The sequence below is a fragment of the Ruegeria sp. CRTD044 genome (genome assembly GCF_059613485.1).
The window spans coordinates 56,259-113,929 of record NZ_JBXWSP010000007.1; the positions used below are offsets into that span (position 1 = coordinate 56,259).

Sequence of the window (57,671 nt, forward strand, 5' to 3'; positions counted from 1 at the left end):
GCTGTATGGGAACTGGATCAACGAAATCTACCAGACCACTCCTTTCGACATGACGAAAATTGGTCATTAAGTCGTTGATATACCTAGGCCTGTTTGCGGCCCTTTTTGCGGCTTTGACGGCTTGGCTTGCCGCACGCCATGAGGCCCGGGCCGAGGCCGCGTTTCCGCCAGAGGGTCAGATATTGGATGTCGACGGCGTTGCTGTACATGCCGTCGTCATTGGCGAAGGCCCGGATGTCGTCCTGATCCACGGGTCCAGCGGCAATACCCGGGACATGACGTTTGCTCTGGCGCCGTTGCTGGCAAAATCCTTTCGGGTCATTGTATTTGACCGACCGGGGCTGGGCTATTCTCAGAGCTTCTCGGCGGAGGGCGAAACCATCGTTGAGCAGGCAGAAATCCTGCAGAAAGCTGCCGCGATGCTGGGGGCCGACAAACCCATCGTAGCCGGTCAAAGCTATGGCGGGTCGGTATCGCTGGCCTGGGCTGTGACGCGACCTGACAACATCTCGGCTCTGGTCCTGATCGCCCCGGCCGCGGTGCCATGGGAAACTCCGCTCGATTCCTTCAACCGGATTACCTCGACCGCCTGGGGAAATGCTCTCGTCCTGCCGTTGATCACCGCCTACGTTCCGGACTGGTACGTCAACAAGGCCCTGGATACGGTCTTTGCCCCCCAAACGGCACCCGAAGGCTATGCCGAGCACTTTGGCCCGCCCCTGACGCTCCGCCGGTCGTCGATGCATGCCAACGCAAAACAACGGGCCAACCTCCTGAACGAAGTTGCCGAGCTGCAACCGCGCTACCCCGAGATTTCGGTGCCCACCGAAATTGTGCATGGTACGGCAGACACCACAGTTGGGCTGGGCTGGCATTCCGAGCGGTTAATCGAACAAATCCCCGGCGCTGAGCTGATCGAACTTGAAGGTATGGGTCACATGCCTCAAGTGGTGGCCGCTCCAGAAGTTGCTGCTGCGATCGAACGTGTCGCCGAACGAGCGGATTTGCGTTAACCCCGCCCGTAATCCATAGTAGAAACTGGATTTTATGGCGAGGCAACTCATGACCCGTGCAGCGGACCGAGCAATCAACAGCTACTTTCGGAACGACGCTCCCGAGAGCGTGCGAAAGGCCATCGAAGACGCTGAAAAAGGCGACATCCTCAACCCCAGCTACCCATATCAGGAAAGGATGAAGCGCAAGGACTATGACAATCAGATGGAGGCCCTGCAGATCGAACTGGTCAAGATGCAGGCATGGGTCAAGGAAACCGGACAACGCATCGCGATCGTGTTCGAGGGCCGGGATGCAGCAGGCAAAGGCGGTACGATCAAGCGATTCCGGGAAAACGTGAACCCGCGTGGCGCCCGCAATGTCGCCCTCAGCAAACCCTCCGACGCCGAGCGCAGCCAATGGTATTTCCAGCGGTACATCCAGCACCTGCCATCAGCCGGCGAGATCGTTTTCTTCGATCGCAGCTGGTACAACCGGGGGGTCGTCGAAAACGTGTTTGGATTCTGTACCGCAGACCAGCGGGAACGCTTCTTCAGGCAAGTCATGCCGCTGGAGATCGGGCTTGTGCATGACGGCATTCACCTTTTCAAGTTCTGGCTCAACGTCGGACGCGCAGAACAGCTCAATCGGTTTCTCGCGCGCGAGAATGACCCGCTGAAACAATGGAAACTGAGCCCTATCGACATCGCCGGTCTGGGCAAATGGGATGAATACACGCAGTCAATTTCCGAAACTCTGACACGCTCCCACTCCGATCTGTGCCCTTGGACGATCATCCGTTCAGACGACAAGAAGCGCGCGCGGCTTGCGGCAATCCGGGCGGTATTGTCGAACGTGGACTATGACGAAAAGGACGTCGAAGCCGTTGGCGAGCCCGACCCGATGATTTGTGGCGGACCGGAAATCTGGGATGCGTAGTCTAGGGCGTCTTTGGTCAAGCATTGGTCCCTTTGATCATGTCTCAAGGATTGGACCTGCTGCCCCGCGTGCATTATGTCTGGTTGGTAAAAGAGCACGCAAACACAGGCAGGTGCCGTCGGAATGACCAAACGCGGCTATCACCATGGGAATCTTAAACAGGCGCTGATCGACGCCGCCCTCTCGCTGATCGAGGAAAAAGGTCCGACCGGCTTTACCCTGTCTGAAGCCGCAAAACGGGCCGGTGTCACCCCAGCCGCGGTTTACCGACACTATCAGGGTCGCGAGGATCTGATCGCCGAGGCGGCCCGTCAGGGGTTCGAGATGTTCGCGGACCTCATGCAGTATGCCTATGACAAGGGGCAGCCCTCGGCGCTGGCCGCTTTCGAAGCGACCGGGCGTGCATATCTGGCGTTTGCGCGCAAGCATCCCGGCCATTACATCTCGATGTTCGAAAGCGGAATCTCGGTCAACCGGACGCCCGAGCTGGCGTTGGCCGCCAACCGGGCAAAAGAGGTTCTGGAAATGGCTGCGGCCGATCTTTCAGAACACATCCCGCCGGAAAAGCGCCCACCGGCGTCTATGTTCAGCGCGCATATCTGGGCGATGAGCCATGGTGTCGTAGAGCTTTATGCCCGCAATGCGGGGGCCAGTTCGCCCTTCCCGCCCGAAGACCTGCTGGAATCCGGGATCGGCATTTACCTCAGAGGGTTGGGGCTGGTGCCGCCCGACGAATGATCGTCAAAACATTCGGCTGGCATGCGGTGCGTTCAGCCGTGAGGTGACATTGATCAGATCCATCATGCCCATCCCCTTGATGTCGACCGGACCCAGGTCCGAGACCTGGAATTCATCGATCAGCGCATATTTCATCTCTTCGGGGGCAACGATGTTCATGGGGTTCGCAAAGACCTGCAACCGCGATGCGATGTTCACGGCCGGTCCAAAAACGTCATAGACGTATTTCTGGATCCCTACCACGGACCCAACGGCCGGCCCCATGCCAAGCCCGATCCGGGCCTGCCATTTGTGCGGATGACTTTCGTTGCGCCGTTCCAGATACCGCAGAAATCGGACCGCACAATGCGCAACCGCCGTGGCATGGTCGGGCGTCGCGTCCGGCATGCCTGACACCGCAAGATAAGCGTCTCCGATCGTCTTGATCCGTTCACAGCCGAACTGTTCGACGATCCGGTCGAAGGCGGTGAAGATGTCATTCAACTCACTGAGGGTGACCGTAGGGTCGGTTTTTGCCGCAAAATCCGTAAAGCCGACGAAATCCAGCATGACCACGGAAACCTGATCATACAGCTGAGGCGTCACTACGCCGAAGGTTTTGAACTCTTCATAGACCGCACGCGGCATCAGGTTCAGCAAAAGCCGTTCGACCCTTTCCTTTTCTCTTTCCAACTCGCGAGTATTGCGCTCGACCATTGTCGAATAGCTGTCGATCATGCTTTCCAGCTCACGAATTTTCGTGATGTTCTGACATTCGACAACCAGAACCTGCTCATCCATCCCATTGGCCAAGGAAATCGTCACCGCGAAGATCAGCGTGCGGCGTTTCGGCTTCATCTGCAGCTCTGCCGAATACCGCAGGCCCGATTGCTTAACGTCATCCAGCTCGCGCTGGTCCAGATCCGGCAAAATATCCAAAAGTGTCTGACCGGGCTCGGGTTTGCCGAACCATTCGGCGAATGGGCCATTGTGGAACACGAAGGTCAGGTCCGAGGCCCGCAACACCGCAACACCGACCCCGATGGCACGTAGCAGATGCTCGTTGATGGCCAGAATGCTCATGCCGCATCCCGGGCAACGATGATCGCCCTCTTGCCTTCGATCGCAGCCAGCGCGACTTGCACGTCATCTTCGGTCATTCCATGAATTGAAAGGGCTTCACCGAACAGCGTAGCCATCTCGTCGAAATCACCATGGCTGATGTTGAGGTGCCGATGCACGGCCTCGATACGATCATCACTGAAAGACGCTGGACCACCCACCAGAGACGAAACGAACTTGGTTTGGTGATCGATCAACCGAGGCATGTCGATGTCTTCGAAGTAGCCTCCGATCTCATCCGATTCCAATGCCATTTCGTAAAATGTCATCACGATCCGGCTGATGGTTTTGAACCCGCCGTATTTCTCGTAAATCGTTTGACCCACACCAAAACCCCAAAAAATCGCGCAATAACACTGTGAGGTTATATCAAATCGAGAGTTTTGTTAACGTTTATGCGCTTTGCGACCGGCGCGGATGGTTGGAACCGCTCGGTTTTTCACCATCGGCTCAAAGACTTCAGGACCAAGGGCGCACGATCAGATCGTCGGCACAGGGAATGAAGTCCACCAAGCCACCGCGCTGGACAAGCCGCGCCTGACCGCCCAGCTTCCATTTCAGTTTGCGGCCGGCCGACTGAAGCTCGCGCCGCAGCCGAAACCATGTGGGGCCCTTGTCCAATCCGCTGTTCGTGGCGGCGTTTTGGGTTCGCTCACTGCTTTTGATCGGCTCGTCGATCTGCTCCTGCCGTCCCGACCAGATCATCTGAACACCAACGGCCGGAAAGCACTGAAACATGTTCCAATCCCTGCGCGGCAACGACAGAAAGTCATCGAGATGGTCAGAATATCTCTGCGACCAGGCCAACAGTTTGCGGCAGCCTGCCTGTGACAGAACATAGGCCGCCGCACTTGGCGCCATTTCCAACATTGGGCGCACGCGGGCATTTCCGATCCCGGTCTCCGGCCCAAAGCGCAGTGACCGGGGCGAGTAATCCAATTTGACGCAATCATAGGCTTCCGGGTGGTTCAGCACTTCGGTGATCACCCGGCCAGCGTCAGAGGACATTTCCACATCATCCTCAAAGACGACAGCGGCTGGAAGGTTCCGATCGACGATCCGCTGCCAAACCGATCTATGGCTTTCGAAACAGGCGATTTCGCTGGTCGTCAGACCCCAGCGCGTTCCCGTTCCCGCAACATATCCGTTTTGCTCCAACGCACCCGGCTGACTGGCATCCGTCGCACTGATCCTATGTGCCCCCACAAGGCCCGCCTTCAGAAACTGCGCCTCCATGAACGCCCGGCGCTCGGGCACACGGTCCAGATTGATGTAATAGACGTTGTCGCCTGCCATCTGCTGGGTTATCTGCACCGGAAGTCCTTTCGCATCGCGCCGCTTTATTGGCCATATCCCCTGTTGGGACTGGAAGTCCAGATTGCACCACTGGCAGAAGTACGGCCAGCGGGGTGACCGAACTGACTGGCTACAGCTTGTTCAGCCGATGCTTTTCCAAGATGTCGATGATGACGGATTTGGCATGCAGCCGGTGCTGGCGATGCCGGTCGCGCGCAACCTCAGGTTTGCCGTCACGGATTGCGGTATAGACCGCACGGTGATCCTCGTTCGATTTGACCGGTAACGGGCGGATAAACAGGGTCGAGGCCCGCGCCCTGCGGACCTGGTCGCTCATCATGGAAACGATGCTTTCCACCCGTCGGTTGCCACCCAACCGGACAAGCTCGCGGTGGAACAGGTCATCGGCCTTGGCCCACGCCTCCAGGTCTTCCTCACCGATGGCGCGATCCATTTGGGCGATCGAGTCCGCCAACGGCTGAAGGTCTTGTTCAGAAAATCCGGCCTCGGCCGCGCGTTCGGCTGCAAGGCTCTCCAACTCGGTCAAAATGTCATAGATCTCGCGCATGTCATCCGGAGATACCGGCAGGATCCGCACCCCTTTGCGCGGCCGCATTTCCAACAGGCCCTTGCTTTCCAGCATCAGCGCTGCTTCGCGAACCGGCGTGCGCGACATCCCCAACTGCTCTGCCAGCTCGGTTTCCAGATGGTCGGTGCCCGCGGCCAACTCTCCGGTCAGGATCATCCGCCGCAAGTCCCGCACCGCGCGCTGAGTATTCGAGAGAGCCTTGCCGGTCTCGTTTTTCATTCGGCCTCCAAAACGATTTTCCTGCCCTCCGCATCAGATCTGTAGATCGCCTGCTCAATGCGGATAACGTCCAGATAGTCCGGGCCAGTATTTTCCAAATGCGTTCCATTTAGAAGACCGGATATGACATGCTGCTGCAATGCGTGCACGCAATCGCCACCAAAGCCCTCCCATTTATCGGGCGCAAGCAACTGCGCGCTGCTCTGGCTGCCGATTTCCCGCAGCCCAACGGCGCCAAAGCCATCCATCGTCAGTGTTCCACCGGTGCCTTCGATCAGGGCCTCCCCCATGGTGCGGCGCAGATTGTCCGAGGCATGATCCAGGTTCCGGTTGCCATCGAACACGGCCCTCACACCGTTTTCGAACTCAAAGATGACATAGCCTGCGTCCTCTCCGGCAATGACCGGGTTGATCCGCCGCAGATCGGCGTAAACCGAGACCGGATTGCCGAACAAGAACCGAAACGTATCGACCCAATGCACCGCCGTTTCGTGGATCAGAAAACGCGGCATCTTCTGAAAATAGGGTTGCCGATCAAGATAAGCGCGAGGCCCCTGCCCGTCGCCCGGGCGCAGCCGGAACGTAGCCTGCAGCGGTGTCCCGATATCCCCGCGTGTCAGGGCGTCCTTCATCACCCGATACCACGGCTGAAAGCGAAAATTCTCGTGGACAACGACGGTGGCTCCGGCATCCCGAGCGTCCTTCAGTACATCCTCCGCTTCTGCCAGAGATCGACAAAACGGTTTTTGGCACAGGATCCAACCCACACCCGCGTCCAGCGCGGCGCGAATTGCGTCGGCATGACCGTCAGGCGGCAGGATTATGTCCAACAGCTGGGGCGTTTCCTGGGTCAGCATCGACGGCAGATCATCATAGGCAGGCAACCCAGTGGCGGCCGCCTTCTCGAGATCGCGATCACATGCGGCCACCAGTTGAACCTGCGGTATGCGGCGCCAGCTGCCATAGTGGAACTGGCTGAAATAGCCGGCGCCGACACAGGCGACACGAATGAACTGCTGGCTGCTCACAACGAGAACACCCTGTCCGCTACCGCCCGCGCTGAGGCCAGCGTGTCGGCTTCTCCGCCCAGATCACGGGTCAGAACTCGGCCCTCGGACACGACGCTGTCGACTGCGGCGTGCAGCCGTTGCCCATCGCGCGACAACGCCGGGATCTGATGCCGCAACCCAAGCCACTCCAGCATCATCGCCGCCGACTGGAACATGGCAAACGGATTGGCGATGCCCTCCCCGGCAATGTCGGGGGCGGAACCGTGACACGGCTGGAACACCGCATGATCCAGACCAATGTCAGCCGAGGGTGCCAGACCCAGCCCTCCCATCAGCCCGGCCCCAAGGTCAGACAAAATGTCTCCAAACATGTTTTCCGTGACCAGAACATCGAATTCCCAAGGCTTCTGAACCATCCACAAGGCCGTTGCATCCACATAGGCATGATCCGCAACCAGGTCCGGGTGACGCTCAGCCTCGGCATCGAACAGATCTCGGAAGAATGCAAAGGCCCGGAAGACGTTGGCCTTGTCCACACAGGTGACTCGACCCCGACCCTGCCCGGATGCCTTTCGGTCATGCGCCAACTGGAAGGTAAACCGAAACAGCTTTTCGCAGACCTCTCGGGTGATCAGCAGCGTCTCGCGCGCCTCATCCTCGGTCACTTCTCCGCACCCCTGGGTGTGAAACAACCCCTCAGTACTTTCGCGGATCAGAACGAAGTCAATTTCCTTGCCCGGCGGCAGGGCCAATGGTGTCGCCTGCCCGGCCCTCACCCGCACAGGGCGCACACCGGCAAACAGCCCCAGCGCCTTGCGGAGGTCGATCTGAGGGGAAATCTCAGTCCCATCCGGGTACCGAACGTCCGGCAAACCCATCGCGGACAATAGAATGGCATCCGCCTGCCGCGCCGCATCCATTGAAGTTTTCGGAAATGATTCTCCGGTTTGCGCATAGTGGGCTGCCCCGGCCGGAACCTCCCGAAACTCAAGTGTATAGTCCTCGGTCTGCTCAGACAGCTGCGCAAGGATGCTTAGCGTCGGAGCCATGATTTCCGGGCCGATCCCGTCCCCGTGGAACACTGCAATCTGTAGTTTCTCGGCCATATGCGCCCTGCGTCCTTTTCCTGTGTTCTTGCGTTCGACCTTAAATCAATTCCGGTCGTTGACAACGCATTGTGTAACGTATACGCAATTAAATGCAACAACAAACACATCACTGCATCTGGGAGGAAAAGATGAAGTCGAAAATCGCAAGGTTGGCCGCGGCCGCCCTAATGACGGCAGGTGCCGCAGGGCTCGCCAGCGCGCAGGAGTATCCTTACCGGGACATTACCACCGCCGTCGTCTGGGGCGCCGGAGGCGGCACCGACACCATCAACCGGATGATCATGGCCGAGATGGAGAAACACCTGCCGGTGTCGATCAACGTGATCAACCAGACCGGAGGCGTGGCGGGTTCAAACGGAATGGTCTACGTCATGAACCAGCCTGATGACGGCTATACGTTGGTCGGACTTTCCGAATCAAACGTGACCGCCGCCGTCCAGGGCGGCTGGGACAAAAAGTTCGACTACTGGTTTCCATTCATCGTTGGCGGCTCGCCTGATTTGATCTCGGTTCCCGCAGACAGCCCCTACAACAGCCTTGAAGAGTTGGTGGACGCGGCGAAGGCCGCGCCCGGAACCATCCCCGCGGCAGCCTCGGGTGCGGGATCCATCCACCACCTGAACCTGCTGGCCATAGAAAAGGGCTCGGGCGCCGAGTTCAAATTCGTCCCCTACAAAGGCTCAGCTCCGGGGCAAGAGGCCGCCATCGCCGGTGAAGTTGCGCTGGTCGTGACCTCGCTGGCGGAACAGGCCCCGCTGATCGAAGGCGGACAGTTGCGCCCTCTGGCGATGCTGACGCCTGAAAACGCGGAAATCGCGGGAATGACCGTTCCTTCGGCCTTTGGCATCTATGACGGGCTCGACCAATATTTGCCGCTGAAACAGGCAATCGGCTTTGCGGTCCACAATTCGGCAAGCGACGATGTAAAGGCAAAACTGGCGGATGCGTTCCAGAAAGCCATGGCCTCGCAGGCCGTGGCCGATTGGGCCGCAGCAAACAATTATGACATCGGCGGACAGTACGGACCCGAGGCGCAGAAGCTGTTCTCGACGTTGGAATCCACCTTTGCGTACACCCTGCAAGATTTGGGTGCGACGACCGTCGATCCGGCCTCTCTGGGCATCGAGAAGCCCTGAGCGACAAACGATCTTGGGGGCGCGGTTCCGCGCCCCTTTTTTTTGCACGGGAGGGCAAAGTTGGAAAAGGCTGAGGACATTCTGGTCCTGCGCGCACGGGATTTCTGGGCGTCGCTGGTTTTGGGGGCAACATCGGTGTTCTTCCTGTGGAAGACCATGGACATCCCCCTGTGGGGAGAAAACAAGGCGGGGGTCAGCGGTACCCAATGGTACGACTCAGCAGCCATTGTTCCGTTGTTCATCTTTGTGGGCCTGTTGTGCCTCTCGATCGCGCTGTTCGTGATCTCGGTCCGGTCTGGCGGGGCGCGGCACGCCCTTGGTGCGGCTGGCATCAGCTGGAACCCTGACGAAGCATTTCGCTTTTCCACCATTGGCCTGATCCTTCTGGCTTATGTGGGCGGGCTGGTGCCGCGCGTCGATTTCATCCTGTGTTCCGGCCTTCTGATCACCGCTCTCATATTTGGGTATTACGGTGGGCACCCGCGGCGCGCGATGATCGCCTGCGGCTCCGTTTGCCTGGCTGGGTTCACGTCCTGGTTGCTCTACCCTGCTCAAGCCGACTGGAACGCACATGCGGACGACTGGGTCACGTTGGGCATTTGGGTCGCCTTGACGATCCCGGTTTTGGTCAAGGCCCGGTCCGAGCGGCTTTTGCGGGTTGTTCCCTACATAGCCATCCTCGCGCCGTTTACCCTGGTTTGCGCCATGGCCTTCGGATTTCGCCAGAACGTTCCGGCGCGCGGTGGCCTGCTGTTTCAACAAATCGAGTACCACTACTACGTGACGCTCCGCCCGATCTGGAAAGGCTAAGACCATGGAGTTCGTCTTGTCTCAGCTGGCGGGATTCGGCCATGCCTTCGCTGCGCTGGTCGCCGATCCGCTGACCTACCTCTATCTGGTTTTCTCGGTCTTTCTGGGTATTACATTCGGTGCATTGCCCGGCCTGACCGCAACCCTTGCCGTGACCATTCTGACCGGTTTCTTCGGCAACAAGATCCCGCTGGATTACTCTTTGATCGCACTTCTGGGTGCCTATGTGGGGGCAATTTACGGCGGGTCCTATCCCTCGATCCTACTGAACATCCCCGGCACCGCAGCCAGTGCCGCAACCGCAATGGACGGTCACCCGCTTGCCAAGGCCGGACGCGGAGGTGAGGCGCTTGGATTGACGACGACGGCCAGTTTCATCGGGACCATCATCGGCACACTCACGCTCCTGATCTTCGTCTGGGCACTGCTGCTTGTTTCAAAGAACATCGCAAGCCCGGAAAAGGCGCTACTAGCCCTGTTCGGTATCCTTCTGTCTGGCACGCTCATGAGCGAGGACCTGGTGCTCAAAGGGTGGATTTCTGGTCTGATCGGGCTTGCTATGGCCATGGTCGGACTTGACCCCTTGCTGTCCGAGCCCCGCTACACCTTCGGCTGGTCCTACATGCTGAGCGGGTTCCAGGTGGTGCCCGTTCTCATGGGGGCCTTCGCGATCCCTCAGATCATCGAAGGCCTGCGCCATGTCGAAGCCGGCAAGGTTATGGCCCTGAAAGGCTCGATCCTGCCAAATCTCTCGACGGTCCGCCGTCACCTGCCCACCATCGGCAGGTCCGGCGTGATCGGCACCGGCGTTGGTGCCCTGCCGGGCGTCGGCGAGGATGTTGCCGGATGGGTCAGCTACGGTGTCGGCAAAACCGTTTCGAAGGATGGGAAGAACTTCGGCAAAGGTTCACTGGACGGGCTTTTGTGTTCAGAGACCGCCAACAACGCCTGTATCGGCGGCGCACTGATCCCCCTGTTGGTGCTGGGCATCCCCGGCTCGCCACCTGCGGCCGCGCTGCTGGGGGCTTTCAAAATCAACAACGTCATCCCCGGCCCCACGATCGACCCCGAAATCATCCTGCGGGTCGTCGCCATCCTGGTACTGGCATCGTTGACGATGTTCCTGATGGGCCTTTTCACCGCGCGGGTCTTCATCAAGATTCTCAAAATCCCGCAAACTGTTTTCTTGCCCGTCGTGATGGTTCTGACCACGATTGGTTCCTTCAGTGTGGGTGGCGGTATCAATGACCTTTACCTTATGCTGGGGGTCGGCTTCGTGGCGTATTTCATGAACCTGATGAAGTATCCGATTGCGCCGCTGGTCATTGGCGTCATCCTTGGTGGGTTGTTCGACGAGACATTCCGCCGGTCACTGTTCCTGTCGGATGGCGATCTGTCGGTATTTGTGTCTCGACCCGGAGCAGCAATTCTGCTGGTGTTGAACGTGGCGCTGATCCTCAGCCAATTGCCTCCGGTAAAACGCCTGTTCGCCCGTCTGAAAGGAGCGCCCGCCTGATGTATGCCGTTACCGTAACCTTCGAGTTGAAGCCCGGGACACGCGAGCGTTTCCTGCCTCTGATGCTGGACAACGCGCGCATGTCGTTGAGCGACGAGCCCGGGTGCCTGCAATTCGACGTCTGCGCAGGGGACGATCCGGCCATCGTTTTTCTGTATGAGATCTACTCGAACGCCGAAGCGTTCAGGATCCACTTGGACAGTCCGCATTTCAAGACATTCGATCTGGCGGTTTCGGATATGGTGGTCCGAAAGCAGGTCAACACGTTCTCCGAGGTCATGCGATGAACGACTGGGAAGTCTATGCCATCAAATATGCGGACAGAAATGCCCGCACCCGCGCCGACAGTTTCATACTGGATGACGATCACGCTGCCCCTCATGCCATGGACTACTACCTGTGGCTGCTCCAGCGCGGCACTCAGGTCATCCTGGTGGATACCGGATATGACACCGACGAAGGGCTGAGCCGCGGACGGCCTATTGCCATGGATCCGCGTGAAGCCTTGCGGCCTTTCGGGATCGCGCCAGAGGCCATTCAGCAAGTGATCGTCACGCACCTGCACTATGACCACGCAGGGGGTCTGCACCTGTTTCCAAACGCCACGTTGCATATGCAGGCGGCCGAGATGGCCTTTGCCACGGGTCCCTGCATGTGCCACGACACTCTGCGTGCGCCATTTTCGGCCGGTCATATCTGCGAGGCGGTCAAGCGGCTTTATTCCGGCAAAGTGGTTTTCCATGACGGCGACGCCGAGTTGGCTGACGGAGTCACGGTCCATTGCATCGGCGGCCACTCCCGCGGGCTGCAATGCGTACGTGTCCGGACTGCCAGCGGCTGGATGGTTTTGGCCTCGGACGCATCGCATTACTACGAGAACTTCATGACCCGAAAACCATTCCCCATTGTGGTCGACCTGCAGGACATGCTGGAGGGCTTTGACAAGCTGCAAAGCCTCGCGTCCGCCCCCGGCCTGATCATCCCAGGCCACGATCCGCTGGTCCGGTCCGTTTTCCCCCCGGGACCGGCCGACCACATCAACCGTCTGGACACGGGGCCAATCAGAGAGATCAAACTATGAAGATCGGAGTCATTGCCGATGATTTCACCGGTGCATCCGACATTGGCCTGACCCTCGCCGAGGGCGGCATGCGCGTCAGCCAGTTTGTTGGCATCCCAAAGGCCCACACGGACCAAGATCTGGATGCGGTCGTGGTTGCGCTCAAGTCGCGCACGGCCCCGGTTGACGAGGCGGTGCGCGACAGTCTGGCAGCCTGTGACTGGCTGCTGTCCCAGGGTGCGCAGCAAATCGTCTTCAAGGTCTGTTCGACCTTCGACAGCACCGCAAAGGGCAATATCGGTCCGGTTCTGGATGCGCTTGCGGAAAGGCTGAACGCTCCGACCACGATCGTCTGTCCGGCTTTTCCCGAAAATGGGCGCAGCGTTTACCAAGGGCATCTGTTCGTGCAGGACAAGTTGCTGAGTGAAAGCGGCATGCAGAACCATCCACTGACACCGATGACCGACCCTGATCTCCGGCGTCTGCTGGCCGCTCAGTCCGCCCGTCCGATCCATCATGTGGCCGCCTTGGTGGTCATGCAGGGGGCTGCGGCCATTCGGTCTGCCCTGCCTCCCAAAGGTCATACGATCGTCGACGCAATCCGCGACGCAGACCTGCTGGAAATCGGCAAGGCTGCCCGTGATACCCTGCTCCTTTGCGGCGGGTCCGGGATCGCGCTTGGGTTGCCGGCAAATTTTGGGTTCGAACCGCGACACCCACAGTGGGACGGAGTGTCCGGGCCCGGCATCGTGCTGTCAGGATCCTGCAGCCGCGCCACCCGAGAGCAAGTCGCGCGCTTCCGGGACGTCGCCCCACACCGTGAGGTCACGGCGCGGGACGCGGTCAGCGGCTCGATCTCGGTGGAAGAATTGGTCAACTGGGCGCTCGAGCAGAAACAACCGCCGCTGATCTATTCTTCGGCCGATCCACAAGTCGTGAGGCAAGCACAGGACTCCTTCGGCAAGGAAAAGGCATCTGCAGCGATCGAAAACCTATTCTCCGATCTCTCCCGCAGCCTGCGGGCCGCGGGCTTCCGACGGATGGTCATTGCTGGGGGTGAGACTTCGGGCGCGGTTGTCCAGGGACTGCGCGCGCAGCAGTTGCAGATCGGCCCCCGCTTGGCCGCCGGCGTTCCCATGGTACTCCTGCCCGGCACCCCGTCCATTGCACTGGCGCTGAAATCGGGTAATTTCGGCGGCCCCGATTTCTTTGCGGACGCCTTGAACAGAATGGAGCAGCAACAATGAGCGAGGCGGCGAAGCTGCGGGAAGAAATCTGTCTGCTTGCAAAGTCGATGTTCGACCGGGGACTGACCTGCGGTGCGTCGGGCAACATCTCGGCCCGGCTGACCGACGGAACGATCCTGGTTACGCCGACCGGCAGTTCGATGGGGTTTCTCGACCCGGCGCGGATCAGCCATCTGGATGCCCGGTTTCAGCACATTGATGGCGACTTACCGACCAAGGAAGTCCCGCTGCACTCGGCCTTCTACGACACAAGGCAGCAGACCGGGGCTGTGGTCCACCTCCACTCGACGCATTCGGTGGCCTGGTCCATGCTTCCCGAAGTTGACCCCGAGGACGTTCTGCCGCCGCTGACCCCGTATTCAATCATGCGGGTCGGTCGGGTGAAATTGCTGCCATTCTTCCTGCCCGGCGACCCTGAAATGGGCAACGCGGTCCGGGGACTGGCTGGACAGCGCAGCGCGGTGCTGCTGGCCAATCATGGCCCTGTGGTTGCCGGCAAAGACATCTGGGCGGCCAGTTTCGCAATGGAAGAACTGGAGGAAACCGCAAAACTCGCCCTGCTGACCCGAGGCCTGAACCCTCGCCAGCTGAGCGCCGAACAGATTTCAGCCCTGTACGACATGACAGGCCACAGCAAGTAACCGGTTCGAACACCTGCTGCTCTGACAACACGCTTTGCGATCCAATCGGCCGGATTTCGGCAATTGCCGCCAGCTTTTACGCACATTTCTGGCAAAGATCATCTCAAGCTTGCTCAATTACCCTGCGTAAATTACCATTTTCGGCGGGGGACTGTGTCGTTGAATGGTTTAAAGCTGCTTTTTGTGCAGGCAGGGTTCGGTCCGGGTGGTGCGGAAAAAGTCATCGCCATGTTGTCGAACTATTTCGTGGAACGCGGTTGCGAGGTTCACGCAACGGCGTTCAGCATGCCGGAAAACGGTCCCTATTTCTCGATGAATGAAAAAGTGCGGACCAGTGCGCTATCAGGCAGGCGCGGACAGTTGAACAGGATCACGCACCTACGTTCGGTCATTCGCGACCTACGCCCCGATGTCGTGATTTCGTTTCTGACCAAAGTGAATGTAGTTACCCTGATCGCCACATTGGACTCCAAGCTGCCGGTCATCATTTCGGAACGGAACAACCCACGTCTACAGGACGCACACCCCGGATGGGCACGATTGCAATCCGTTCTGGGCCGAAGGTCGAAGGCTGTCGTTGCATTGACACAAAAAGGTCTGGAGGATCTGCCTGGCCCGCTCCGCCGTCGCGGTCGGGTCATACCAAACCCGATCGAGCCCTTCACAAGGGCGCAGGTGTCGAACTCCGAAAAAGCGCGTCACCTGGTCTCGGTTGGTCGCCTGGTGCCGCAGAAAGGTTTTCACCTTCTTCTGGAGACCATGGCCAAGATCCATGCCGAGTGCCCATGGACCACCCTGACGATCTATGGTGAAGGCCCCGAGCGTCCCCCACTCGAGCGGTTGCGCAAGTCTCTCGGTCTTGAGGGTTGCGTTCATTTGCCCGGCAATACGGCCCGGGTCGGAGAATGGGCAAACGACGCCGATATCGTGGTTGGGTCTTCGCTGTATGAAGGGTTTCACAATGTTGTCGCCGAAGCTGTCGTCAGCGGGATCCCGGTCGTCTCATTCGATTGTGACTATGGTCCGTCCGAATTCATCCGCCACGGGCGAAATGGCTATCTGGTACCGACCGGCGACGTCACTGGACTGGCAGAAGCCGCCATTCGTCTGATCAACGACCCGACGGCCCGCGCCGGAATGGCAAACGAATCCGATGAGTTAAGGGCGCTTCTTTCTCCAGAGAGGGTCTACTCCGCGTGGGAGAACGTCGTCGCGGACGCAGTTGCGCGAAACGGTCGTATGATCTGACGAGACCCGACACGGACGACCATCCCATCATGCCAAATCCTGAGCAGCGACAGGCTGATTTTGGCCTGTCCTCAACCCTGTTTTGTTAATTTTCATTATTGACAACTTACACGCTGTAGTTATTTGTCAAATTTGACAATAAAGGAGCCCCAATGCCCCGACCCACGCTCAAAGACCAACGATCCGCTGAAATACTCGATGCCTATCTGACCTGTGTGGCCCGTTTCGGATTGGAAGGCGCAACACAAGAACGCATCGCGGCAGAGGCTGGTGTCAAACGGCCCTTGTTGCGCCACTACTTGGGAAACCGGGATGACATGACGGCGGCATTGGCAGACCACGTGATCAACGCTTTTGCCGAAGTGACAGAGGTTGTCTCGGTTCAATTCGGATCGCAGGGTGAGCCATCTGAGTTGATTGATGCCCTGTTTGACGACGGGCACGGCCATGATCCCCGGCTGATGCTGGCTTGGCAGGCTTTGGCAACGGCCGCAGAACGCATTCCTGACCTGGGCCCCAAACTGACTCACAGCTACGCAGACTTTCTGGCCGTCATCGAAGGTGTTCTGGCACGCGCATATCCATCGGCACCTCCCGAACGCATTCGGGCCGTCGCCCATGGAGTAACCGCTTGCGCTCAAAACATCGACGCGCTTGTCCCGATTTCGCCACCGGACCAGTGGCGCGACGATCTGAAAGCGGCGGCGCTGGCGTTGCTTGCAAGCTTGGAGGGTGACGCATGATCAATCTTCCCAGACTGATCAACTACGCAGCCCTACCCGTTCTTTTGGTGGCCACATGACTGGGGCTCCAGTGGCCCTGGGGACTGGTATTCCTCTGGTGGGCCATACCTTCGATCCGCAGCGGCCAAGCTTTCCTGATCGATGCCGTCAACCGCGACACCGATCCACTCCTGTTCTGGACCGTTACTGTTCTTTGGATGGTCTTAGGCGGCCTGATGGTCACCGCCGACATCGCACCGGCCATCTATCCGGCCTGGCTGGTCTGAGAGGTTTTCATGACACGAATGTATCACCGGCTTCCCGCCTCTGCCTATACAGCGCAGGACTGGTACGACCGCGAGCAAGAACTGATCTTCTCTCGCACCTGGCGATATGCCGGGTTTGCCGAGGATGTACCCGAGCCCGGACATTACATCTCGGTCCAGGCGGGTTTGAACAACATCTTCGTGGTAATGGGGCGCGACCGTCGGCTGCGGGCGTTCCACAACATCTGCCGTCACCGCGGAACCCAATTGATCCGTGCAGTGGGCAAAACGCAGAAGGCACTGACCTGCCCCTATCACGATTGGAACTACGACCTGGAAGGCAACCTGATCTCAGTCCCAGATGAAAACCGCGAATATCCTGACGGCATCGACAAGTCTTGCCTCGGGCTGAAACCCGCGAGCGTCGATCTCTGGCGCGGGATGATCTTCGTGCACCCTGATCCGCAGGCGCCAAGCCTTGCGGAGTGGTTCGGGCCCGTGGATCCGTTGCTGGGCCCGCACAAGCCCGAAGAAATGGTCGAATACGGCGAAGCCCGCCAAAGCTATGAGATCCGCGCCAACTGGAAGATCGTGGTTGAGAACTACATCGACGTCTATCACCTGAGCCACCTGCATTCGAACACGCTTCACATGTATGACCATGGCCGCGCAGAATACGGCTGGGAAGGTCCACACTATCATTTTTGGGAGCCGCCCTCGTCAGACTATGCCCGCGCGCTCGAGAAAAACCTGCCCACCCCGCGGGTAATCCCGAAACCGCATATTGGCGCCTGGGTGCCGATGCTGTTTCCGGGCATTGGCTTGGCTGGCAGTGAAGACAGCTGGAACATCTTTATCATCACGCCCCTCGCGCCCGACCGAACACGCGTGGAGAACCGCACCAGATTGGCCAGCGCGTCGGCGTGGGAGTACTCGCGGCAGCAATGGTCATCTTACGCGTTCTGGCGTGACTTCGGTGGCCCGAAATACAAAGGCGATGATGCGTTGGGCAAAGATGACCCGATGGCCTCGGGCGATTTCACGACCGAAGATGTCTATGCCTGCGAACAGCAACAGAAATCCTTGGCAAGCCCGTTGTTTGAAGTCGGCCCGGCCTCTGTCGGAGAAGGCCCGGTTCTGCAGCATCAGCCAGTTGTTCTGGACTTCATGGCGAAAGCTGAGGCCGAGACATGACCAGGCCCAAAACACTCTCCCAAAATGCCCTTTCCGGGCCGGCACCAGTCATCCCGCGCCCAAATGCCCAGAACCCAAAGGTCATCCTGTGAGACTTCGCATTCTTGCCACCTTGGCTGGGATCGCCCTGGCAGGCGGACTGGCTCTCGCCGCGCCCGGCAGCGACCCGAAGGCCATCGCCGAACGTCAGCTCTCCGCCCCCGACTCCCAGATCGCTTGGAGCGACTGGGATCCCGAAGCGATCCACACGATTACCGTAAAATATGGTCAGGGCCAGCCGGATGATCACTTTAGCCATTCGGTGGCCGATTGGGCCCAGCGAAAGGGCGACACCGGCTTTGAATCTGTCCTAGCGCTGCAGGGATATGTGGAAACAGACCGCTCACCCCCGCGGATCGTGATCACAGAAGAGCCAGGCAGCGCCACGGCAACAGCGGTCACCACAGTCAAGTACGACTGGCAGGGTCACGCAGGTACGATGGCGCAAACCGACCGCTTTTCGCTCACGCGCAAAGGCCGAGAGTGGGTGATCCGCGCACTGCACACCATCATGGATTATCGCTGACTGAAGATGGCCGTCTTTTGCTCAGGAAAGGACCACTCGTGACCCGAAAATTTTTCCCCTTGTCCGTGGCTGAAATCCGGCCTGAAATCGGTGGCGAAGCAGCCACCGTCGTGCTGGACGTACCACCAGCCCTGACCGAGCTGTTCCGCTGGTCCCCCGGCCAACATCTGACACTGCGCTTCGGCCTGAGCGGGAAAGAGCAGCGACGCTGCTACACCATCTCCAACCCGCCAAACGAAGCGCTGCGGATCACCGTGAAACGCGTTTCCGGGGGATTGGTGTCGAACCATATCGGCGACACCCTGCGCGCCGGAGATACGGTCGAGGCGATGCCACCCTTTGGCCGCTTCACGCTGGAACCCAACGCAACTGCACGACGCACCCACTACTTTTTTGGCGCGGGCAGCGGATTGACTCCGCTTTATGCGATGATCCGAGCCGTGCTTGATCACGAGCCACATTCCGTCGCCCATCTGATCTACGGCAACCGGTCCGAGAATGAGATTCTGTTTCGGGAAACGCTGGATACCCTCGTCGAGGCCAACCCATACCGGTTCACCCTGCGCCATGTCTTGTCTGCCCGATCGCTGTTGAGCTGGTTCAGCCCGTGGCGAACCGGCCGTGTTGACGCGGATGCGATCAAGGCGGCAATCGACGAGACGCCCCCCATCGCGCAGGACGTCCTGTATTGGATCTGCGGCCCAGGCAGCATGAACGCAGACGTCCGGGCAGCGCTGAACGCGCTGGATGTGCCCGATGCACGCATCCACATGGAAAGCTTCGGCGCCAACCCAGCTCAGGACACGAACCAATCTGGCATGGCGGCCACAGCGAGGGTGACGCTGGATGGGGAAACCCGCGAGGTACCCATCGAGGCCGGGCAAACGATCCTGGAGGCAGCGATTGCAGCGGGACTGGCGCCGCCCTTCAGCTGCCAGTCAGGCGTCTGCGGCGCATGCCGCGCAATTCGGACAGAGGGTCAGGTACAAATGCGGGCGCACATGGCCCTCGATCGGAACGACATCGCGCGGGGTGAAGTTCTGACCTGCCAAGCCGTCCCCAAAAGCAAAGAACTGGCCGTGCAGTTCCCCGATACGTAACAGTCTCGGTACAACCCCTCACCGCTCGACAGTACGGATCCCAGCACACAGCACATCTCCGCCCAACGTGCCGGGGTCAAAGCAAGGCCGATCTCGCGAGGCGCGCAAAAACTGTGGGTATTCAAGGTGAATGGCGGAGAGACAGGGATTCGAACCCTGGAGACGGTTTCCCGCCTACACACTTTCCAGGCGTGCGCCTTCGACCACTCGGCCACCTCTCCGTGCCGGCGATATTTGGACCAACGAACAGGGATTTGCAAGGGCCGATTGCGCGGAAATCCAAGGGATACGCAAGTTGCCTGAAGCGCCCCCACCCCAAACGATTGAGCGGGGTCGCTTCGGTCTCGGCTGGCCGGCGAGATGGTGCTGTAGTCCTCTGACTACAGCTCTTCGCCGTTGTCTCCGTCCATGTCGGCCTCGGTCAGGTCCATCGGCGCCGCGCTTGAGTCGTCGGTCTTCGCAGGTTCCTGTTGATCCGGCTGTTGGGGCTTCGCTGCCTTGTTGGCCGGTTGCACCAATACCTCGGGGTTGCGCAGCCAGAGATCGCGCTGTGCGAATGGAATCTCGATCCCTTCTTCGGTGAAGCGCCGGTTGATTTCGTGGTTCATGTCCGACTTTACGGACAAGACCCAATTCACGTCGCGCAGGATTGCTCTGATTTCGAAATCCAGCGAGTCCGCACCAAACCCCTGGAACACGACGTTGGGTGCCGGGTTGGCCAAGACCATAGGATGCGCATTCGCGATTTCGCCCAGGATCTTCTCGACCTTGCGAGTGTCAGTCCCATAGGCGACGCCAACCGGAACGATGACCCGTCCGATGGTATTGCCGCGGGTATAGTTGGTCACCACGCCGCTGATCAGGTCCGAGTTTGGAACAATCACATCGGTCCGGTCAAAGGTTTCCACCCGTGTTGAGCGCACTGAGATGTCGCGCACATAACCCATCATCCCGTTGACATCGATCCAGTCCCCTTTTGCGATCGGCCGTTCGACCAACAGGATGATGCCCGATACAAAATTCGACACGATTGTCTGCAGACCAAAACCGATGCCCACAGACAACGCACCAGCGACGATCGCAAGTGACGACAGATCAAAGCCCGCGACAATGATCGCGGCCAATGCTGCAAGGAAAATTCCCACATAGCCCGTGCCGGCGACGATCGCGTTCTGCCCACCCGGATCGATGCTGGTTTTGGGAAGCAACGAATTGCGCAAACCGCTCTGAAGCAATCGCGTAAGCATGTAACCGATCGCAAATACGGCCACGAAAGTCAGGAAGTTGCTGGGCGAGATCGTCACGCCGCCGATGTCAAATCCCATCAGAAGGCGGGACCACGCCTCGCGCAGATCCGAGTCGCGCGCGCCCCAATACAGCGCTAGAATCGGCAACGACAGAATGGCCAGAGCGAACCCGACCAGCACCGAGAACAACGAGTCGCTGGCCGCGTCGCCCTGCCCCGTCAGCCAGCCATAGATCGAGCTGATGAACCGCTGGAAGATGACGATGGCCGTTATCAGGACCAGCGTTTTGACCGATGGGAACACGATCGCTTCGGCGGCATTGGTATAGCCAATGGCAGCCAGGACAACGCTTGCGATGCCCAGGAAAAACAGCGCCCGGCGGAGCAGCTCGACCAGCTGACTGAACCCGGCAGCCCGTGCTGACTGGCCCTGCTCAGTCTCATCCTCGGATCCTTCGGGGCGGCGGATTTGGCGGATCCGCAGCAGCAACAGGGCTGTCACGAGTATCACAGGGAAACTGACGACGGCGCGAGTAGCCTCTGACGTGTTTTCGATCCGTTCGAACAATTGGCCAAGTTCATGCAGGATCAGCATCAGCGCGAGCAGATCCAGATAAACCCGCAGTTCCTTGATCGTATTTGCCGACAGGACTTTGAAACCCCGTTCTTCGCCCATCAAATAGACCTGACGGCCGATCCAGTCGTAAAACAGGATGATCGCGGCCCAATACGGGATTTCCTGGATCAGCAATGTGCCGCGCAACCCCGGCACACCGGTCATGACCACGGCCTGAACGATAATGGCAACCCCGAACCATGGCAGAATGATCCGGAACAGCGACACGACGAATGTCCATACGCCACGCCCGGAGCCTCCGAACCGCCGCAGATAGTCTCCAGCTTTCTCCGACCAAGATCGCCCGAACAGCAGCAGGATCATGGCCACCGCGAGCAGAATACCGATGGCAAGTCCGCTCTCTTTCAGCTTTTCACGGACAACGGCCGAACGCATGTTGGCCTTCGTCTCGTTCATCAATGCACGGCCAGCTTCGGTTACGTCCACCCAGGCAGGCGCCCAATGCGCCGGGTTGAGCGGCGATGGCCCGCGCTCAAGAAACTCTTTCCGCTGCCGCTCACGGATGATCTTGTCGATTTCGCTGATCAGGCCGTTGGCGCGGCTGTAGGCCTCTTCGGAGATGATCCGCGGTACCTTCAGGCTGTTGAGTTGCTGCTCGAGGTTCTCTCGCAAGCTGGCGATGTCTTCGGGTTCCGAAGATCCGTCATCGGGTTTGGGCCCCAATGCCTTGAGCTGGCTTTCCAGCGTTTGAATGCGATCCGTGTTCGCACTTCGGGCGCGATTGAAGTCGTCCCGATAACCACTTATTTCAGTGCGCAATTTCTCCATCGAGGCATTCGATGCCCGATTGGCTTCGATCACCTTCTCGGCACGCTCGGCGGTGCTGAGCCATCCCTGGTAGTACTCGCTTTGACGGTCGGTCAGCTGCGCCGAGGCTCCGCCTGCGGCGCCAATTGCGACCACAAACGCAAATGCCAGTAAAACCAGGAACTGCCGCAGCATCATACGTCCTCAAATACACCCGGTATGCTTCGCGGGGCCTCGGTCATCCACTCTGGAACCGGCAGTTCCTTTTCACGCAGGAAGTCGGGGTTGAACAGTTTCGACTGGTAGCGCGTGCCATAGTCGCACAACACGGTGACGATGGTGTGACCCGGACCCATTTCCTTGGCCAGCCTCACGGCGCCGGCAATGTTGATTGCGGTGGACCCACCCATGACCAGCCCCTCTTCGCGCAGAAGGTCGAAGATATAGGGCAACGCTTCGTTGTCCGTGATCTGGTAGGCGTGGTCGGGCTTGAACCCTTCGAGGTTTTTGGTGATGCGGACCTGGCCGATCCCCTCGGCGATCGAGCCACCCTCCATCGCAATTTCACCCGTCGTGTAATAGGAATAGAGACCGGCGCCCATTGGATCGGCGATACCGACCTTGACGCCCTTGGGCTGCAAAGCCTCGGCCACACCGGCCAGCGTTCCGCCCGATCCGACCGCACAGATGAATCCATCGACCTTGCCGTCGGTCTGCTCCCAGATTTCCGGCCCAGTGGTCTCGACATGCGCCCGACGGTTCGCGACGTTGTCGAACTGGTTTGCCCAGATCGCGCCATTGGGTTCGGTCTTGGCCAACTGCTCGGCCAGCCGCCGCGAGTAATGCACAAAATTGTTGGGATTCCGGTAGGGTGCGGCGGGAACCTGAACCAGTTGAGCCCCGGCAAGGCGCAGCATGTCCTTCTTCTCTTCCGATTGGGTTTCCGGGATGACGATCACGGTTTTGAACCCCATCGACGCGCCGACCAGCGCCAGACCAATGCCCGTGTTGCCCGCGGTCCCCTCGACAATCGTCCCGCCGGGCTTGAGATCGCCGCGCGCAATGGCGTCGCGAATGATGAACAGCGCCGCGCGATCCTTGACCGACTGACCGGGGTTCATGAACTCGGCCTTCCCAAGGATTTCGCACCCGGTTTCTTCGCTGACACGGCGCAGCCGGATCAACGGAGTTTTTCCTACGGCGTCAGCAAGGTCTCGTGCAATGCGCATGGCACCCTCTTGTAAATTGGCGTTTTCGCAGATGTACAGGTGCCCTGCGCCGACCACAAGGCGGGATAGTCATCCCCGCAACCGATCGCGGTTGCGTGCCAACCAATGCGCCAAGGACAATAGAGGAAGGTCCTTGAAGACATGCCGGTCAACCATATCCATGAATTCGGCATACGGCAGAATCCTGCTGCGAATGTCCTCCCCCTCGGTTGCTAAGCCACCATTGTTGATCGAGGCGGTCAGGTCTCCAATCCCAACATAAAGGTGGATGTATTCAGTGGACGATCCGCTCGAAGAATAGGCACCGCCTGCATATTCGAGCCGCGAGAACGAGACCTGCGCCTCCTCCATGGCTTCCCTGTGGGCTGCCTGTTCAGGGGTTTCTCCGGGATCGATCATGCCGGCGACCGGCTCCCACATCCAAGGCTCGGGGTCGCCGATCAAGAAAACCGGGGTTCGGAACTGCTCAACCAAAAGGACCGTATCGCGCAGGGGATCATACGGCAGCACCACGACCGCAGCACCCTGCATCAAACCATTCCGATTGAGAACCGGCCCCATCGACCCATCGTATCGGCGGTGCTGCAGTTCGATTTCTTCCATCCCGAAATAGTCGATGTATGCGCGCGTGTGGCGGTGCACGATCACATCATCGCGGACACTGCGACCATCCCCGGTTCTCCGTTGCTGCGCCGCAAGCTTGGCCCAGGCCCGGGTGCGAATGGCTGGAAAGCTGCGCGCGATCCGAGAGGCATCGACCTTGCCGAAATACCCCATGACCTCATCCGCAGCCAAGAGGGTCATCGCGCCCCACTCGGACACCCACTGTTCCAACGACCAGGGATCGGACGGCGTCCATAGCCCGGGAGCGGGAAAGAAGACTTGGGCGGAAACGGTCGATCCGCCCTCAAGGACGACCTCTTTGACATGCAGGTCATAGTCGAACCCACCTTCGTAGAAGGCCAACCGTTCGATGTCTTGCGCAGTTAGGCTCTGCACCAAGATACCCTGTGCAGCTGCGCCGGGCGTCTCAAGGATCATCGGAAAGGCCTGGTCCCGCACCGCGTGAACCGCGTGGTCCGGCAGCATCGCCGGCTCGGCCGCAAGATCCTGTCCCGAGCGACCCAAAACAAGTTCAAGCAGCGGCAAATACCGCAATGTGCCGTAGAAAAACAGATTGGTCATCGTAGGCTCGTGACTAGGGCGTCAGTTCCAGCGCCGCGAGGCGCCTTCGGTAAACAGGCCGGACAGCAGCGCACCAATCGCCAAGGTCGCGATGATCTCGGGCGAGATCAGTTGCTTGCCGAAATCCACTCCGATCTGGAAGATGGCCAGCAATGCCTCGAATGGCCCGTCATAGCGGTGACGCATCGCAAGCCGGAACATCTCGTACGTGCCCTGGACGAACAGGCCCCAAAACACCAGAGAAACCACTCCGGTCAGGCCATTGTTCACGGCTGCAGTCCAGCCGCGGCCCGCCCGTTTGCCCATGATGACCCAACCACACAAAAAACCAAGGACCAGGTTCACATAGGTAAAGTAGCCGTAGTCCTTTCCCTCTTCGCCGTTGTCGATGATCATGCCAGACACAAGGAAAGCCACCACCATAAGACTGAGCGCGGCAACAAGACGTGAGGCTGTCGGCATTCCGATATTTCCGTGTGTTAGTTGGGTTTTGCTACGGTGATCTGTGTCACATCGCAATTGCCCGTGTCAAAGGCTGCGCCGCAGGCGGTCAAATAATAATTCCACATGCGGCGGAAACGCTCATCAAAGCCCATCGCAGCCACCTGGTCCCATTTGTCGTTGAACGTGTCGTACCAGCGCCGCAAGGTCAGGTCATAGCTTGGGCCAAACTCCTTCGACTTGACCACATCCAAACCGGCCTGCTGGATTTCCTGCCTCAGCACCGTCGGGGCTGGCAACATGCCGCCCGGAAAGATATATTTCTGAATAAAATCAACGCCGTTCTTGTAGACGTCCCAGCGGCGGTCGGCCACAGTGATGATCTGAAGCGTGGCCCGTGCGCCGGGCTTCAACCGGTCGCGGACCGTTTGAAAATAGACCGGCCAGTACTTTTGCCCAACGGCCTCGAACATCTCGATCGACGCAATGCCGTCATACTGCCCACGCTCGTCGCGATAGTCCTGCAGCTTGAAGGTTACCTTGTCGGAAAGACCAGCTTTTTCGATACGTTGCGTCGCATACTTCAACTGTTCCTGGCTGATGGTCAGGCCGGTGACCCTCAGGTCTCTTTCCTTGGCGGCGTATTCGGCAAAGCCACCCCAACCGCAGCCAATTTCAAGGATATGGTCGCCCGGCTTTGCACCCATCTCGTCGACCAGGCTGGCATATTTGGCCGTCTGAGCCTTTTCCAAGCTTTCCTGGCCAGTTTCGAACAGCGCGCTGGAGTAGGTCATGGTCTCGTCCAGCCACAGGCTGTAGAAATCATTGCCCAGATCGTAGTGGTACGAAATGTTCTTTTTGGCCTGTTTTCGGTTGTTCCGGTGCAGCCAGAACCGCAGGCGCTCGTAGGCCTGAACCAAGAATTTGCCAGTGAAATCATCATAGACCGTCTCGGTGCCCAGATGGACAAGATCCATGAAGGCGCGCAGGCCAGGTGTGCTCCACCCACCTTCAAGGTAGGCGTCGGAAAAGCCGAGCTCGCCTTCACGGATCAACCGGGCGAACACATCCGGGTCGTGAATATCGACACGGGCGACAGGTCCGGGTTTGGCACCTTCGTTGCGAAACACGCGCCCATCCGGCAGCGCGATGTCCAGCCGTCCGGACTCCATTCGCTGCAGCATCTTGAAGACCTGCGAAAAATATCTGGGCAGGTTTTTTTGCCCCTCTGTCGTCGTCAGGATCATCCGCTCTCCCCTGTGCGGTGGTCGGAGCAGGCTAGGACGGGATTCCGTTTCTGGCAAGTTTTCAATTCCTTACTGGTGTTTTCGGCTTTCGTAGGCGGCAAGCGCCCGCTGTCGCCCAACCTTCAGATCAACGACCGGATCAGGATAGGCATCCGTCGGAGACAGTCCCCATGACACCGGCACCGCATCGAAATAGGCAAGCGCCGTCTCGGGCGGGTTCTTTTGTCCTTCGGCCAGCCATCGGCGGACATAGGCGCCCGTGGGGTCAAACTTCTCGGCTTGGGTCTGCGGGTTGAAGATACGAAAGAACGGCGAGGCATCCGGCCCCGACCCCGCAACCCACTGCCACCCCATGGCATTCGCTGCCGGATCCCAATCGACCAGACAGTCCGCAAACCAATCCATGCCGACCTTCCAGTGCGTCATCAAGTGCTTGGTCAGGTAGCTGGCGACGATCATGCGGACGCGGTTGTGCATCCGCCCGGTGACGTACATCTGCCGTAGGCCCGCATCTATCACCGGTATCCCCGTTCGCGCCATCGTCCAGGCTCGAACTTCGGGGGTGTCGGCGTCTGTGTTCCACGGAAACGCATCCCATTCCGGCTTCCAGTTTGCGCTCAGTAGATGCGGTGTGTGGTACATCAAGTGATATGCGAACTCGCGCCAGACGAGTTGGCGCAAGAAGCCCTCGGCCCCGGACGAGCCGGAAAACCCTGTGCTCTGCACCCGGTGCCAAATGGTTGCCGAGCTGATCTCGCCCAACGAAAGGTACTCGGATAGTCCCGACGTGCCGTCTTCGCCCAGATCGTCCCGTTTTGCGGGATACGCGTCGAGCCGTTCCGTAAATTCGTCCAGCTGCGCAAATGCGGCGGCCTCGCCCGGTTCGACATGAGCCCGCACGACCGCTGCGCCACGACGCATATCCGCGCCAAGGTTCCAGGCCTCAAGCTCGTCCGACTGCGGCCATGATCGGGGTGCCGCGATCCGCGACGGTGCCGACTTGGGAGCATCAACCTCTCTCCCGCGCACAGCCCGCCACATGGGCGTAAAAACACGAAACGGCTGACCCGCCTGTGTGGCGACCGTCCATGGCTCGAACAAAAGATGCCCGGCAAAGGACTTGGCGGTTACGCCCTGCGCGGACAACGCAGCCTTTATCTGAGTGTCACGCCCGATGGATTCGGGATCATAGGCCCGCGACCAATAGACGTCAGTTGCCCCCGTTTCCCGTATCAGGTCTTCAAGCGCGGCCAGCGCCGGGCCGCTTCGCAGGATCAGCTTGCTGCCCTTGCGCTCGAGGCTGTCTGACAATGCGGAAAGGCCGAGGCCCAGCCGCCATTTCGGAGCCGCACCCAAGTCATCGACCAGCTGATCTCGCAGAAAAACAGGAATCACAGGTCGGCCTGTCTGCGCGGCCGCAGCCAAAGCCGGATGGTCAGTCAGGCGCAGATCACGCCGGAACCACAAAATGATTGGTGACTGCTCTTTGTCCATTTCCGCCCCGTTTTCATATGTCTACGGGGCGGAACTGTTACCGGATCACAAAACCCGGTCAAATGCTTCGAGCAATTGGTCGATCTCGTTTCGCGAGGTGTAGTGGGTGAAACTTACCCGTAGAACACCTTGCCCCAGATCGACACCCATGGCGGTCAGCGGGCGAACAGCATAGAAGTCACCACCGCCGGCCATGATGCCGTGTTCGGACAGATCAGCCGCCACGCTTTCGGCGTTGCGGTTGACGGCCAAGGCCACGGTCGGAGCCCGTCGTTCGGCATCGGACGGGCCGATCAGGCGCACCGCGTTGCGATCCTTGAGCGCGTCCAGAACCGGCTGCAGAAGCTCAACTTCGTGCGCACGCATCAGGTCGTGGACAAAAGCACCACGCGCAGAAGCCCCCGAGGATGGGCCGCCGTGGTGGTCGCAGAGTTGTTCGACATAGTCGGCCATGCCGGCGCTGGCGGCAATCTGAGCATGGTCCGGTCCGGCCGGCGTGAACCGCTTGTACAGCACGTCTCCGTTGAAGAAATGCCCCTGATTGGGCAGCAACTCGCCCAGCGTGCGCCGGATCACCATGCAGCCCTGATGCGGTCCGTAGGTCTTGTAGGCAGAGAACAGGTAGATATCCGGCCCAAGGTCCCCCACGTTCGGGAAGCCGTGCGGTGCGTAGGAAACACCATCCACGCAGACAAATGCCCCGGCCGCATGCGCGATCGCAGTGATTTCGGTGACCGGGTTGATCTCGGCGATCACGTTCGAACAGTGGGGAAAGCAGACCAGCCGCACCTTGTCGTCCAGCAGGTTTTCCAGATCGGACGGATTCAGCGAACCGGTTTCCGGGTCGATTTCCCATTCGCGAACCTCGATGCCGTCCTCGGCGAGGCGCCGCCAGGGGCCCGAGTTGGCTTCATGGTCCTGGTTGGTCACCACGATCGCTTCACCCGGTTTCATCCACTGCCGAAATGCCTGCGCCAGTACGTAGGTGTTCTGCGTGGTCGAAGGGCCAAAGCTCAGTTCGTCGGTGTCCACGCCCAACAGAGCCGCCATCCGAGCACGTGCCTCATCCATCTCTTCGCCCGCCAGGCGGCTGGCCTCGTAGGGCGCATATGGCTGAACCTTGCGCTGGGTATAGAAGCGGGTCAGCCGATCCAGAACGGGTTTGCAGGTATAGGAGCCGCCCGCGTTCTCAAAGAATGCCTGCCCTTTCAGGCTGGGTTCGGAAAAAGCCGGAAACTGCGCCCGAACGAAATCGATATCCAGAGTGCCCATCGCACAATCCTTCTGTTGTCATGCCCAATGTTCCGAAGTTCCGCCCGCGCATGACACCGGACAACTCCGATACATGGCAGGTCTTCCAGCCAGCCGCGGGTATCGCCGTGGCAGTTCGGCAGCCCGCACGGGGATGACGGGACCAAACGCCGTCAGTTAGCCTGGCCAACCCCGCGCGGTCAAGCCAGGCGTCTGATGCCAGCTTCTGTCATCAGCGCATGCCAAACTCGCGGCACTCAAGACAAGAGAGGTCAAAGATGAGTTATCTTCCAAAGGATTTTCTGGTGTGGGGCGAACTGCCCGTTTCCGACTTGGACAAGGCGGTACAATTCTATGCACACGCCACGGGGGCAGAACTTGCGGTCGACACATCCGGCCCAAACCCCATGGCCATGTTCCGCCCCGCTGACCCGGCAACGGGCGTGGCCTTGCATCTGTACCCGGGAAAGCCAGCAAAAGATGGTACCGGTCCGACCCTTCATCTGGCGGCAGAGGGCACGGCTGAAGAGATCATGGCCAGAGTCAAGGTTGCCGGGGGTCAGGTTGTCTCGGATCCGATCCAGATCCCGGCCGGTCGGTTCTTCTATGCGGTCGATCCCGACGGCAATTCGGTCGGCTTCTTCGAAGGCAGTCAGAAATGAAAAGAAAGGCCCCGGTGACGTCACCGGGGCCCTCTGTCAGTGGCGGTACGCTCAGTTGCGTCGACGTTCGTTCATCAGACCGATGAAGATGGACACGCACATCAAAACCAACACGATCGCAAAGGGAAAGCCGGTGGCAATGGCCGCGGCCTGCAATGCGCCGAGCCCACCGCCCAGCAGCAGTACGACCGCGATGGCCCCTTCCAGCACGCACCAAAATACGCGCTGAGCCGTCGGAGCATCGGTCTTGCCGCCAGCCGTGATGGTGTCGATCACCAGCGAACCCGAGTCCGAGCTTGTGACGAAGAACACAACCACCAGAACGATACCGACGAACGACAGCAGACCTGCCATCGGGAAGGCCTCGAACATCTTGAACATCTTCAGTTCCAGCGCCGCATCGGTCAAAGCCTGCCCATTGCCGGACATGACCTGATCCAGAGCAGCTCCGCCGAAAACGCTCATCCAAAGGGCGCCGACCAGCGTCGGGATCAGGATGACACAGGTCACGAACTCGCGGATCGTGCGCCCGCGCGATATACGTGCGATGAACATGCCGACGAACGGTGACCAAGAAATCCACCACGCCCAGTAGAAGGTGGTCCAGCCCTGCATGAAGTTCGTGTCTTCGCGACCGATCCAATTGGACAGGCCCGGCAGCGCGACGACATATTCGATCATGCTGTCGAAGAAGCCGGTCAGGATCGCCATGGTCGGCCCCACGATCAAGACCAGCAACAAAAGCAGCGCCGCCAGCACCATGTTGGCCTCGGACAGGCGTTTGACCCCTTTGTCCAGTCCGGCGATCACAGAAATCAGGGCGAAGACCGTGATCAAGCCGATCAACAGCACTTTCATCCCGTCCGTCACCGGAACATCAAACAGATAATTCAAACCGGCCAGCGCCTGTGTCGCCCCCAAGCCGAGCGAGGTCGCCAGGCCGAAGATGGTCGCAAAGACCGCAAGCACATCGATGACATGCCCCAGCGGGCCCCAAGTGGCCTCGCCGAACAGCGGGTAAAAGACCGAACGCATCGTCAAGGGCAGCCCGCGATTGAAGCTGAAGAATGCCAAGGCCAGCGCAACAACCGCATAGATCGCCCAAGGGTGCATGCCCCAATGAAAGATCGTGGCTGCCATCGCCAGCTTCCGCGATGCGTCGGGATCCTCCAGCCCGGCGCCCAACGGTGCCCAGTCGGTGCGCAGGCCGTCCTCGCCCACGGCGACACCACCAAGTGATGCGCCATAGTGCGAGATCGGCTCGGCCACACCCCAGAAAACAAGCCCGATCCCCATGCCAGCGGCGAACAGCATCGAGAACCAACCCGCATAGCTGTAGTCCGGTTTCGCATCGTCGCCGCCCAACCTGATCTTGCCCAGCGGCGTCACGATCAGCAGCAACGAAAACACGACGAAGATGTTGGCCGAAAGCATGAATACCCAGTCGAACCGGTTGGTCAGCGCGGGGCGCAACCAGCCGAAGAAATCGGCAGCCTGCTCGCGGAAAACCAACGAAAAGAAGACGAAGGCGATGATGGTCAGGCCAGACACGGCAAAAACCGGATTGTGAATATCCAGCCCCATGACCTGGATATTGTCCTGGCCGACCTCGTAGTCGGCATCTGAATTGTCGGACATTCTCTCTCCTCTCACTTTAATGCGCTTTTGATCAGGGAAAGATCGCTTTTTCGGTCAGCCGCCAGAGACTTTCCGGCGGGCAAAAGCGACACGCATACCGGTCACACCGAGCATTTTCAGCGGACCGGAAGGCGTTGGGTTACCTAACGTCCGAACCGAGTCGGGCGCCAGGCAAACTAATGTGGGCTGTTCGGTCGGACCTTTGGCTAGCCTTGAACCTTGGTATAGGTCCCCTCGCCTGCCAGAATTCCGCGGAACCCGCCGGGCTCGTCCAACCCGAATACGATCAGCGGCAGATTGTTGTCGCGCGCCAGAGCGATGGCCGAAGCATCCATGACCTTCAAACGCTTGGCGAGAACGTCGTCATAGGTCACCGAGTCATAGCGGACAGCGTCCGAATGTGCCTTGGGGTCCTTGTCGTAGACGCCGTCGACACCGTTCTTGCCCATGAAAATCGCCTCGCAGGCCATTTCGTTGGCGCGCAGCGTCGCGGCGGTATCTGTGGTGAAGTACGGGTTGCCGGTTCCAGCCGCAAAGATGCACACCCGTTTCTTTTCCAAGTGGCGCACAGCGCGGCGGCGAATATAGGGCTCGCACACCTCGTCCATGCGGATGGCCGAGATCACCCGGGTGAAGACACCCAGGCCCTCAAGCGCGGATTGCACGGCCAGCGCGTTCATCACGGTCGCCAACATGCCCATGTAGTCGGCCGTGGTCCGTTCCATCCCCTGGGCCGAGCCCGACAGGCCACGAAAGATGTTGCCGCCGCCGATGACCATGCAGATCTCGACGCCCAGATCATGAACCGACTTCACCTCTTGCGCGATGCGTTGAACGGTCGGGGGATGCAACCCGAATCCCTGATCCCCCATCAGCGCCTCGCCCGAGATTTTCAACATGACGCGTTTGTATGTCGTCTTGGGGGTTTCATCGGTTGTGTTGGTGGCAGAAAGGGTCATGTTGCGCTCCGGGCTGGCACGAGTTTGTTTTCCGGCGCAAAATGAAGCAAAACCACCGCGGGTTCAATGCGGATGGTCAAGGAACAGGGCAAACACTCATGGCTGAAAACACAGCGCGCAATTTGCTGAACAGTCTGCCGCCCATTCCCGACGATCTGCCGGTCCTCATCATGGGGCCGACCGCATCGGGCAAATCAGCCCTTGCACTGGAGATTGCCGAACACGCGGGCGGGATCATCGTCAATGCGGATGCCAGCCAGATTTACAACTGCTGGCGCATCATTTCCGCGCGACCCTCGATCGACGAAGAAGCTCGGGCTCCACACGCTCTCTATGGCCATGTCGCTTTTGATCAAGACTATTCGGCCGGCCACTGGCTGCGCGAGGTGCGGACTTTTTTGTCAGGACCGCAGCGTCCGATCATCGTGGGCGGTACGGGCCTTTACTTTTCGACCTTGACGGAAGGTATGGCAGACATCCCGGCAACGCCGCCCGAGTTGCGCAAGACTGCGGACGCGATCCCCCTGCCCGAGCTTCTGGCCGGGATTGATCCAAGGACACGGGACCGGATCGACACGCGCAACCGCGCCCGTGTGCAACGGGCCTGGGAGGTCGAGCAAGCCACGGGCCGGACATTGGCGGATTGGCAGGACGACACGCCGCCACCGCTGCTGCCCCTGGATCAAGCGTTTCCAATCGTCGTGACGCCCGAGCGAGACTGGCTGATCACGCGCATCAATTCGCGCTTTGACCAGATGTTGCAGGCGGGTGCCCTGGACGAAGTTGCGGCGATGCGCGACAGGTACGACCCGAACCTGCCCTCATGCAAGGCCATCGGAGTACCTGAGTTGATGGCCCACATCGAAGGGCGGATGACCTTGGCCGACGCCCGCGAAAGAGCAACGATTGCGACACGCCAATACGCCAAACGCCAGCGCACGTGGTGCCGTGCCCGGATGAAGCAATGGCATAACGTCGATCCGAGCCATGGCTGAGTGAATCACTGACATCGCGCCAAAACCTCGTCCGAAGTCGTTTATTTTCAGCCACATAAGGGATTCTGGGCCGAAACCCGTCGGAAAAGGGAATCACAAGTTCCAGAATCAGACTTGCCGATACCAGCCCCGGCGGCCACGGCTCAGGTTTCTCTGCAAATGTCGTTTTTGTGCACTTGATGACGATTTCGAACATTGACCTAAATTGGAATCTGGTGCCGAATGAACGCATGGGGATGCACAGAATTCAAAAAACCACATCCAAAATGACCTTGCTCGGCGCTGTCTGGCTTCGACGGGGACCAACAAACACCCATAATAATCTCACAGGGAGACATCCATGAAAACCAAGACATTGACCGGAGCACCGATGCACTGGGCTGCCGAAATGCACGCCCAGGAATATCGGGACGGCAAGCTGAGCCGCCGCGAGTTTCTGACGCGCACGACCAGCCTTGGTGTCACTGCCGCGGCCGCCTACGGCATGGTCGGCCTGACCGCGCCCGCCAAGGCGGCGGGTGAAGACGCCAAGAAAGAAGGTGGCACCCTGCGCGTTCAGCAGGAAGTTCGCGCGCTGAAGGATCCGCGCACCTATGACTGGTCGCAGATAGCCAATGTCACCCGTGGCACGCTGGAATACCTGGTCGAGTACAACTCGGACGGCACATTCCGCGGCATGCTGCTGGAGGGCTGGGAAGTCAACGACGATGCGACCGTCTACACGCTGAAGGTCCGTCAGGGCGTCAAGTGGAACAACGGTGACGATTTCACCGCCGAAGACGTGGCACGCAACATCGCGCGCTGGTGCGACAAGAGCTCAGAAACGAACTCGATGGCAGGCCGTTTTGCCACGCTGGTCGACGCAGATACCGGCCAGGCAATCGAAGGCGCGATCGAGGTTGTGGACTCGCACACCGTCAAGCTGAACCTGCCGAACTCGGACATCTCGTTGATCCCGGGCATGGCAGACTATCCGGCCGCGATCATCCACAGCTCGTTCAGCGAAACGGACCTGACAAACAATGTCGGCACGGGCCCCTACCTGATCGAAGAGCTGGAAGTGGGCGTGAAGGCCGTGCTGGTGCGGAACGAGAACCACAAGTGGTGGGGCGAAGACGTCTTCGGTCGTCCGGCCCTGGATCGCATTGAGTACATCGACTACGGCACCGATCCGTCGGCATGGCTGGCGGCTCTGGAATCGGACGAAGTCGACATGCTGTATGAATCGGTTGGTGAATTCATCGACGTGATGGACAGCCTTGGCTACGTGAAGTCCGAGGTTGTCACGATGAACACCATCGTGATCCGCCCGAACCAGCTTGCGGAAGTGGACGGTAAGAAGGTCTATGCCGACAAACGTGTGCGTCAGGCGCTGCAGATGGCCGTGGACAACTCGGTCTGCCTCGAGCTTGGCTACGGTGGTCGCGGCTCGCCTGCAGAAAACCACCACGTTGGTCCGATCCACCCGGATTACTACGAACTGCCGCCGCAGAAAGTTGACCCGGAAGGCGCGCGCAAACTGATGGAAGAGGCCGGTATGGCCGATTTCGAGCACGAGCTGATCTCGATCGACGATGACTGGCGCCGCAACACCACCGATGCCGTGGCAGCCCAGCTGCGCGACGCGGGCATCAAGGTCAAACGGACGGTTCTGCCGGGCAACACGTTCTGGAACGACTGGGCGAAATACCCCTACAGCTCGACCAACTGGAACCACCGTCCGCTGGGCGTTCAGATCTGGGCACTGGCCTACCGCACCGGCGAGGCCTGGAACGAATTCGGCTGGTCCAATGCCGAGTTTGACGCCCTTCTGACCGAAGCTCTGGCCATTGCCGATGCCGACAAGCGCCGCGAAATCGTGGCCAAGGGCGAAGCCATGATCCAGGAAGAAGGCGTCACCATCCAGCCCTATTGGCGGTCGCTGTACCGTCACATGAAGGACGGTCTGGTCGGAACCGACATGCATGTGTCGTTCGAACACCATCACTACAAATGGGGTTGGGCGGCCTGATCCCGACCTGAACCTTTCAAGGGGCGCCCGAATGCGGGCGCCCCTTTCCAGCCGCAGACACACCGACGCGGGGTCGGACGTCCGAGGCCAGAAAATGGTCCACTGATCTGCGGAGAACCCGAACAACAGGGGCCAACATGGGACTCTTCATCCTTCGACGATTGGGCGTGATGCTGTTGACGGCACTCTGCTTGACCTTCGTTGTCTTCTTCCTGACCAACCTCTATCCAAACCTGGAAAAACTAGCCAAGACGCAGGGCAACCAGCGTATGTCCGATGAACAGGTCGTCACCTGGCTTGAGAACCGCGGATACATGCAGCCCACGCTGGTCAAGTACGGCCAATGGCTTGGGGTGGTGCCCGGTTTCACCAACACGCTACCGGATGGTCAGTTCGTAGGAAGTTGCACCCGTCCCGGCTCTACTCCGGAAACGACACCGCGCTACTGCGGCGTTCTTCAGGGCGACTGGGGCTATTCAACCGTCTTCAAGGACGAAGTCGGAACGATCGTCAGCAAGCGTCTGGGCAACACCGGCTACCTGATGTTCTGGGTGCTGGTGCTAATGATCCCGACCGCCCTATTGGTTGGTGTGCTAGCCGGCATGCGCGAGGGGTCTGCCCTGGACCGGTCCCTGTCCACGTTTTCGATCATCACGACAGCCACGCCGGAATACGTGTCGGGCGTGATCTTCATCGCCATCTTCACCTCGTCAACCGTGGGTCTGAAATGGTTCAAGGGCACCGCCACACAGGCCATGGAGAACCCGACCTTCGAGAATTTCTTCCTGCCGGTCCTGACCATTGCCCTTTACGGCATGGGCTACATTGCACGGATGACCCGAGCCTCGATGACCGAAGTGATGACCGCGCAATACATCCGGACTGCGCGCCTGAAGGGTGTGTCCTTCGGGAATATCGTTCTGAAGCACGCCCTGCGCAACGCGCTGATCGCGCCCTTCACCGTTATCATGCTGCAGTTTCCCTGGTTGCTGAACGGCGTCGTGATCGTCGAGACCCTGTTCAACTACAAGGGTTTCGGTTGGGCACTGGTGCAGGCCGCGGGGAACAACGACATCCAGCTTCTGCTGGCGATCTCGGTCGTGTCGGTCTTTGTGGTGCTCGTGACGCAGCTGATCTCGGATATCGGCTATGTCTACCTCAACCCGCGCATCCGCATTTCATAAGGGAGGATAGACCATGGAACCTCTGAGCTGGACTGGCTCTATCGCCTTTCTGAACCCGATCATGATGATCGCCCTGGCTGCGCTGGTCGTATCCGTCGTTGCCTGGATCCTGGCAAGCATTCTGCTGCCCGAGACGCAGGTCAGCGTGAATGCGGATGGCACCGTCAGTTCGGGCGGCGGCCTCAGAAACCTGACGCAATCCGCGCTGTGGTATTCTTTCCTGGCCAGCATCGCGACGGTGGTCGCCTACCTGCTGCTGGGAATATTCCTGGGCACAGGGGCCGGGATTATCGGCGCGATCTCGCAGCAATTTCTGCCGGTCTGGCTGTCGCTGATCATTCTGTTCGCGATGTCGGTTGCCTTCAAACGGCGCCTTGGCCTGTACGGCAAGCTGTTCGACAGCCCGATCGGCATGATCGGTTTTGGACTGGTCATGTTCTGGGTTTTCACCGGCATCTTCGGGGCTTTGGACCTGATCGTGACACACGATCCATTGGTCCAGGTTTCCGGCATGAAGAACAAGGTGCCCGGCACCCCCCTGCCCAATGCCGAGGACGGTGAGTTCGCCTGGTATCTGCTGGGCGGCGACAACCTTGCCCGCGACGTATTCAGTCGCATGGTCAAGGGTGCGTGGATCGTCGTGCAGATTGCTCCGCTGGCCACAATGTTTGCCTTCATGGTCGGGATCACGCTGGGCTTGCCCGCCGGATACTATGGCGGACGGCTGGACACGTTTCTGTCGTTCCTCGCCAATCTGATCCTGGCGTTCCCGGTCATCCTGCTGTTCTACCTGCTGGTCACACCGGAAATCGTCGCGACCGGCGTGCCGAACTATATGGCCGCAGTCCTGTTCGTGTTCCCGATCCTTTTCATCGGCGTCCTTTTGAATTCGCGCTACTACACCCGGCCGAAATTTCGCACGCCGCTGCTGACCGGCGTCTTGGGTATCGCGATCTGGCTGTACCTGTCGCTGATCTCGACCGGGGGATACGTCATCCGCACGGACGATTACAGCATCTGGGGTCTCCCGACCTATCTGGATCTGTTCGACATTCCGGGCGGGATCCTGGTCGTGTTCGTATCGGTTGTGTTCGTCAACTCGCCCACGGTGTTCCGCATCGTGCGCGGCCTGGCCATGGACATCAAGACACGCGACTACGTAGCCGCGGCGCAGACGCGCGGCGAAGGCCCGTGGTACATCATGCTTTGGGAAATCCTGCCTAATGCGCGCGGGCCGCTGATCGTCGATTTCTGCCTGCGCATCGGCTACACGACCATCCTCTTGGGGACCTTGGGGTTTTTTGGGTTGGGCCTGCCGCCGGAAAGCCCGGATTGGGGATCCACGATCAACGAAGGGCGCAAACTGCTGTCGATCTACCTGCACCCTGCACTGCCGCCGGCACTGGCGCTGTTGTCACTGGTTCTGGGATTGAACCTGCTGGCGGATGGCCTGCGAGAAGAAAGCCTGAAGGACTGATGTGAAAGCGGCCGGGGGACAGCCCCCGGCCCCCACCAGGATATTTTTAGCCAGATGAAGGGGATCCCCTGAATGCTGGCGAGGAGCAAGCAAGATGAACAAACTGGCGGATTATGACGGGCCGATCCTCGAAATCGACAAGCTCTCGATTTCGTTCTTTACCCGCTTGCGGGAAATACCGGCCGTGATGGATTTTTCGGTCAGTGTGCAGCCCGGCGAGGCTGTCGGGCTGGTCGGTGAATCCGGCTGCGGCAAGTCGACGGTCGCCCTGGGTGTCATGCAGGACCTTGGCAAGAATGGTCGGATCGTCGGCGGTTCGATCAAATTCAAGGGCCGCGACCTTAGCGAGATGAGCAAGGAAGAACTTCGGGACATTCGCGGCAATGAGATCGCGATGATCTATCAAGAGCCGATGGCTTCGTTGAACCCGGCGATGAAGATCGGCAAACAGCTGATGGAAGTGCCGATGATCCACGAAGGGGTCGGCAAAGAAGAGGCCTATGCCCGCGCCCTGGAAGTGGTGACCGATGTGCGCCTGCCGGACCCCGAACGGATGCTGAACAGTTTCCCGCATCAGCTGTCCGGTGGCCAGCAGCAGCGCATCGTGATCGCGATGGCGCTGATGTCCAAGCCGTCGCTTCTGATCCTGGACGAACCGACAACCGCGCTGGACGTGACCGTCGAGGCCGCCGTGGTGGAACTGGTCAAGGATCTGGGCAAGAAATACGGCACATCGATGCTGTTCATTTCGCACAACCTCGGCCTGGTTCTAGAGACATGTGACCGTTTGTGCGTGATGTATTCCGGCGAGGCGGTCGAACGCGGCTCGATCCACGATGTCTTTGACGAGATGCAGCACCCCTACACTCAGGCGCTGTTCCGCTCGATCCCCCTGCCCGGCGCGGACAAGAATTCGCGCCCGCTGGTTGCTATCCCCGGCAACTTCCCGTTGCCGCACGAACGCCCACCGGGCTGCAATTTCGGCCCGCGATGCGACTATTTCGAGGAAGGGCGCTGTGATGCGCAGGACATTCAGATGTTCCCGGTCCCCGGTAATGACCGCCACCATACGCGTTGCTTGAAGTTCCAGGAAATCGACTGGAACGCGCCCATCACGGTTGCAGAGCAAAAAGAAAAAGCGCCGATCGGCAAGATCGTTCTGAAGATGGACAACCTCAAGAAATATTACGAGGTGGCCGCAAACGCCCTGTTCGGTGGGGGCGAGAAGAAAGTGGTCAAGGCCAACGAAACCCTCAGCTTCGACGCACACGAATCGGAAACGCTGGCGATCGTTGGCGAGTCCGGCTGCGGCAAATCCACGTTTGCCAAGGTCCTCATGGGATTGGAGACGGCGACCGACGGGCAGATCCTGCTGGACAACCGCAATATCGAGCATTTGCCGATCGAAGAACGGGATGCCAAGACCGTCGGCGAAGTCCAGATGGTGTTCCAGAACCCGTTCGATACGCTGAACCCGTCGATGACGGTCGGACGTCAGATCATCCGCGCGCTGGAGATCTTCGGCGTCGGAAACTCGGAGGCCGAACGCAAGCAACGGATGCTCGAGTTGCTGGACCTGGTGAAGCTGCCGCGCGCGTTTGCCGACCGTATGCCGCGCCAACTTTCAGGCGGCCAGAAACAGCGCGTCGGGATAGCCCGTGCCTTTGCCGGGGACGCCCGGATCGTCGTCGCGGACGAGCCGGTCTCGGCATTGGATGTGTCGGTTCAGGCAGCCGTGACCGATCTGTTGATGGAGATCCAGCGCGAACACAAGACGACACTGCTGTTCATCAGCCACGACCTGTCGATCGTACGCTACCTCAGCGACCGCGTCATGGTGATGTATCTGGGCCACGTGGTCGAACTGGGCACGACCGATCAAGTCTTCTCGCCGCCCTATCACCCCTATACCGAGGCACTGCTGAGCGCGGTTCCAATCGCCGATACCTCGGTCGAAAAGAAACACATTGTCCTTGAAGGCGACATTCCTTCCGCGATGAACCCGCCGCCCGGATGTCCGTTCCAAACCCGGTGCCGGTGGAAGTCCGAGGTTGCGGGCGGATTGTGCGAAAAAGAAGTTCCGCCGGTCCAGACGCTGGCTGACGGACACCAGGTCAAGTGTCATCTGTCCACCGAAACACTGGCCAAGATGGAGCCGGTTATCAAAATAGCGGCTGAGTGATCGCCAAAAAAAACCGGCCTTGGGCCGGTTTTTTGGGCGACTTGAGTATCAGCCGCCCCAGATGACTTTGACGTAATTCTGTGTCTCGGCATAGGGCGGCACGCCGCCATGTTTTTCCACCGCTTGCGGACCCGCGTTGTAGGCTGCCAGCGCCAGGCGCCAGGACTTGAATTTACGGTATTGCCACGAAAGATACCGCGCACCGCCTTCAAGGTTTTGCTTCGGGTCATGCGGGTTCACGTTCAGCAGTCTGGCGGTTTGCGGCATCAGCTGCGCGAGGCCCAAAGCGCCCTTATGCGACTTGGCGTGCGGGTTCCAACCGCTTTCCTGTTGCACCAGACGCAGGAACAGTTCTTCCGGGACATTGTGCTTGCGCGCTGCTTGGCGCGCCATGGCAAGGTACTCACCACGGTACTTGCCGGAATAGCGCTTTTTGAAACTGCCGTCCGGCGTCTTCGGTTTCAGCCGTTCAGAGTCGCGATACTGGCTGGCGGCCCGCGTGTCCAGAATCTTGGCCTGCTTCAAAAAGATATCTTTGCGATTCTTGGTCGACAGGACATCCGCGCTCAGCGGCGTCGACGCCAGCACGAGGCATGCAATTGAAAAACCACTTAACAGACAACGCATTCAAGCAATCCCGCTCGTTCAGCAATCAATCGGATTATAGGTATTTCAGGCAGAAATGAAAGCTTGGTTAAGGAAACACTGATTTTCCGGGTGGCTTTCCGGGCATCAACCATGTTCCAACCCGGGCGCAGGACGTATAGGGTTTCAGGTGAACTCAGCGTCAGATTCGGGCGCCATCAAGCTAGTCAAAAAACGGGGAAATCCATGGCAGGTTCAGTCAACAAAGTCATTCTGGTCGGCAATCTCGGGCGCGACCCCGAAGTACGGTCGTTTCAGAACGGTGGCAAAGTCTGCAACCTACGGATCGCGACCTCGGAGAACTGGAAAGACCGCAATACCGGTGAACGCCGCGAACGGACCGAGTGGCACACAGTCGCTATTTTTTCCGAACCGCTCGTCCGCATCGCCGAGCAGTATTTGCGCAAAGGGTCAAAGGTCTACATCGAAGGCCAACTGGAAACGCGCAAGTGGCAGGATCAGTCCGGTCAGGATCGCTATTCCACTGAAGTCGTTCTGCGCCCTTACCGCGGTGAACTGACCCTATTGGACAGTCGCAATGAGGGCGGCGGATACGGTGGCGGCCAAAGCAGCGGTTACGGAGGCGGCCAGGACAGCGGCGGATACTCCGAGCCCTACGCCGCACAATCCAGCGCGCCGGCACCGGCATCTGGCGGCATCGACGACGACGAAATCCCGTTCTAAGCTTTAGCGAGGCACGTCATGACATGGTCCTTCGCCGTCGGCCGGTTGCTCGGATCGGAACTGAGGGTCCATGTCACCTTCTTCCTGCTGCTGGCTTGGGTCGGCTTTGCCGCCTACTCTGACGGAGGGTGGCCGGCAGCCATCGACAACATCATTTTTGTTCTGGCGTTGTTTGCCTGCGTTGTTGCCCATGAATTCGGTCATGCGCTGATGGCCCGCAGGTATGGCATTCGCACTCCGGACATCACTCTGCTGCCCATCGGCGGCTTGGCCCGCTTGGAGAGGATGCCGGAAAAGCCGATGCAAGAAGTTGCCGTTGCATTGGCTGGTCCAGCGGTCAACGTCGTCATTTGGGGCATCCTTGTGCTTCTGGGCGCGGGAATGCAGGTAGAAACGCTGGCGCAAATCGACTCGACCCGCATCGACCTGCTGAGCCGGCTGGCCTACGTCAATCTGTTCCTCGCGGTGTTCAACCTGATCCCAGCGTTTCCGATGGACGGCGGCCGCGTGTTCCGCGCCCTGCTCTGCCTGAAGATGGACAGGGTCAAGGCCACACGGGCCGCAGCCTTTGCGGGCCAGGCCGTGGCCGTCGGTTTCGGTTTTCTGGGGCTCAGCACCGGTAACCCGATCCTGGTTCTGATCGCAGTTTTCGTCTTCATCGCGGCCAATGCAGAAAGCCAGGATGTGGCAATGCGCTCGGTGGCGCGCCGCGTGCTGGCCCGGGACGCGATGATCACCGAATTCCACGCACTGACCCCCCAAGACACGTTGGCAACGGCGGCTCAGGCCGTGATCCAGACAACGCAGCACGAGTTCCCGGTTTTGGGCGAAGACGGGCAGCTGTTGGGCTTCGTGACTCGCAATCGGCTGTTTGCCGCGCTAGCTGGCGATCACCCCCGGTCGGAACCCGCGACCTCGGTCATGGAAGAGCAAATCCCCCGGGTGGCCTTGACCAGTGGGCTCGAGGCCGTTCTGGATGGTCTTCATGGTGGCGCACCGGCCGTGGCGGTCTGCACCAAGACCGGTCAGATGGTCGGATACATCACCCGCGAAAACATTGGCGAATTGATGGTGATACGGGGCCGCTGACTCCGCGTATCAGCACGTTGCCAATGCATCCTGCAGCACGGACAGAACGGCATCGCGTGGCACGTCCGACGTGACGAAGGCCTGCCCGATCCCACGCGCCAGGATAAAGCGCAGTTGGCCGTCAACGACCTTCTTGTCCTGAGCCATAAGCTCGACCAGATCTTCGGCGCCCGGCAGATCACCCGGAATATCAGACAGATCGGTCTTCATGCCCATCGCCTTCAGGTGCGCGCGGACGCGGCTCGGGTCTTCCTGAGAACACAAGCCCAAGCGAGCCGACAGCTCGAACGCCAGGGCACAGCCAATGGCAACACCCTCGCCATGCAGCAGCCGGTCGGAATAGCCCGTCGCCGCCTCAAGCGCGTGGCAGAACGTATGCCCGAGGTTCAACAGCGCCCGGTCGCCTTGTTCGGTCTCATCACGGGCCACGATATCGGCCTTCATCTGAACCGAACGGGTGACTGCCTGAACCCGGGTCGCCATGTCCCCGGCCGACAGCGCGGGGCCGTTGCGCTCCAACCATTCGAAGAAATCGGCATCCCCCAGAAGGCCATATTTTACGACTTCACCATATCCCGCCAGAAAATCACGCGTCGTCAGCGTGCCGAGCACTGAGGTATCAGCCAGAACCAACGAAGGTTGATGAAACGCTCCGATCAGGTTTTTGCCTTGCGGAGCATTGATACCGGTTTTGCCCCCCACGGAACTGTCGACCTGCGCCAAAAGCGAGGTTGGGATCTGCACAAAGCGCACACCGCGACGCAGCACCGCGGCGGCAAAGCCCCCCAGATCTCCGATCACTCCACCGCCGAAGGCTACGACGATATCGCGCCGTTCGATCTTTTCGGCCAACAGCCATTCGACGGCGCGCTCGAAATGCGGCCAGCTTTTGGTCGCCTCACCTGCGGGCAGAGCCAATGCGGTCATTTCCACCCCGGCCGATGCCAGGCCGCTGCGCAAAGCATCCAGATGCAAACCGGCCACGGTTTCATCGGTCAGAACCGCGACGCGCGGACGGTGCAGCATGGGTTTGATCCGCGCACCGGCCTGAGCCAACAGGTCCGGCCCGATCTCCACGTCATAGGACCGCTCGGCCAGATTAACGTTAACTGTCTGATGCATCTATTTGACTTCCAATACATCCGGGCGCGTCATCAGCTTTTCCAGAACCCGGTCAACCATATCCTCGATGGCGGTGTCGCCGTCCGAATTCACCACCAGATCAGCCTGTGCGTACAACGGCACGCGGGCCTCGTACAGGTCACGCAGCGTTGCATACGGATCAGGCGTGCGCAGCAAGGGTCGCGTGTCTTTGTGGCGCACCCGGTTCCACAACACTTCCAGATCGGCGCACAGCCATACGGAAACCCCACGGTCCGAAATCATCGTCCGGTTTTCTTCGCTCAGAAAAGCGCCACCGCCGGTCGACAGGATACCCTTTTTCTCGTCCAGGAGACGGCCGATGACCTGGCTTTCCTTGGCACGAAAGAACGGCTCGCCGTCCCGTTCAAATATCTCGGGGATGGTCATGTTGGCAGCCGATTCGATCTCGCTGTCACTGTCGAGGAAAGGAACACCGAGACGCGCGGCCAGAGCGCGCCCCACGGCCGTCTTGCCAGCGCCCATCATGCCGACCAAAACCACCGTTTTGTGCAGGTCATAGACCTGCCGTTGTCCGGTCGGCGCCACGTTATGCTTAATTTCGCTCATTTCCCTGTGAATGACGTGATCTTGGGAAAAATGCCAGTTATAACTTGGCCAAAATCGAAAATTGAGGCAGCGTTGAGCCATGGGCCGTCTGATCAAATTCCTGTTGTACCTAATTTGCCTGCTTTTTATCGGCTTGGTGGCCTATGCGTATCTTGGCCCGTTCTTCGGCGCCGACTTCTCGGCCCCGCAAAGCGAAATCAGCGAACCGGTAATTCTGGATGTCAACTAGGGCCGTCGTGCTGGCGCTTGCACTGACCGGCCAAGCCGCCGCGCAAACCGAACAACCGCTTTCCGCGATCGATTGGCTGGAGACGGCCCCTGACCTGTTGCCTGGGACCGTATTGCTCGAGCCGCCGGTTACCGATACCGGCCTGCAGCCCGACATCCAGGTGTCTCCGCTCGAGGCGCTGTCGCCACCGTTGGGATTGGTGGATGGGTCGGCGACGGGGCTGCCGGTTGATCTGTGGCTGCCCAGCGATCCGGCCCGGCTGGCCGAACTTATCGCGCGCGTGCCGGTCAAATCGAACCCAGCCATGCAGCGGCTGTTGTTCACACTTTTACTGACCGAGGCCCGCGCGCCGGCGAATTCCAATGAGCCAGACGAGCTCCTTCTGGCGCGGCTGGATCGCCTGATGCAGCTGGGTGCCGCCGATCCGACGCAATCCTTGGTGCAGCTTGCCGGCCCCACCGATACGCCTGAGCGGTTCAAACGATGGTTTGACGCAACTCTGCTGACCGGCGACGAAGACCGCAGCTGCACTGCGCTGATCGCGCAACCGCATTTGTCGAGGGATTATTCCGCGCAGGTCTTCTGCAAGGCCCGCAGAGGTGACTGGGCTTCGGCCGCACTGACGCTCGAAGCGGCGCACGCGCTCGAATTACTGCCGCCCGAGCAACTCGATCTGCTGGATCGCTTCCTAAGCCCAGAAATGTTCGAAGGCGCCGCATATCTGCCGCAGCCCGAAGACCCTGACCCGCTGACGTTTCGCCTGTTCGAAGCGATCGGCGAGCGACTTCCGACCGCCTCGTTGCCGCGGGCCTTTGCCAATGCCGACCTGCGCGATGTTGCCGGCTGGAAAGCCCAGATCGAAGCGGCCGAGCGCCTGACCCGCATCGGCGCGCTTACGCCGAACCATCTGCTGGGCCTTTATACCGAGCGCGCGCCTGCGGCTTCGGGCGCGGTCTGGGATCGCGTCTCGGCGGTTCAGCGTTTCGAAACGGCGCTGGAGACCGGAAGCCCCGAAGCGATTTCCAAGACCCTGCCGAAAGTCTGGGCAGAAATGGGTTCGGTCGGGCTCGAAGTGCCCTTTGCCGAACTGTTCGCCGAGCGCCTGATGTCGATCAAGCTGTCCGACCCGACCACCGAGAACCTGCGCTGGCGCATCCTGCTGTTGTCCGAGCTGTACGAGGATGCCGCACGATATGTCCCCGACGGACCCGAGGCCAATGCCTTTCTGGCTGCTTTGGCATCGGGCCAACCCGAGCGTCCGAACTCGCTCTCACCGATGGCTGACGCCATCGCCGAAGGGTTTGCATGGTCGGCACCGATCCCGTCCGATATCCGCGCGATGTTGGAGGCAAACCGTCTGGGCGAGGCAATTCTTGAGGCCATGCAGATGTTCGCGCATGGCGCGCGCGGCAATCTGGTTGACTTGACTGCGGCCATCGCGGTGTTCCGACACGTCGGCCTGGAAGACACGGCGCGCCGCGCCGCCTTGCAGTTGCTTGTTTTGAAGGGGGCCTGACAGTGTCCGCTCCGGCGACACAAGACTTGTGGATTTCCGCGTTTCTCGAGGCGCAGGCCGCAGAACTTGGGGCGGCAACCAACACTTTGCTGGCCTATGGGCGGGACTTGAAGGACTTTGCCGCGTGGCTCGATCGGCGAAATGCCGGGTTCGAGGCGGCCGACCAGGATATGATCGAGGCCTACCTGATTGACTGTGACGCACAAGGCCTTTCGCGCGCGACCCGCGCTCGCCGCCTCTCTGCCATCAAGCAATTGTATCGTTTCGCGTTTGAAGAAGGCTGGCGCTCGACCAATCCGGCCATCCAGATCAAAGGCCCGGGACGCCAGAAAAGGCTGCCCAAGACGCTGGACGTGGCCGAAGTCGATCGCCTGCTGGAGGCTGCCAGGAAAACAGGGCGCAGTACGGCAGACAAGGTGCGCAACACTTGCCTGATGGAAATTTTGTATGCGACCGGGATGCGTGTGACCGAGCTTGTTTCCCTGCCGGTATCATCCGCCCGGGGCGACCCACGTATGCTGCTGGTTCTTGGCAAAGGTGGAAAGGAGCGCATGGTGCCCCTGTCACCGCCTGCGCGCGATGCTTTGGCGGCATGGCTGGCCATCCGGGACGAAGCCGAAGATGCAGCCGCCGCCAACGGAGGCCAGCGGTCCCGGTTCCTGTTTCCTTCGCGTGGAAAATCAGGGCACCTGACCCGTCACCGGTTCTTTGCTCTGATTAAGGAACTGGCCGTGCAAGGTGGTGTTTCTCCCGACAAAGTCACGCCACACACGCTGCGCCATGCCTTCGCGACTCATCTTTTGGCCAATGGGGCCGATTTGCGTTCGATCCAGACCCTGCTTGGTCACGCCGACGTCGCGACGACCGAAATCTATACGCATGTCTTGGACGAGCGCCTGTCGGAGCTGGTGTTGCAGCATCACCCGCTTGCCAAGGATGACGGTCGAGACTAGGGCCAAACCCTTGATCGCGCGCATCTGCGCCCCCATAACCATTGCATCAACAGTACCTGAAACGGACCGATGGACTCTGACCCTTCTCTTCTCGATGGCGCCTTCTGGCTGACTACGGCCTCAATTCTGCTTCTGCTGGTTCTCTCCGGCTTCTTCTCGGGGTCTGAAACAGCGCTGACGGCGTCTTCGCGGGGTAAACTGCGGGCGCAAGCCGACAAAGGATCGCGCGGCGCGCAAAAGGCGCTGGAGATCACTGATGACAACGAACGTCTGATCGGCTCGGTTCTGCTGGGCAACAACCTCGTCAACATCCTTGCAGCCTCGCTGGCCACGGCGTTGTTCACCCGACTTTTCGGAGAAAGCGGCGTGGCACTGGCCACCTTGGTCATGACCCTGCTTGTTCTGGTCTTTGCTGAGGTACTGCCCAAGACCTACGCGATTACCAATGCCGAAAAGGCCGCCGCGGCCGTCGCCCCGGTGATCGGTGTTGTCGTTACGGTGTTTTCGCCGGTGGTGGCCGCCGTGCGCCTGCTGGTGCGCGGGGTCCTGCGACTGTTCGGGGTTCAGATCGATCCCGACAGCAACATCCTTGCCGTGCGTGAAGAGATCGCCGGCGCCCTGCAACTGGGCCATTCCGAAGGCGTCGTGGAAAAAGAGGACCGCGACCGCATCCTGGGTGCGCTTGATCTCGGCGACCGTACGGTCGAGGAAATCATGCTGCATCGCTCGAATATCGAGATGATCGACGCGGACGCAGACCCTGAATCGATCCTGAAACAATGCCTCGAAAGCCGTCACACGCGCCTGCCGGTGTTCCGTGGCCAGCCCGAGAACATCGTGGGCGTCGTGCACGCCAAGGATCTGTTCCGCGCCATGTACGCGCAGGCCGGCGGCGGCGAGGGCAGTGCCGACCGGCTGAAGTCGTTCGACATCCTCAAAGTGGCCAACGCCCCCTATTTCGTACCGGAGACCACCACGCTGGACGACCAAATGCGGGAATTCCTGCGCATGCACAGCCATTTTGCGCTGGTAGTTGATGAATACGGCTCTCTGCGCGGATTAATCACGCTCGAGGACATCCTCGAAGAAATCGTAGGCGAGATTGCCGACGAATTCGACGCGGACGAAGATGTGACGGTTACGCGAACCGAAGACGGTCAGTATCTGGTCGAAGGCTCGATGACGATCCGCGACCTGAACCGCGCGATGGACTGGTCCCTGCCCGATGACGAGGCCAACACCATTGCCGGGCTGGTCATCCACGAAGCGCAGATGATCCCGACCGTTGGTCAGGTATTCTCGTTCCACGGCTTCCGGTTCGAGGTCGTCGAGCGAGAGGGCAACCGGATTACCTGGTTGAAGGTGCGGCCGCTCTGACAAACGTCTGGCGAACGGCCGGCGGAAACGACAAACTCGGTCGTTTTCGTGACAGATACCGGCGCGGCACCCCTGCACCTTCGGGCCAAACGCAAGGAGGTGCGGATGAAAACGACGTGTCAGGTTGCCGTGATCGGCGGTGGAGTTGTCGGGTGTTCGGTGCTGTACCACCTGACCAAGCTGGGCTGGTCGGATGTGATGCTGCTGGAACGGTCGGAACTGACCAGCGGATCGACCTGGCACGCGGCGGGCGGGTTCCACACGCTGAACGGCGACACCAACATGGCCGCGCTGCAGGGCTATACCATCCGGCTGTACAAAGAGCTGGAAGAGATCACCGGCATGTCCTGCGGGCTGCACCATGTGGGCGGCATCACCCTGGCCGACAATCAGGACCGGTTCGACATGCTGCTGGCCGAACGCGCCAAGCACCGCTTCATGGGACTGGAAACCGAAATCGTCGGCCCCGACGAGATCAAGAAGATTGCCCCGATCACCAACACCGACGGCATCATCGGCGCGCTGTATGATCCGCTGGACGGGCACCTTGACCCCTCGGGCACGACCCATGCCTATGCCAAGGCCGCACGGATGGGCGGGGCCACGATCGAAACCCACTGCATGGTGCGCGAAACCAACCAGCGCCCCGACGGCACATGGGACGTGGTCACCGACAAGGGCACCATCCACGCCGAACATATCGTCAACGCCGGCGGCCTCTGGGCGCGCGAGGTGGGCGCGATGGCGAGCATCTACTTCCCCCTGCATCCGATGGAGCATCAATACCTCGTCACCGATACCATCCCCGAAATCGAGGCGATCATCGACGCGGGCGGCGAGCATCCGCATGTCATGGACCCGGCGGGCGAAAGTTATCTGAGGCAGGAGGGACGCGGCCTGTGTATCGGTTTCTATGAACAGCCCTGCAAGCCCTGGGCCGTGGATGGAACGCCCTGGGAGTTCGGGCATGAGCTGCTGCCCGATGATTTCGACAAGATTACCGACTCGATCGAGTTCGCCTATCGCCGTTTCCCGGTTCTGGCCGACGCCGGGGTGAAATCGGTGATCCACGGCCCGTTCACCTTTGCCCCCGACGGCAACCCGCTGGTTGGGCCGGTGCCGGGCGTGCGCAACTACTGGTCGGCCTGCGGCGTGATGGCCGGGTTCAGCCAGGGCGGCGGCGTCGGCCTGACGCTGGCGCAATGGATGATCGAGGGCGAGCCCGAACGCGACGTCTTTGCCATGGACGTGGCCCGGTTCGGCGACTGGATCACCCCCGGCTATACCCGCCCCAAGGTGATCGAGAACTATCAGAAGCGTTTCTCGGTCTCCTACCCGAACGAGGAACTACCCGCTGCCCGCCCCAACCGCACCACGCCGATGTATGACATCTTCAGCGATCTGGGCGCGGTTTGGGGCCAGCAATACGGGCTCGAGGTCGCCAATTACTTCGCGCAGGATGGCGAGCCCGGCTATGAAACCCCCTCCTTCCGCCGCTCGGACGCCTTCGGCGCAACGGGCCGCGAGGTGCGGGCCGTGCGTGAGGGCGTCGGCATCAACGAGGTGCACAATTTCGGCAAATACCTGGTCACCGGTCCCCGCGCCCGCGACTGGCTGGATCGGATCATGGCCGGGCGCATCCCCGCTCCGGGCCGCCTGTCGCTGACGCCCATGCTGTCACCCAAGGGCAAGCTGATCGGTGATTTCACCGTGTCGTGCCTGGGTGAGGAAGAGTTCCAACTCACCGCCTCCTACGGCGCACAAAGCTTCCACATACGCTGGTTCCGGCAGCATCAGGAAGACGGCGTAACCGTCGAGAATATCAGCGACAAACGCAACGGCTTCCAGATTGCAGGCCCTAAGGCCCGCGAGGTTCTGGCCGCCTGCACCCGCGCCGATATCAGCGACATGCGCTTCATGGACGTACGCCGAATGGTCGTCGGCATGACCGACTGCGTCGTGCAGCGGGTCAGCTATACCGGCGATCTGGGGTTCGAGATCTACTGCGATCCGATGGCACAACGCCAGCTCTGGTGGACCCTGTGGCAGGCCGGCCAGCCGCACGGTATCACCCCCTTCGGGATGCGCGCGATGATGAGCCTGCGGCTCGACAAGTTCTTCGGCTCGTGGATGCGCGAGTTCTCGCCCGACTACACGGCCGCTGAAACTGGGCTGGACCGCTTCATCTCGTTTGCAAAGAACGTCGATTTCATCGGGCGCGCTGTCGCCGAGGCCGAGCGGGCTGAAGGAACAGCCCGCAAACTTGTGGCCTTTGAGGTCGAGGCCGAGGACGCGGATGTGAACGCCTACGAACCCATCTGGCATGAAGGCGCCGTGGTTGGGTTTTGCACATCCGGCGGGTATTCGCATTTCGCACAGAAATCAGTCGCCATGGGCTTCCTGCCAACGGGCCTGACGGCCGACGGTTTGGCAGTTGAAATCGAAATCCTGGGCAAGATGCGCAAGGCGCGCGTGCTGACCAGTCCACTATTTGACCCCGACGGTGCGCGTATGCGGGGGTGACAGCAATTCCGGTTGGCGGCAAGGTGGCCGGCATGGAGGATATCCCTGTCATCTTGCTGGCCGCCGGAAGCTCTCGCCGTATGGGCGGAGTGGACAAGTTGATGCAAATTGTCGATGGTCAACCACTGATCCGACGCTCGGCTGAAATCGCAGTAGCTGTCGGGCCGGTCATCGTCGCCCTGCCGCCGGCGCCTCACCCGCGATACACCGCGCTGAGCGGGATGGACTTGCAGGTCGTTTCTGTTCCCGATGCGGATGAAGGCATGAATGCCAGTTTGCGCAGAGCCGTCGCACAGGTGCCGGTATCAGCCCGGGCAGCGATGATCCTGCTGGCCGATCTGCCAGAGCTGACATCAGACGATCTGCGCGCGGTCCTCCGGTCGGTCACCGAACATCCTGACAAGCTGATCTGGCGCGGAGCGTCCTCCGATGGCGTTCCAGGCCATCCTGTGATCTTCGACCGAAGTCTCCTTGCTGATCTGGCGCATTTGACCGGAGATGGCGGCGCACAAGCCATCGTACGCGCGCATCTGGACCAGGTGCACCTGCAGCCTTTGCCGGGTCAGAACGCTATTCTGGATCTGGATACGCCCCAAGCGTGGGCCGAATGGCGCAAAAACCAAAAATCCCAAAAGTAACGCGGCCCGGTCGAGAACGACCGGGCCGGTTGCCCAAAACAGGACTACCACTTTCACCAATCCCGAAAACGCGGCCCGGATGTCGTCAAGACATCAGACCAATGTGCTGCCGAACCGAAACAAGACCCCCTCGTTAACATGCCGCTCAGCGCTTCCGGTGACTGAGATCTGCCTTCAAGCACCCCCTTGATGCCGTCAGGCCCCCCTTTCACTTGGGCACGCTCATCGTCACCGATAAGTTCATTGCAAACAACGTAAAATTGGTTGAATTGGTTAATTTTGCCGAATTCGTGATGGTATTTCCGCAACAACGCGTGTCGCGGAAATCTACCCAAGGTTGTTCGTGCGCTTTGCCATAGCCGACCCAGGGCATGAAATATTTAGCGCCAAACGATCAAAATGACATTTTTGCAAATACCTATTAGACAAATACCAACTTCTGAAAAGGCGGTGGCGCAACCTGTGAGTGTCCCTGAAAATTCGGTCAAAAACCGCCGCTGGACTGTTAACAAATTTGATTCAATTCAATGCTTTTGCGAATTTGACCCTCATTTCGGCAACAATCCACCGATTCGACCGGCAACTTCCACGGCCGATTCCCGGGTTTGCGAGCGCTACCAGACGCCCCTAATGTGGCAAAATTAAGATTTATTAATTGATCAGTCAGAAAACGCAAAGACTGGCGGCTCATGTTCCCTGCAAAGCGCACATCAACAAGCGCCGAACCAAGGAGACCTAGTCAACATGAGCATCCGCAAATCCCCCCTTATTCTTCCTCGCACCTCAGGGCTGTTTGGCGCCACCGCGCTGAGCGCGGCGTTGCTGGCCGCGACCGCCATTCCGTCGCAGGCCGACGAAGCCCTGGCGGATCTGGTCGAAACCGTTTCACCGTCGGTGGTAACCGTCATTGCCTCGATCGACGCGGCCCCGTCGCCGGCGAGCGGCCAGGAGTTTGATTTCGATGGCCAGCCTTTTGGTGAGTTCTTCAAACGTTTCGGGATTCCCGAAGGCTTTGACGCCCCGCGCCGTGGTCCCAGTCAGGGCCTCGGGTCCGGGTTCGTACTGGATGAAGATGGCTATATCATCACAAACCACCACGTCGTCGACAAAGCCAGCAAGATCACCGTGCGCCTGAGCGATGATCGCTCGTACGAGGCCGAAGTCGTGGGGACCGATGCCCTGACCGATATCGCGCTGCTCAAGATCGACGCGGATGAGGCGCTGCAGCCGGTCCCGCTGGGGGATAGCGACGACATCCGCGTGGGCGAAGACGTGGTCGCCATCGGCAACCCGTTCGGCCTGAGTTCGACCGTCACGACCGGCATCGTGTCCGCCAAGGGACGCAATATCTCGGAAGGCCCCTATGCTGAATTCATTCAGACCGATGCAGCCATCAACAAAGGCAACTCGGGCGGCCCCCTATTCAACATGGACGGCGAAGTCGTTGGGGTGAACTCGGCCATCTATTCGCCCAGTGGCGGTTCGGTCGGACTGGGTTTTGCCGTGACTTCGAACATCGTCGAGCACATCGCCGCGGACCTGCGTGACGATGGCCAGGTCAGCCGCGGTTGGCTGGGTGTGTCGATCCAGAACATCAGCCCCGAGCTGGCCGCAGCGATGGGTGTCGATGGCACTGTCGGCGCACTGGTATCCGAGGTTCTGCCGGACAGCCCCGCTCAAGGCGTGCTGCAACAGGGCGACGTGATCATCGCCTTTAATGGCGAACAGGTCGACTCAAGCAGTGAACTGCCGGTGCTTGTTGGCACCACGGCCGTCGGAACCGACAGCAAGGTCACCGTTCTGCGCAATGGCAAGGAAGAGACCCTGAACGTCACGATCGGGCACCATTCGGCACAGATGGCGGCAAACGCGGAACCGACCGATGACGCGTTGGCGGGCAAGACGCTGGGTGTCACCGTAGCACCGCTGTCCGAAGCGACTCGTGCGCAGATCGGAGTTCCCGAGAACGTGCACGGCGTGGTCGTCACTTCGCTCAAGCCGGACAGCCCGGCGGCTAAGGCCGGTCTGCGGCAGGGCGACGTGATCGTGAAGCTGGGCAACCAGGATGTGGAAACACCCGAGGCGCTCAAATCCGCGCTCGAAGACCAGAAGACCGATCCGGCGCTGATGCTGATCAACCGCGGCGGCAATCAGATCTTCGTCGCCGTCGAGATCGCCTGACCTGCGTCCCGCGCGCACCGCACGATGGGGATATCCGGTGCGCGCATCTCCTGACGGACACGATTTGTCCACGTGCTGTCGGGATTGCCGGGTGCGGATTTCGCACCCGGCAGTTTTTTTACCTGTCCATACGTGATTATATCCTGAGTGAAAGGAAATCCGACCATGAGCAGACGTCTGTTGATCGTTGAGGATGATGAAGACACGCGGGACTTCATCGCCAAGGGATTTGGCGAGGAAGGTTATGTTGTTGAATGCGCCGAGGACGGCCGCGAAGGTTTGTACCACGCGACCGACGGCGGATTTGACGCGGTCGTTCTGGACAGGATGCTGCCCGGGCTGGACGGCCTGGCTCTGATCAAGTCAATGCGCGCCGCCGGGGTCAAGACGCCGGTTCTGATGCTGACAGCCATGAGCGCCGTGGACGAGCGGGTGAAAGGGCTGCATGCGGGTGCCGACGACTATCTGGTCAAGCCCTTCTCATTTCAGGAACTTCATGCCCGGATCGAAGCCCTGTTGCGCCGACCTCAGGAATCCGAGGAAACCCCGACCCTCAAATGCCGCGACCTTGAAATGGATCTGCTGACCCGAAAGGTCACGCGCAACGGTCGCGAGATCACCCTGACGCCCAGAGAGTTCCAGATTCTGGAATTCTTCCTTCGCCGGAAAAACCGGGTGGTGTCGAGGACGATGCTTCTCGAAGGTGTCTGGGACTATCATTTCGACCCGAACACAAACGTCGTCGACGTTCATATCTCCAAACTGCGTCGGCAATTGGACGAAGGTGGTGAACCACCGCTGATCGAAACCGTGCGCGGGGCCGGTTACATGGTTTCTGATGGTTAAGTCGCCCTTGTCATTCAAGGACTCCAGGACGCGGCTGGTGCTGGCGAGCATGGTGCTCAGCACATTGCTGACCGCGGCCGTATTGTTGCTCGTCTATATCACCGCCAACCGCACGATCGAAGGCGAAACCCGATCTGTCGTGTCCGCCGAACTGACCGGGCTGGCGGATGAGTACGAACGCCTCGGGCTTGTCGGCCTGATGGTGGCCATCGAACGCCGGCTTCCGACCGCGTCCGAGCGTGATGCGCTTTATCTGTTGGCTGACCGCTCGGGAAAAACCTTGGCCGGCAACCTCAAGCGATGGCCCGAGGGCATCGCCGCTGGCAGTGGGTGGGTGGATCTGGAACTGCGCAGAACCGAGACGGATCAGCTGGTCCCGATCTCCGCCGCATCGATCCTGCTGCCCGGCGGCGAAAGGCTGTTGGTTGGCCGCGACGCCCTCGCCCGTCAACAGTTCGACCGGGTGCTGTTTCATTCGGTGGCGCTGGCCCTAGGCGCGGCCCTTGCGCTGAGCATTCTGACCGGTTGGCTTTTGACCCGTCTGGTGTTTTCGCGGCTGAAGGATATCGCCGACACCGCAGAAACCATCGTGTCCGGCGACCTGTCCCAACGAATGCCACAGCGTGGTACCGGCGACGAGTTCGACCAGATGGCAGGCACATTGAACAACATGCTGGACCGGATCGAAGAGTTGGTCAGCAACTTGCGCACCACGTCGAACTCGATCGCGCATGATCTGCGGTCACCTCTATCCCGGTTGAAGCAGCGGGTGGTCGCCTTGGCCGAGCCGGGCAAAAGCGACTTGGATCGTGAGGTCGACATCGCCCGGGCAACGGCCGAAATCGATCACGTGTTGCGAGTTCTCGGGCAGCTGACAGAGATCTCACGCGCCGAGGCCGGATTGGGGCGGGAGCAGTTTGAACCTGTGGACCTTGAACGCTTGGTCAACGATGCTGTGGAGTTGTACGAACCGGTCGCGGCCGACAAGGATGTGCGCCTCGAGGTCACGGGTCGGGCGGCTCCGATCATGGGGCACCGCCCTTTGCTGTCGCAGGCCCTGTCGAACCTTCTGGAAAACGCCATGCGCTATGCCCCTGAAGGAACTGCAATTTCCATCGAACTGCGCGAAGACGGCCCGTTTGCCCTGCTGAGTGTCCGCGATCGCGGCCCGGGCGTGCCGGTCGAGATGCTGTCGCAGCTTCAACTGCCCTTCGTCACGCTTGATCCCGCGCGTTCGGACCGAAACTCAGGCCTCGGACTGGCTTTGGTGGCGGCCATCACCCGCATGCATGGCGGAGGCTTCAGTGCTCAGAATGCAGATCCCGGATTGAAGGCAGTTCTGAAGCTGGCGCAAAAACCCTAGGTTAACTCCCCACCTTTTTGCCGATCAAAGGGACGCAGGCAAGGAAGCGTATCCGCGGAACCGCATACGTCCGCCTCTGACACGTTCATCGGACAGTTGGAAATCTGGGAACCTTGTCACGAACCGCGACAGGGCGACCCGCCCTTCAAGGCGCGCAAGTGTAAGACCTGCGCAGACGTGCGGCCCGCCGGCAAAGGCAAGGTGACGGTTCGGTTTGCGCGAGATGTCGAACCGGCCCGGGTCTGCGAACACGGCCGGATCCCTGTTTGCAGCGCCGATACACAGATGAAGGTTGGTGCCCTTTGCGATTGGACGCCCGTCAATCACGACGTCAGCCGTCGTTTCCCGGTTGCCGAACTGGTTGGGTGAACGAAACCGCAAAACCTCTTCGACCGCCGTATTGATCAGGCTTGGATCATCCATAAGCCGCTGACGCTGCTCCGGGTGGTCATGCAGCAGGGCCAACCCGTTTCCGATCAGGTTCGTCGTGGTTTCATGACCCGCATTCAGAATGAAGATGCAGTTCTGAAGCAATTCTATTTCACTCAGCTTTTCGTCGGCCCCTTCACCGCGGATCAACCGCGTCAGGACGTCGGTTTCGGGGTCGCCGGGCGCGGCCCTGCGCCGAGCCACCAGATCGGCCAGATACTCCTTGAAGTCCCGAACGGCCGCATGGCCGTCTTCGAGTTGCTTGGCGGTCAATGCCGGTTCGAGCGCCCCAAGAATCGCCAGGGACCAGTCGCGCAGCGGTTCGCGCTCGTCCACCGGTACGTCCAGAAGGTTTCCGATGATCTGGATCGGGATGGTGGCGGCATAGTCTTCGATCAGATCCACTTGCCGCTTGTCTTCCAGGCGATCCAGCAAGAGATCGACAGTCTGGATCAAACCGGGCTCCATCCGGGCGATGGCGCGCGGGGTCAGGGCCGAAGTCATGATTTTGCGAACTCGCGTGTGCAACGGCGGATCCGAGAACACCAGCGAGGTGGTGTGATGCTCGAACAATGGTGATCCCGGACCGAACTTTGGCGCGAAAACGGCTTTTTTGTCGGACGAGTACAGGGTCGTGTCTCGATAAATCCGATCCAGATCAGCATGCCGCGACAATAGAACCGAGCCATCGGGCTGTGCCAGAACCGGCGCCGAAGACAGCAGCGCATCATAAAACGGGAAGGGATTGTCGATGAAGCCCTCAGGCGGGTTCATCAGGTCCAGATTACTGATGTCGCTTGTCAATTCCTTCCCCCTCCTGCACGGACCCGTCGCTCAATGCCTAGCGCAACGGAATTCGTCGCACAACGTTCCGGCGGGCAGTGACAGCACGCCCCGGCAAAGCTAAGAAAGAAACATGCCCGAACCTGTGTCTTCCATCCGCAACCTTGGACCTGCTTTCGAACAGGCCTGTGCCCGTGCGGGCATCCACTCGGCCGAAGAGCTGCGCGAGCTTGGTGCCGATGCGGCCTATGCCCGGCTGATACAGGCCGGAACCCGGCCCCATTTCATCGGCTATTACGTTTTGGTCATGGGCTTGCAGGGCCGCCCCTGGAACGATTGCAAGGGCGAAGAAAAGAAAGCCCTGCGCGCAAGGTTCGATGCTTTGAAATCGTCAACGAACCGGGCTCCGGCGTCCCGGATCATCGCGGATCTGGATGCCATCGGTGTACGCGTCGGCCCTGACGATCTGAAATCCGTCTGACCAACAAAAAACCGCGCCCGAAATCGGACGCGGCAATCTCGACAGGTATCGTGGTGCGGCTTAGCCGACCAGTTCGATGCCCGAGAAGAAATATGCGATCTCAACCGCTGCGGTTTCCGGCGCATCCGAGCCGTGAACCG

General features: G+C 59.9%; 54 protein-coding genes and 1 tRNA gene (2 of these 55 cut by a window edge). 34 read left to right on the forward strand and 21 right to left on the reverse strand.

Annotation, left to right across the window (positions count from 1 at the left end; all coding sequences use genetic code 11):
* The 4 genes from metA to AC2FNL_RS08045 all read left to right on the forward strand — a co-directional run.
* Positions 1-70: the 3' portion of a homoserine O-acetyltransferase MetA gene (gene metA, locus AC2FNL_RS08030; RefSeq protein WP_496833065.1), read on the forward strand. The gene continues 848 nt to the left of window position 1, outside the view; only the last 70 of its 918 coding nucleotides appear in the window; its start codon lies off the left edge, out of view; the stop codon is at positions 68-70.
* Positions 66-1,013, forward strand: a complete 948-nt coding sequence (locus AC2FNL_RS08035; RefSeq protein ID WP_496833217.1) for an alpha/beta fold hydrolase — start codon at positions 66-68, stop codon at positions 1,011-1,013. Before metA ends, AC2FNL_RS08035 begins: the two co-directional genes overlap by 5 nt.
* Before the next feature lie 49 nt (positions 1,014-1,062).
* Positions 1,063-1,932, forward strand: a complete 870-nt coding sequence (gene ppk2 / locus AC2FNL_RS08040) for a polyphosphate kinase 2 (protein ID WP_496833066.1) — start codon at positions 1,063-1,065, stop codon at positions 1,930-1,932.
* A 123-nt stretch (positions 1,933-2,055) separates the two neighbouring features.
* Positions 2,056-2,670, forward strand: a complete 615-nt coding sequence (locus AC2FNL_RS08045) for a TetR/AcrR family transcriptional regulator (protein ID WP_093961897.1) — start codon at positions 2,056-2,058, stop codon at positions 2,668-2,670.
* 3 nt (positions 2,671-2,673) lie between these two features.
* Here the strand turns inward: AC2FNL_RS08045 and AC2FNL_RS08050 are convergent, their stop codons facing one another.
* The 6 genes from AC2FNL_RS08050 to AC2FNL_RS08075 form a co-directional block, all read right to left on the reverse strand.
* On the reverse strand, positions 2,674-3,732 hold the full coding sequence (locus AC2FNL_RS08050; RefSeq protein ID WP_093961896.1) for an adenylate/guanylate cyclase domain-containing protein: 1,059 nt from the start codon (positions 3,730-3,732) through the stop codon (positions 2,674-2,676).
* Entirely contained in the window at positions 3,729-4,097 is a 369-nt protein-coding gene (locus tag AC2FNL_RS08055) for a group I truncated hemoglobin (protein WP_496833067.1), read from the reverse strand. Before AC2FNL_RS08055 ends, AC2FNL_RS08050 begins: the two co-directional genes overlap by 4 nt.
* A 133-nt stretch (positions 4,098-4,230) precedes the next feature.
* Complete coding sequence (locus AC2FNL_RS08060; RefSeq protein WP_496833068.1) at positions 4,231-5,067, reverse strand: glycosyltransferase family 25 protein; 837 nt, start codon at positions 5,065-5,067, stop codon at positions 4,231-4,233.
* 130 nt (positions 5,068-5,197) lie between these two features.
* Complete coding sequence (locus tag AC2FNL_RS08065) at positions 5,198-5,875, reverse strand: GntR family transcriptional regulator (RefSeq protein ID WP_170455060.1); 678 nt, start codon at positions 5,873-5,875, stop codon at positions 5,198-5,200.
* The gene (locus tag AC2FNL_RS08070) at positions 5,872-6,903 is read right to left on the reverse strand and encodes a Gfo/Idh/MocA family protein (RefSeq protein WP_496833069.1); all 1,032 of its coding nucleotides are present in this window, start codon (positions 6,901-6,903) and stop codon (positions 5,872-5,874) included. The genes AC2FNL_RS08065 and AC2FNL_RS08070 overlap by 4 nt, the downstream gene beginning before the upstream one ends.
* A complete protein-coding gene (locus AC2FNL_RS08075; RefSeq protein ID WP_496833070.1) occupies positions 6,900-7,991 on the reverse strand; it encodes an isocitrate/isopropylmalate dehydrogenase family protein in 1,092 nt (363 codons plus the stop codon). The genes AC2FNL_RS08070 and AC2FNL_RS08075 overlap by 4 nt, the downstream gene beginning before the upstream one ends.
* Positions 7,992-8,122: 131 nt before the next feature.
* Here AC2FNL_RS08075 and AC2FNL_RS08080 point away from each other — a divergent pair, with 131 nt between their 5' ends.
* The 12 genes from AC2FNL_RS08080 (at position 8,123) to AC2FNL_RS08135 (ending at position 19,499) form a co-directional block, all read left to right on the forward strand.
* Positions 8,123-9,130 carry a Bug family tripartite tricarboxylate transporter substrate binding protein gene (locus AC2FNL_RS08080; protein WP_093962939.1) on the forward strand — a complete coding sequence of 336 codons (1,008 nt, stop codon included), beginning with the start codon at positions 8,123-8,125 and terminating at the stop codon, positions 9,128-9,130.
* A gap of 60 nt (positions 9,131-9,190) precedes the next feature.
* Positions 9,191-9,940, forward strand: a complete 750-nt coding sequence (locus AC2FNL_RS08085; protein ID WP_496833071.1) for a hypothetical protein — start codon at positions 9,191-9,193, stop codon at positions 9,938-9,940.
* A gap of 4 nt (positions 9,941-9,944) precedes the next feature.
* On the forward strand, positions 9,945-11,456 hold the full coding sequence (locus AC2FNL_RS08090; RefSeq protein WP_170338914.1) for a tripartite tricarboxylate transporter permease: 1,512 nt from the start codon (positions 9,945-9,947) through the stop codon (positions 11,454-11,456).
* Entirely contained in the window at positions 11,456-11,743 is a 288-nt protein-coding gene (locus tag AC2FNL_RS08095; RefSeq protein WP_093961888.1) for a putative quinol monooxygenase, read from the forward strand. Before AC2FNL_RS08090 ends, AC2FNL_RS08095 begins: the two co-directional genes overlap by 1 nt.
* Complete coding sequence (locus AC2FNL_RS08100; protein ID WP_496833072.1) at positions 11,740-12,537, forward strand: N-acyl homoserine lactonase family protein; 798 nt, start codon at positions 11,740-11,742, stop codon at positions 12,535-12,537. The genes AC2FNL_RS08095 and AC2FNL_RS08100 overlap by 4 nt, the downstream gene beginning before the upstream one ends.
* Positions 12,534-13,763 (forward strand): 3-oxo-tetronate kinase, encoded by a 1,230-nt coding sequence (otnK, locus tag AC2FNL_RS08105; RefSeq protein WP_496833073.1) that lies wholly within the window; start codon positions 12,534-12,536, stop codon positions 13,761-13,763. Before AC2FNL_RS08100 ends, otnK begins: the two co-directional genes overlap by 4 nt.
* Entirely contained in the window at positions 13,760-14,404 is a 645-nt protein-coding gene (gene otnC, locus AC2FNL_RS08110) for a 3-oxo-tetronate 4-phosphate decarboxylase (protein ID WP_170366996.1), read from the forward strand. Before otnK ends, otnC begins: the two co-directional genes overlap by 4 nt.
* A 159-nt stretch (positions 14,405-14,563) precedes the next feature.
* A complete protein-coding gene (locus AC2FNL_RS08115; RefSeq protein WP_496833074.1) occupies positions 14,564-15,652 on the forward strand; it encodes a glycosyltransferase family 4 protein in 1,089 nt (362 codons plus the stop codon).
* A gap of 152 nt (positions 15,653-15,804) precedes the next feature.
* A complete protein-coding gene (locus AC2FNL_RS08120) occupies positions 15,805-16,395 on the forward strand; it encodes a TetR/AcrR family transcriptional regulator (protein ID WP_496833075.1) in 591 nt (196 codons plus the stop codon).
* 275 nt (positions 16,396-16,670) lie between these two features.
* Entirely contained in the window at positions 16,671-17,834 is a 1,164-nt protein-coding gene (locus AC2FNL_RS08125; protein ID WP_496833076.1) for an aromatic ring-hydroxylating oxygenase subunit alpha, read from the forward strand.
* Positions 17,835-17,922: 88 nt separating this feature from the next.
* On the forward strand, positions 17,923-18,399 hold the full coding sequence (locus tag AC2FNL_RS08130; RefSeq protein WP_496833077.1) for a hypothetical protein: 477 nt from the start codon (positions 17,923-17,925) through the stop codon (positions 18,397-18,399).
* A 38-nt stretch (positions 18,400-18,437) separates the two neighbouring features.
* Positions 18,438-19,499: a 2Fe-2S iron-sulfur cluster-binding protein gene (locus tag AC2FNL_RS08135; RefSeq protein ID WP_496833078.1), complete on the forward strand. Its 1,062-nt coding sequence runs from the start codon at positions 18,438-18,440 to the stop codon at positions 19,497-19,499.
* Between the two features lie 131 nt (positions 19,500-19,630).
* Here AC2FNL_RS08135 and AC2FNL_RS08140 read toward each other — a convergent pair.
* The 8 genes from AC2FNL_RS08140 to AC2FNL_RS08175 form a co-directional block, all read right to left on the reverse strand.
* Positions 19,631-19,720 (reverse strand) — tRNA-Ser (locus AC2FNL_RS08140).
* A 159-nt stretch (positions 19,721-19,879) separates the two neighbouring features.
* Positions 19,880-22,324 (reverse strand): DUF3772 domain-containing protein, encoded by a 2,445-nt coding sequence (locus tag AC2FNL_RS08145; RefSeq protein WP_496833079.1) that lies wholly within the window; start codon positions 22,322-22,324, stop codon positions 19,880-19,882.
* Entirely contained in the window at positions 22,324-23,358 is a 1,035-nt protein-coding gene (locus AC2FNL_RS08150; RefSeq protein ID WP_170450218.1) for a cysteine synthase A, read from the reverse strand. Before AC2FNL_RS08150 ends, AC2FNL_RS08145 begins: the two co-directional genes overlap by 1 nt.
* Before the next feature lie 69 nt (positions 23,359-23,427).
* Entirely contained in the window at positions 23,428-24,543 is a 1,116-nt protein-coding gene (locus tag AC2FNL_RS08155) for an NUDIX domain-containing protein (RefSeq protein ID WP_496833080.1), read from the reverse strand.
* A gap of 21 nt (positions 24,544-24,564) precedes the next feature.
* A complete protein-coding gene (locus AC2FNL_RS08160) occupies positions 24,565-25,005 on the reverse strand; it encodes a TrgA family protein (RefSeq protein WP_093961876.1) in 441 nt (146 codons plus the stop codon).
* Between the two features lie 17 nt (positions 25,006-25,022).
* On the reverse strand, positions 25,023-26,231 hold the full coding sequence (locus tag AC2FNL_RS08165; protein WP_496833081.1) for a class I SAM-dependent methyltransferase: 1,209 nt from the start codon (positions 26,229-26,231) through the stop codon (positions 25,023-25,025).
* A gap of 69 nt (positions 26,232-26,300) precedes the next feature.
* A complete protein-coding gene (locus tag AC2FNL_RS08170; RefSeq protein WP_496833082.1) occupies positions 26,301-27,725 on the reverse strand; it encodes a cryptochrome/photolyase family protein in 1,425 nt (474 codons plus the stop codon).
* A 45-nt stretch (positions 27,726-27,770) separates the two neighbouring features.
* On the reverse strand, positions 27,771-28,997 hold the full coding sequence (locus AC2FNL_RS08175) for an aminotransferase class V-fold PLP-dependent enzyme (protein ID WP_093961873.1): 1,227 nt from the start codon (positions 28,995-28,997) through the stop codon (positions 27,771-27,773).
* Between the two features lie 257 nt (positions 28,998-29,254).
* Between AC2FNL_RS08175 and AC2FNL_RS08180 the strand changes: the two genes are divergently transcribed.
* Positions 29,255-29,638 carry a VOC family protein gene (locus AC2FNL_RS08180; RefSeq protein ID WP_170338943.1) on the forward strand — a complete coding sequence of 128 codons (384 nt, stop codon included), beginning with the start codon at positions 29,255-29,257 and terminating at the stop codon, positions 29,636-29,638.
* A 51-nt stretch (positions 29,639-29,689) separates the two neighbouring features.
* Here AC2FNL_RS08180 and AC2FNL_RS08185 read toward each other — a convergent pair whose 3' ends face one another.
* Together AC2FNL_RS08185 and pyrH are read right to left on the reverse strand one after the other, a co-directional pair.
* The gene (locus AC2FNL_RS08185; RefSeq protein ID WP_170368350.1) at positions 29,690-31,276 is read right to left on the reverse strand and encodes a BCCT family transporter; all 1,587 of its coding nucleotides are present in this window, start codon (positions 31,274-31,276) and stop codon (positions 29,690-29,692) included.
* Positions 31,277-31,482: 206 nt separating this feature from the next.
* Positions 31,483-32,235 (reverse strand): UMP kinase, encoded by a 753-nt coding sequence (gene pyrH, locus AC2FNL_RS08190; protein ID WP_170368349.1) that lies wholly within the window; start codon positions 32,233-32,235, stop codon positions 31,483-31,485.
* 98 nt (positions 32,236-32,333) lie between these two features.
* Here pyrH and miaA point away from each other — a divergent pair, with 98 nt between their 5' ends.
* The 5 genes from miaA (at position 32,334) to AC2FNL_RS08215 (ending at position 40,084) form a co-directional block, all read left to right on the forward strand.
* Entirely contained in the window at positions 32,334-33,230 is an 897-nt protein-coding gene (gene miaA / locus AC2FNL_RS08195; RefSeq protein ID WP_496833083.1) for a tRNA (adenosine(37)-N6)-dimethylallyltransferase MiaA, read from the forward strand.
* 340 nt (positions 33,231-33,570) lie between these two features.
* Positions 33,571-35,241, forward strand: coding sequence for an ABC transporter substrate-binding protein (locus AC2FNL_RS08200; RefSeq protein ID WP_222458133.1), 1,671 nt, complete (start codon positions 33,571-33,573; stop codon positions 35,239-35,241).
* Between the two features lie 137 nt (positions 35,242-35,378).
* Complete coding sequence (locus AC2FNL_RS08205; protein ID WP_093961867.1) at positions 35,379-36,425, forward strand: ABC transporter permease; 1,047 nt, start codon at positions 35,379-35,381, stop codon at positions 36,423-36,425.
* A 13-nt stretch (positions 36,426-36,438) separates the two neighbouring features.
* Positions 36,439-37,902: an ABC transporter permease gene (locus AC2FNL_RS08210; protein ID WP_170363621.1), complete on the forward strand. Its 1,464-nt coding sequence runs from the start codon at positions 36,439-36,441 to the stop codon at positions 37,900-37,902.
* A gap of 94 nt (positions 37,903-37,996) precedes the next feature.
* The gene (locus tag AC2FNL_RS08215; protein WP_170580179.1) at positions 37,997-40,084 is read left to right on the forward strand and encodes a dipeptide ABC transporter ATP-binding protein; all 2,088 of its coding nucleotides are present in this window, start codon (positions 37,997-37,999) and stop codon (positions 40,082-40,084) included.
* Between the two features lie 48 nt (positions 40,085-40,132).
* Here AC2FNL_RS08215 and AC2FNL_RS08220 read toward each other — a convergent pair whose 3' ends face one another.
* Entirely contained in the window at positions 40,133-40,711 is a 579-nt protein-coding gene (locus AC2FNL_RS08220) for a lytic transglycosylase domain-containing protein (RefSeq protein ID WP_093961864.1), read from the reverse strand.
* Between the two features lie 204 nt (positions 40,712-40,915).
* Here AC2FNL_RS08220 and ssb point away from each other — a divergent pair, with 204 nt between their 5' ends.
* Together ssb and AC2FNL_RS08230 are read left to right on the forward strand one after the other, a co-directional pair.
* On the forward strand, positions 40,916-41,413 hold the full coding sequence (ssb, locus tag AC2FNL_RS08225; protein WP_170338954.1) for a single-stranded DNA-binding protein: 498 nt from the start codon (positions 40,916-40,918) through the stop codon (positions 41,411-41,413).
* A gap of 18 nt (positions 41,414-41,431) precedes the next feature.
* Positions 41,432-42,502 carry a site-2 protease family protein gene (locus AC2FNL_RS08230; RefSeq protein WP_222458135.1) on the forward strand — a complete coding sequence of 357 codons (1,071 nt, stop codon included), beginning with the start codon at positions 41,432-41,434 and terminating at the stop codon, positions 42,500-42,502.
* A gap of 9 nt (positions 42,503-42,511) precedes the next feature.
* Here the strand turns inward: AC2FNL_RS08230 and aroB are convergent, their stop codons facing one another.
* Both aroB and AC2FNL_RS08240 read right to left on the reverse strand, forming a co-directional pair.
* Positions 42,512-43,624: a 3-dehydroquinate synthase gene (aroB, locus tag AC2FNL_RS08235; protein WP_496833084.1), complete on the reverse strand. Its 1,113-nt coding sequence runs from the start codon at positions 43,622-43,624 to the stop codon at positions 42,512-42,514.
* A complete protein-coding gene (locus AC2FNL_RS08240) occupies positions 43,625-44,212 on the reverse strand; it encodes a shikimate kinase (protein WP_170338960.1) in 588 nt (195 codons plus the stop codon).
* Between the two features lie 79 nt (positions 44,213-44,291).
* On the opposite strand from AC2FNL_RS08240, the gene AC2FNL_RS08245 reads away from it, so the two are divergent.
* From AC2FNL_RS08245 to AC2FNL_RS08285, 9 genes are all read left to right on the forward strand, one after another.
* Positions 44,292-44,441: a hypothetical protein gene (locus tag AC2FNL_RS08245; RefSeq protein WP_170338962.1), complete on the forward strand. Its 150-nt coding sequence runs from the start codon at positions 44,292-44,294 to the stop codon at positions 44,439-44,441.
* Complete coding sequence (locus tag AC2FNL_RS08250) at positions 44,431-45,957, forward strand: hypothetical protein (RefSeq protein WP_496833085.1); 1,527 nt, start codon at positions 44,431-44,433, stop codon at positions 45,955-45,957. The genes AC2FNL_RS08245 and AC2FNL_RS08250 overlap by 11 nt, the downstream gene beginning before the upstream one ends.
* 2 nt (positions 45,958-45,959) lie before the next feature.
* Positions 45,960-46,910, forward strand: coding sequence for a site-specific tyrosine recombinase XerD (locus AC2FNL_RS08255; protein ID WP_496833086.1), 951 nt, complete (start codon positions 45,960-45,962; stop codon positions 46,908-46,910).
* Positions 46,911-46,979: 69 nt separating this feature from the next.
* Positions 46,980-48,287 (forward strand): HlyC/CorC family transporter, encoded by a 1,308-nt coding sequence (locus AC2FNL_RS08260; protein ID WP_496833087.1) that lies wholly within the window; start codon positions 46,980-46,982, stop codon positions 48,285-48,287.
* Between the two features lie 105 nt (positions 48,288-48,392).
* A complete protein-coding gene (locus tag AC2FNL_RS08265) occupies positions 48,393-50,810 on the forward strand; it encodes a GcvT family protein (RefSeq protein ID WP_496833088.1) in 2,418 nt (805 codons plus the stop codon).
* A 32-nt stretch (positions 50,811-50,842) separates the two neighbouring features.
* Positions 50,843-51,448 carry a nucleotidyltransferase family protein gene (locus AC2FNL_RS08270; protein ID WP_496833089.1) on the forward strand — a complete coding sequence of 202 codons (606 nt, stop codon included), beginning with the start codon at positions 50,843-50,845 and terminating at the stop codon, positions 51,446-51,448.
* 744 nt (positions 51,449-52,192) lie between these two features.
* Entirely contained in the window at positions 52,193-53,629 is a 1,437-nt protein-coding gene (locus AC2FNL_RS08275) for a DegQ family serine endoprotease (RefSeq protein ID WP_496833090.1), read from the forward strand.
* A 165-nt stretch (positions 53,630-53,794) separates the two neighbouring features.
* Positions 53,795-54,475: a response regulator transcription factor gene (locus tag AC2FNL_RS08280; RefSeq protein ID WP_093961855.1), complete on the forward strand. Its 681-nt coding sequence runs from the start codon at positions 53,795-53,797 to the stop codon at positions 54,473-54,475.
* On the forward strand, positions 54,468-55,838 hold the full coding sequence (locus tag AC2FNL_RS08285) for a sensor histidine kinase (RefSeq protein WP_093961854.1): 1,371 nt from the start codon (positions 54,468-54,470) through the stop codon (positions 55,836-55,838). Before AC2FNL_RS08280 ends, AC2FNL_RS08285 begins: the two co-directional genes overlap by 8 nt.
* 24 nt (positions 55,839-55,862) lie before the next feature.
* Here the strand turns inward: AC2FNL_RS08285 and AC2FNL_RS08290 are convergent, their stop codons facing one another.
* Positions 55,863-57,041 carry a cytochrome P450 gene (locus AC2FNL_RS08290; protein ID WP_496833219.1) on the reverse strand — a complete coding sequence of 393 codons (1,179 nt, stop codon included), beginning with the start codon at positions 57,039-57,041 and terminating at the stop codon, positions 55,863-55,865.
* 142 nt (positions 57,042-57,183) lie between these two features.
* On the opposite strand from AC2FNL_RS08290, the gene AC2FNL_RS08295 reads away from it, so the two are divergent.
* Positions 57,184-57,531, forward strand: a complete 348-nt coding sequence (locus AC2FNL_RS08295) for a TfoX/Sxy family protein (protein WP_093961853.1) — start codon at positions 57,184-57,186, stop codon at positions 57,529-57,531.
* A gap of 60 nt (positions 57,532-57,591) precedes the next feature.
* On the opposite strand, the gene ndk is transcribed toward AC2FNL_RS08295, so the two are convergent.
* Positions 57,592-57,671, reverse strand: the 3' portion of a protein-coding gene (gene ndk, locus AC2FNL_RS08300) for a nucleoside-diphosphate kinase (protein WP_027237357.1). It continues 343 nt past the right edge of the window; the window shows 80 of its 423 coding nt (coding positions 344-423); the start codon falls outside the window, past its right edge — the gene reads right to left on this strand; it ends in the stop codon at positions 57,592-57,594.

Excerpts from the sequence above, each read along its gene's own strand:
- AC2FNL_RS08210 (WP_170363621.1), top strand. The coding sequence starts at position 36,439 with ATGGAACCTCTGAGCTGGACTGGCTCTATCGCCTTTCTGAACCCGATC.
- AC2FNL_RS08245 (WP_170338962.1), top strand. The coding sequence starts at position 44,292 with ATGGGCCGTCTGATCAAATTCCTGTTGTACCTAATTTGCCTGCTTTTT.
- AC2FNL_RS08170 (WP_496833082.1), bottom strand. The coding sequence starts at position 27,725 with ATGGACAAAGAGCAGTCACCAATCATTTTGTGGTTCCGGCGTGATCTG.
- aroB (WP_496833084.1), bottom strand. The coding sequence starts at position 43,624 with ATGCATCAGACAGTTAACGTTAATCTGGCCGAGCGGTCCTATGACGTG.
- AC2FNL_RS08095 (WP_093961888.1), top strand. The coding sequence starts at position 11,456 with ATGTATGCCGTTACCGTAACCTTCGAGTTGAAGCCCGGGACACGCGAG.
- otnK (WP_496833073.1), top strand. The coding sequence starts at position 12,534 with ATGAAGATCGGAGTCATTGCCGATGATTTCACCGGTGCATCCGACATT.
- AC2FNL_RS08185 (WP_170368350.1), bottom strand. The coding sequence starts at position 31,276 with ATGTCCGACAATTCAGATGCCGACTACGAGGTCGGCCAGGACAATATC.
- AC2FNL_RS08220 (WP_093961864.1), bottom strand. The coding sequence starts at position 40,711 with ATGCGTTGTCTGTTAAGTGGTTTTTCAATTGCATGCCTCGTGCTGGCG.
- ppk2 (WP_496833066.1), top strand. The coding sequence starts at position 1,063 with ATGACCCGTGCAGCGGACCGAGCAATCAACAGCTACTTTCGGAACGAC.
- AC2FNL_RS08100 (WP_496833072.1), top strand. The coding sequence starts at position 11,740 with ATGAACGACTGGGAAGTCTATGCCATCAAATATGCGGACAGAAATGCC.
- AC2FNL_RS08270 (WP_496833089.1), top strand. The coding sequence starts at position 50,843 with ATGGAGGATATCCCTGTCATCTTGCTGGCCGCCGGAAGCTCTCGCCGT.
- pyrH (WP_170368349.1), bottom strand. The coding sequence starts at position 32,235 with ATGACCCTTTCTGCCACCAACACAACCGATGAAACCCCCAAGACGACA.
- AC2FNL_RS08250 (WP_496833085.1), top strand. The coding sequence starts at position 44,431 with ATGTCAACTAGGGCCGTCGTGCTGGCGCTTGCACTGACCGGCCAAGCC.
- AC2FNL_RS08160 (WP_093961876.1), bottom strand. The coding sequence starts at position 25,005 with ATGCCGACAGCCTCACGTCTTGTTGCCGCGCTCAGTCTTATGGTGGTG.
- AC2FNL_RS08295 (WP_093961853.1), top strand. The coding sequence starts at position 57,184 with ATGCCCGAACCTGTGTCTTCCATCCGCAACCTTGGACCTGCTTTCGAA.
- miaA (WP_496833083.1), top strand. The coding sequence starts at position 32,334 with ATGGCTGAAAACACAGCGCGCAATTTGCTGAACAGTCTGCCGCCCATT.
- AC2FNL_RS08060 (WP_496833068.1), bottom strand. The coding sequence starts at position 5,067 with ATGGCAGGCGACAACGTCTATTACATCAATCTGGACCGTGTGCCCGAG.
- AC2FNL_RS08120 (WP_496833075.1), top strand. The coding sequence starts at position 15,805 with ATGCCCCGACCCACGCTCAAAGACCAACGATCCGCTGAAATACTCGAT.
- AC2FNL_RS08175 (WP_093961873.1), bottom strand. The coding sequence starts at position 28,997 with ATGGGCACTCTGGATATCGATTTCGTTCGGGCGCAGTTTCCGGCTTTT.
- AC2FNL_RS08150 (WP_170450218.1), bottom strand. The coding sequence starts at position 23,358 with ATGCGCATTGCACGAGACCTTGCTGACGCCGTAGGAAAAACTCCGTTG.
- otnC (WP_170366996.1), top strand. The coding sequence starts at position 13,760 with ATGAGCGAGGCGGCGAAGCTGCGGGAAGAAATCTGTCTGCTTGCAAAG.
- AC2FNL_RS08275 (WP_496833090.1), top strand. The coding sequence starts at position 52,193 with ATGAGCATCCGCAAATCCCCCCTTATTCTTCCTCGCACCTCAGGGCTG.
- AC2FNL_RS08090 (WP_170338914.1), top strand. The coding sequence starts at position 9,945 with ATGGAGTTCGTCTTGTCTCAGCTGGCGGGATTCGGCCATGCCTTCGCT.
- AC2FNL_RS08075 (WP_496833070.1), bottom strand. The coding sequence starts at position 7,991 with ATGGCCGAGAAACTACAGATTGCAGTGTTCCACGGGGACGGGATCGGC.
- AC2FNL_RS08145 (WP_496833079.1), bottom strand. The coding sequence starts at position 22,324 with ATGCTGCGGCAGTTCCTGGTTTTACTGGCATTTGCGTTTGTGGTCGCA.
- AC2FNL_RS08155 (WP_496833080.1), bottom strand. The coding sequence starts at position 24,543 with ATGACCAATCTGTTTTTCTACGGCACATTGCGGTATTTGCCGCTGCTT.
- AC2FNL_RS08290 (WP_496833219.1), bottom strand. The coding sequence starts at position 57,041 with ATGAACCCGCCTGAGGGCTTCATCGACAATCCCTTCCCGTTTTATGAT.
- ssb (WP_170338954.1), top strand. The coding sequence starts at position 40,916 with ATGGCAGGTTCAGTCAACAAAGTCATTCTGGTCGGCAATCTCGGGCGC.
- AC2FNL_RS08125 (WP_496833076.1), top strand. The coding sequence starts at position 16,671 with ATGACACGAATGTATCACCGGCTTCCCGCCTCTGCCTATACAGCGCAG.
- AC2FNL_RS08205 (WP_093961867.1), top strand. The coding sequence starts at position 35,379 with ATGGGACTCTTCATCCTTCGACGATTGGGCGTGATGCTGTTGACGGCA.
- AC2FNL_RS08065 (WP_170455060.1), bottom strand. The coding sequence starts at position 5,875 with ATGAAAAACGAGACCGGCAAGGCTCTCTCGAATACTCAGCGCGCGGTG.
- AC2FNL_RS08080 (WP_093962939.1), top strand. The coding sequence starts at position 8,123 with ATGAAGTCGAAAATCGCAAGGTTGGCCGCGGCCGCCCTAATGACGGCA.
- AC2FNL_RS08265 (WP_496833088.1), top strand. The coding sequence starts at position 48,393 with ATGAAAACGACGTGTCAGGTTGCCGTGATCGGCGGTGGAGTTGTCGGG.
- AC2FNL_RS08045 (WP_093961897.1), top strand. The coding sequence starts at position 2,056 with ATGACCAAACGCGGCTATCACCATGGGAATCTTAAACAGGCGCTGATC.
- AC2FNL_RS08280 (WP_093961855.1), top strand. The coding sequence starts at position 53,795 with ATGAGCAGACGTCTGTTGATCGTTGAGGATGATGAAGACACGCGGGAC.
- AC2FNL_RS08200 (WP_222458133.1), top strand. The coding sequence starts at position 33,571 with ATGAAAACCAAGACATTGACCGGAGCACCGATGCACTGGGCTGCCGAA.
- AC2FNL_RS08240 (WP_170338960.1), bottom strand. The coding sequence starts at position 44,212 with ATGAGCGAAATTAAGCATAACGTGGCGCCGACCGGACAACGGCAGGTC.
- AC2FNL_RS08180 (WP_170338943.1), top strand. The coding sequence starts at position 29,255 with ATGAGTTATCTTCCAAAGGATTTTCTGGTGTGGGGCGAACTGCCCGTT.
- AC2FNL_RS08285 (WP_093961854.1), top strand. The coding sequence starts at position 54,468 with ATGGTTAAGTCGCCCTTGTCATTCAAGGACTCCAGGACGCGGCTGGTG.
- AC2FNL_RS08260 (WP_496833087.1), top strand. The coding sequence starts at position 46,980 with ATGGACTCTGACCCTTCTCTTCTCGATGGCGCCTTCTGGCTGACTACG.
- AC2FNL_RS08050 (WP_093961896.1), bottom strand. The coding sequence starts at position 3,732 with ATGAGCATTCTGGCCATCAACGAGCATCTGCTACGTGCCATCGGGGTC.
- AC2FNL_RS08165 (WP_496833081.1), bottom strand. The coding sequence starts at position 26,231 with ATGATCCTGACGACGACAGAGGGGCAAAAAAACCTGCCCAGATATTTT.
- AC2FNL_RS08230 (WP_222458135.1), top strand. The coding sequence starts at position 41,432 with ATGACATGGTCCTTCGCCGTCGGCCGGTTGCTCGGATCGGAACTGAGG.
- AC2FNL_RS08215 (WP_170580179.1), top strand. The coding sequence starts at position 37,997 with ATGAACAAACTGGCGGATTATGACGGGCCGATCCTCGAAATCGACAAG.